General features: G+C 44.2%; 14 protein-coding genes (1 of these 14 running past the window's edge). All 14 read left to right on the top strand.

The features are described 5' to 3' along the window. Positions 1-544, top strand: partial view of a cyclic peptide export ABC transporter gene (locus HC733_RS05985; protein ID WP_190364143.1) — the 3' end only. Its footprint begins 1,208 nt before the window's first position; the window shows 544 of its 1,752 coding nt (coding positions 1,209-1,752); its start codon lies off the left edge, out of view; it ends in the stop codon at positions 542-544. Positions 545-807: 263 nt separating this feature from the next. Continuing rightward, positions 808-10,482, top strand: coding sequence for a non-ribosomal peptide synthetase (locus HC733_RS05980; protein ID WP_190364142.1), 9,675 nt, complete (start codon positions 808-810; stop codon positions 10,480-10,482). Further along, entirely contained in the window at positions 10,482-13,337 is a 2,856-nt protein-coding gene (locus HC733_RS05975; RefSeq protein WP_190364141.1) for a hypothetical protein, read from the top strand. The genes HC733_RS05980 and HC733_RS05975 overlap by 1 nt, the downstream gene beginning before the upstream one ends. Positions 13,338-13,357: 20 nt before the next feature. Beyond that, on the top strand, positions 13,358-16,840 hold the full coding sequence (locus tag HC733_RS05970) for a non-ribosomal peptide synthetase (RefSeq protein WP_190364140.1): 3,483 nt from the start codon (positions 13,358-13,360) through the stop codon (positions 16,838-16,840). Position 16,841: 1 nt separating this feature from the next. Continuing rightward, positions 16,842-32,651 carry a non-ribosomal peptide synthetase/type I polyketide synthase gene (locus HC733_RS05965; RefSeq protein ID WP_190364139.1) on the top strand — a complete coding sequence of 5,270 codons (15,810 nt, stop codon included), beginning with the start codon at positions 16,842-16,844 and terminating at the stop codon, positions 32,649-32,651. Further along, positions 32,651-36,250, top strand: a complete 3,600-nt coding sequence (locus tag HC733_RS05960) for a condensation domain-containing protein (protein ID WP_190364138.1) — start codon at positions 32,651-32,653, stop codon at positions 36,248-36,250. Before HC733_RS05965 ends, HC733_RS05960 begins: the two co-directional genes overlap by 1 nt. A gap of 18 nt (positions 36,251-36,268) precedes the next feature. Beyond that, complete coding sequence (locus tag HC733_RS05955) at positions 36,269-37,273, top strand: TauD/TfdA family dioxygenase (protein WP_190364137.1); 1,005 nt, start codon at positions 36,269-36,271, stop codon at positions 37,271-37,273. Positions 37,274-37,416: 143 nt separating this feature from the next. After that, positions 37,417-40,443: a non-ribosomal peptide synthetase gene (locus HC733_RS05950; RefSeq protein WP_190364136.1), complete on the top strand. Its 3,027-nt coding sequence runs from the start codon at positions 37,417-37,419 to the stop codon at positions 40,441-40,443. Continuing rightward, positions 40,440-50,807, top strand: a complete 10,368-nt coding sequence (locus HC733_RS05945) for a non-ribosomal peptide synthetase (RefSeq protein WP_190364135.1) — start codon at positions 40,440-40,442, stop codon at positions 50,805-50,807. Before HC733_RS05950 ends, HC733_RS05945 begins: the two co-directional genes overlap by 4 nt. 60 nt (positions 50,808-50,867) lie before the next feature. After that, entirely contained in the window at positions 50,868-51,689 is an 822-nt protein-coding gene (locus HC733_RS05940; RefSeq protein ID WP_190364134.1) for a thioesterase domain-containing protein, read from the top strand. A 20-nt stretch (positions 51,690-51,709) separates the two neighbouring features. Continuing rightward, positions 51,710-52,726 (top strand): TauD/TfdA family dioxygenase, encoded by a 1,017-nt coding sequence (locus HC733_RS05935; RefSeq protein WP_190364133.1) that lies wholly within the window; start codon positions 51,710-51,712, stop codon positions 52,724-52,726. Positions 52,727-52,864: 138 nt separating this feature from the next. Next, complete coding sequence (locus tag HC733_RS05930; RefSeq protein WP_190364132.1) at positions 52,865-54,106, top strand: efflux RND transporter periplasmic adaptor subunit; 1,242 nt, start codon at positions 52,865-52,867, stop codon at positions 54,104-54,106. Positions 54,107-54,119: 13 nt separating this feature from the next. Further along, on the top strand, positions 54,120-54,827 hold the full coding sequence (locus HC733_RS05925) for an ABC transporter ATP-binding protein (RefSeq protein WP_190364131.1): 708 nt from the start codon (positions 54,120-54,122) through the stop codon (positions 54,825-54,827). Next, positions 54,824-57,247 carry an ABC transporter permease gene (locus HC733_RS05920; RefSeq protein WP_190364130.1) on the top strand — a complete coding sequence of 808 codons (2,424 nt, stop codon included), beginning with the start codon at positions 54,824-54,826 and terminating at the stop codon, positions 57,245-57,247. Before HC733_RS05925 ends, HC733_RS05920 begins: the two co-directional genes overlap by 4 nt. Positions 57,248-57,671 lie beyond the last annotated feature (424 nt).

Here is a 57,671-nt window from a genome sequence, read left to right as displayed (position 1 = left end):
CTTTGGTAACACAGTGGTTGATTCACATAGTATTAAAAGCGTTAGGCAAAGTATTTCGTCAATCTATTCTAACTACTACTTATTTAATCGTCTACTGACTGAAAATGGTGACTCGGAAGAGGCGTTAAAAATTCAACAGGACGAGATTGACTTATATCTCAAAGAGTTGGGCCTTGATGACAAAGTGACAATCAAAAATGGTGAGTTTTCGACTATCTCCCTCTCTGATGGCCAAAAGCGACGCTTGGCGCTATTGGTGGCTTTTCTGGAAGATAAGGAGTTCTACCTATTTGACGAGTGGGCTGCGGATCAGGACCCCATTTTCAAAGAGTTCTTCTATTACCACATTTTGCCTCAGCTAAAAGCCAAAGGTAAGGCTGTGGTAGCGATTAGCCACGATGATCGCTACTTCGATGTCGCTGACAAAATTCTTGTGATGGAAAGTGGTTCGTTAGTCGATTGCATAACCGAGCGAGAGATCATCGATGAGCGTACTAAAACAAGAAACATTGTCAGTACTAAAAAGGTGGCCGCGCAGACTTAACGCGCCACACCGAGTCGACTATCGGCGTTACTAAGTCGGCAAATACTTCTCTTGGTAGTGAATAACAACATAGTAAAAAAACTACCAAGAGAAGCCTTAATAAAGCGTCGTTCCTCATAACTTAATTTCCCTAGAAGAGGGAGCATATTTTCTGAAAATCAGAAGATAGGCCGAGTTGTGGGTGCTTGATAGGAAAATTTTCAGTTTCGTAGGCAACTCTCGGTAGCTGAAAGTGAAATATCTACTTGAAGGATATTGAAAAGATGAGTGAATCACAGGTGAGATTTCCATTATCTCTGACACAACAAGACATTTACTTTGACCAACTGCACAATAGTAGCAGTCCGTTGTATAACATCGGTGGCTATATTCGATGTGGTGCCATAGATCTGGATAAAATTCGATTAGCGCACCAAGCTTTGGTGATTAATCATGATGCATTTGGCATTCGAATTGTTGCCGAGCATGATGACGTAAAGCAGTACATCAGCAACACTCGCTCATCAGATTTACCACTGCATGACTTTAGTCTTGAGCTTCAGCCTGAGCAAGCAGCTATTGAGTGGCTTGATGAACTATTTCAAAAGCCAATTAACTTTAAAGATGCACAAATGTGTTTCGGCTTTGTACTGAAGTTAGCTGACTTTCAATATTGGTATGTTGGTTTAAGTCATCATTTAGCGATGGATGGTTGGGGGTTTGCTAATTGGGCTCATCAACTGGCTGATTACTACAACGATGCAGCGGACTTATCACAAAATGATCATGGTCTTTGGCAGAGTACGTGTGAAAAAGACTTGAGCTACCTCTCATCTAAACGATATCAAAATGATAAAGCGTTTTGGCAATCACACTGCCAAAACATGCCTGAAAAGTTACTAAATCAGAATTATGCGAGTAGCTTTACAGAGCAAGATATTATCCCTAGTGCCCGTCACCGAATTCCACTTTCACGTGCGGATTTTGAGCGCTTCAATGCTGCTGCTAGCAAGATGGGCGTGGGTGTTCCACAGTTATTTATTGGCATGCTGAGCTGTTACTTCTCATTAGCATACAATCAAGATGCAATTAGCTTCGGGATCCCTGCCCACAACCGCAGAAATAGCACCGAAAAAGACATGGTTGCAGTGTTTACCAGTGTCAGTCCTCTAGTTGTTATACAAGTTGATAAAACGCAGCCATTTTCGACCTTGGCTCAGCAGATAGCAAAATTACAAAAGGCCAGTTTTCGTCACCAAAGATTTCCAATCGGCCACATGATGCAAGCCCTAAACAAAAGTGGCATGCAAGATGCGTTGTTTGATATCAGCTTCAACTACCTAAAGCTAGATTATAGCGATCTTGCTTTTGATGGTGTGCCTGCAGAGGTGATTTACCATCACCATCATCATGACGCCGTGCCACTGACCGTCACTATTTGGGATGGGGATGGTGAGGATTTAGAGCTGCAACTTGACCATCACTTAGGCTATTTCTCTAAACCAGAAATACAGTTATTAGGTGAGCGATTTGAGTTTTTATTGGCGCAGTTAAGCAAGGAAGATGGCGGCGATATCACGATAGATGATTTAGACCTTATTCCATATAGCGAAAAGGCGCTTTTAAATCAGCAATTCCAACCAGAATCACTGGATTTTGAAAGAACTCTGTTGGTGCACGAGTTATTTGAGCAACAAGTTGCTCGCACCCCACAGCAGGTTGCACTGATCCATAATCAGCAGCAGTTGAGTTACCAGCAACTGAACGAGAGAGCGAATCAATTAGCCCAATACCTAGTCAATCAAGGTTTGCAAAAAGCAGAGCTAGTTGGGGTATGCATTGAGCGGGGTGTTGATATGGCCGTTGCTGTGCTTGGCATACTTAAAGCTGGTGGTGCATATGTTGCGTTAGACCCAAGTTATCCGGCCGAACGTTTAGCCTACATTGCGGATGATGCGGCAATGAGGTTTGTGATCAGCCAACAAGGCGTTGCGCAACAGATCACTTTTGCTGAGCAAATCCAGATTGTTGCTTTAGACGACCCACATCTAAAAGAGCAATTACATCAATATGATACAGCAAATTTATCTGGCCAACATGCATTGAGTGCCGATCAACTTGCGTATGTCTTATATACATCAGGCTCTACAGGAAAACCTAAAGGCGTTCAGATCGCGCATCGCAATGTCGTTGCCTTTGTTAAGTGGGCACAGGTCTACTTTAGTGAAGCTGAACTCAATAAGGTATTAGCGTCTACATCATTGAACTTTGACTTATCGGTATTTGAGTTATTTGCGCCGTTAAGTTGTGGTGGTTGTTGCGTCATTGTTGAAAATATCTTATCTCTGACAGAGTTAGGCTACCAAGATGCTGGCATAACGCTTATCAATAGCGTGCCATCGGGCATTAAGGCAGTGCTTAACGAATCTGCAATCCCAAGTTCTGTGTTGACGATAAACAGTGCAGGTGAACCATTACCTAAAGCCTTGGCGAATGAGCTGCTTGCACACAGCAATGCGCAGCGAGTGGTTAATTTATATGGGCCAACAGAAGACACTGTTTACGCTACTGCACATTCTATCAGCGAGCCCATTGTTGGCGATGTCTTGATTGGTAAACCAATTGCCAACGGTCAAGCCTATATTTTAAATGAACACGGGCAGCAAACACCCATTGGCGTGACCGGTGAGCTTTATTTAGCGGGTGAGCGTCAATCATTAGGTTATATCAACCGCCAGGATTTAACAGACAGTGTGTTTGTAGCCAATCCTTTTTCGACGGATACAGCAAGCAAGTTGTACAAAACGGGTGACCTAGTTTGCTTTCAAACCGATGGGTCAATTGCCTATAAAGGTCGTATAGGCGACCAAGTTAAAATTAGAGGCTTTCGCATTGAATTGGGTGAGATAGAGCATCACCTCAGCCAGTTGCCAATGGTCAATAGTTGCTTGGTGGTCGCACGTGCAGACTCACAAGGCGATCATAAGTTAATTGCTTACGTGCAGTGCCATGAGAGCCGCAGTGAACGTAATGCAACAGATGAGTTAAGACAGGCACTGGCATTAAAACTGCCGCATTACATGATTCCCAGTGTATTTACCATGATAGAGGCATGGCCACTCACACCAAACGGTAAAATTGATAAAAAAGCGCTGCCAGCCCCAGATGTTGCATCACTGCAAAATCAATATGTCGCGCCAAGCAGCAATACCGAAAAAGTGTTGTGTGCACTATGGGCTAAGTTGCTGGACGTTGAGGAACAAGCAATTAGCGCGAATGCTAACTTCTTTGCACTCGGTGGGCATTCTTTGTTAGTCATGCAACTCGTTGCACATATCCGTAATACCTTGTCATGCCAATTAGAGTTTGATCAAGTATTTGCTGCGCGAGATTTACGTGCATTAGCAGCTCTAATCGATGCACAAAAAAGCAAAGATAATTCAACCTACACACAAATCAGTGGCTGCAGTGAAGACACCCTCGTGATGTCCAGCGCACAACAAAGTATGTGGCTGATTGACCGAGCGCAGGGCAATAGTGTGCAGTACAACATGCCACAAGCGATGACAATTCACGGTCACTTTAACCGCGAAATTGCAACGCAAGCAGTTATGCAGATCATTGCTCGCCATCAACCTTTACGTACCATTTATCAAGATCACTGTGGCGCAGCTGTACCGCACTTACGCTCAGCCGATAATTTTTGTATTGAGTACGTAGATTTGAGCAATGAAGATTGCAGTGCGCAACATGCCTTAGTGGAACGTCTATGTACTGAGTTTGCGCTACGCCCATTTGATTTGGCATCAGATTTAATGATCCGAGTAAAGCAACTGCATTTGGGTGATGAAGCACAACAGAACAACGGTATTTTGTTGTTCAACATTCATCATATTGCTTTTGATGGTTGGTCTATTAAGTTGTTCATTCAAGAGTTTAATACGCTTTACACCGCCTTGTCACAAGGTAAAGCGAGCCCTCTTAGCGTTCTGAGCACAACGTATAGCGATTATGCGTGTTGGCAACAAGCACAACTGAGTGACGCGACGGCACACACTCAGCTTGATTACTGGACGAAACAGCTCGCAGGTTTACCTCAAGTTCACAGTATTCCGTTAGATAACCCACGTCCGGCACGACAAAGTTTCAATGGGATTACGCATTTCAGCACCATTAGTTCCGAGACTGCGACCGCTTTACGCGAACTATGCCGTAGCAAAAGTGCGTCATTATTTATGGGCTTGCATGCAATTTTTGCAGCGCTTATTGCCAGATACAGTAATGAACAGGATATTGCCATTGGCACGCCTGTAGCCAACCGTGAACAAGCTGAAATAGCAGATTTGATGGGGATGTTCGTCAATAGCTTGGTACTGCGCAGTGACTTGTCTAACGAGCCGAGCTTTTTAGAACTAATGGCGCAAAGCAAAGAGGTGTTGTTAGAAGCATACGCAAATCAAAAAGTATCATTTGAGCAAGTGGTTGAGCGTTTGCAGCCGTCGCGCAACCTAAGTCACAGCCCGCTGTTTCAGGTGATGATGGTACAAACGGATGAGCAAAATATTGCGTTTGAGTTACCTAATGTCACGTTAGCGCAAGCCCAAATGCGCACCTTGATAGCCAAGTATGACCTAACACTGAGCGTAAAAGAGCAACAAGATGGTGTGCAGCTTGGTTGGGAATACAACTCAGATCTATTTAATGCCGACACGATTGAACGCATGGCTCGTCATTTTGCACACTTGGCTGACGCTTTGGTACGTACACCAACGCAAAGTGTGTTTAAAGCACCATTATTAAATGAAAATGAGCAACAGCAACAATTAGTAAATTGGAACCCGGTGCAGTTGCAAGACAGCACAGCATGTATTCACGAGGTATTTGAAGCACAAGTGCGTGCTTTTCCACAAGCCATAGCGGTTGTTTATGAACAACAAAGCATGAGCTACACCACTTTAAATGAGCAGGCTAATCAATTGGCTCACTACCTGATTGAGCAACGTCAGGTGCAACCTGATATGAGAGTCGGTATTTGCCTAACCCGTTCATTGGATATGATTGTGGCGATTCTGGCGGTATTAAAGGCTGGGGGCGCTTATGTGCCGTTAGACCCAGCATCACCGTCTTCACGAATCAACTATATTCAAAGCGATGCTCAGTTATCGACGGTGATAACGCAATCACACTTAGCGCAGCAATTGCAGTTAGCGGATGATGTTACGGTGTGTTTAGATGATGCGTCATTGCGTCAACAAGTTGCATTACAACCTAACGATAACATTGCCGCATCGGAGCTTGGCTTAGGGCCTAATCACTTAGCGTATGTCATATATACCTCTGGCTCTACAGGTCAGCCTAAAGGGGTACTTATTGAACATCAAAACGTACCTAGGCTATTCAGTGCCAGTGAACAACATTTTGAGTTTAAACAAAGCGATGTTTGGACTTTATTCCACTCTTTTGCTTTTGATTTTTCAGTCTGGGAAATATGGGGGGCATTATTTTACGGCGCTAAGCTGGTTATTGTGCCCCAAGAGGTTACTCGCTCTTCAGCGGAGTTTTTCCAGTTAATTCAAGAGCACAAAGTCACAATTTTGAGCCAAACACCAAGCGCTTTCGCTCAGCTTTCTAACATAGCCTGTACTGATAAAGATGCTCAATCCATAGCAAGGTCAACGTCACTGCGTTATGTGGTGTTTGGTGGTGAAGCGTTGAATTTTGCTGCGCTTTCTTCATGGGTTGCGCTCTATGGCGACGCGACACCGCAGTTAATCAATATGTATGGCATCACAGAGACCACCGTGCATGTTACTTATCAGCGTGTACTACAGAGCGATATTCTCAATCGTAAAGAAGCAAGTGTTATTGGTCGAACGCTCAGTGATTTGAGTGTACAGCTGATGGATGCGCATCAAAACTTGGTGCCTGTTGGTGTCATTGGTGAAATGTATGTGGGCGGCGCGGGTGTCGCAAGGGGATATTTGAATCTACCTGAGCTCACTCAAGCTCGTTTTATTGATAATCCCCATTTTGATGGCAAGCATAGTGAAAGATTATATCGCAGTGGCGACTTAGCTCGTTGGTTGTCTGATGGTTCGCTTGAGTACATGGGGCGTATTGACCATCAGGTTAAAATTCGAGGTTTTAGAATTGAGCTTGGTGAAATTGAGTATGCGCTTGCATCTTTAGCGTCGGTTAATGAAGCAATTGTTATCGATCACCAACTAGCTGGTGGCGAAAAGCAACTGGTTGCTTACGTTACTGCATCTCACGGCGATACGCACAGTCAAACAGACAAAAAAGCTTATGTCGGTGCCATTAAGCAGCAGTTAGCACAACAGTTACCAGAGTACATGGTACCGACGGTGGTGATGGTTTTAGCGTCGTTACCATTGACTGGCAACGGTAAGGTTGATCGCAAAGCGTTACCTACACCGGATCTTTGTGTACAACAAGGGGACTATGTTGCTCCGAGCACCAAAACAGAACACCAGCTTGTGAGTTGTTGGGCACAGTTACTTTCTCTTGATGAAAATGCACTCAGTGTGGAAGCCAATTTCTTTGAAGTGGGAGGAAGTTCTTTACAGTCATCTAGAATGATCCACCTGTGCAACGAACAGTTTGGCATCGCACTGCGTATCAGAGACATCTTCGAATGTCCGACAATTAAGGCGCTGGCAGCTCGAGTAGATGAAGCGCATCAGCAGGTGAACGCTGCGAATATTCAAGCAATGCAGCATTATGTTGCACCTACTCAAGTGCCATTGTCATACACGCAATCACGCATTTGGTTGGTTGAGCAACTCAAAGGTAAAACCTGTGAGCACAACATGCCAATCGTTATAAAAATGCAAGGGCATGTTGATATGCAGATATTACAGCAAGCGATGGACTATATGGTTGCGCGTCATGACAGCCTGCGTACGTTTGTTGATATGCAAGATGGTCAGCCTTATCAAATGGTTAGTGAACAGGTTGCGACAGTATTAAGTTTTGCAGATTTAAGTGACATGCCACAGGCAGACAAAGCGGCTAAGGCGCGCTTACTGGCTTATGAAAATGATGTTCAGCCATTTAATTTGGCAGCGCCTTCATTGTTAAGAGCTACCTTAATTCAGCTAACACAAGCAGATTACCAGTTACACATTAACTTCCATCATATTATCTCAGATGGTTGGTCAATCACTCTATTTGTCAATGAGTTACTTGCTGCTTACGATGCATTTTCTGCACAAAAACAGCCTCATCTACCAGTATTGAAATTTAACTACCAAGATTTTGCTCTGTGGCAACAAGCATTTTTACAAAGCGAGCAAGCACACAGCCAAGCGGCATTTTGGAAGCAGTATTTACAAGGCTGTAACGAGCAAATTACCCTGCCATATCAACACAAAGTGGCGAGTGCAAAAGCGCAAGGCAAGAATGTTGTTAGAGCAAAAATTAACAATACCCTGACGGCATCACTGAACAAACTCGCCGCGCGTCATCAAGGCAGCTTGTTTAATGTCATGCATGCTGCACTTGCATTGTTAATTGGTCGCGTAAGTGGCGAGCAAGACTTTAATATTGGCATCCCAGTAACTGGGCGCAATATTGCCGGCACTGAAAACATTTTAGGTGCTTTCCTTAATAATTTACCTATTCGTACACAATTAGATTTAGCTCAGCCATTTTCGCATATGCTTAGCCGTGAAGTGAAAAATGTAGCAGCAGTTTTATCAAATCAAGATTTGCCATTTGAGCATATTCTAACGCTGAGTGAGGCAAAGCGTACAAACGATACTACGCCATTGTTCCAAATCTTCCTCAACATGTTGAGTCTACCAGAGGTGGAGTCTGCCAACGACGCGTTTAGCGTATCGTTAGAAAAAGGCTCTGATGTGGGCAGTAAGTTCAATATCACTTTCTATATTGTCCCAACAGATTCGGGCATGGAGATCCACTGTAACTTCAACAACAAGTTGTTCGCAGTGCCTGATATTGAGCGACTAGTAGCTCAATACACCCTGTTGTTAGAGCAATTATCAGAAAATAGCGATAAAGCGTGTGGACAATATCAGTTAGTTCAGACAACAGACTTTGTACCGCAGTTAACACAATCTTTATCACTGTCTTGGCAAGGTCCTGTGCATCAGTGTTTTGAACAAGTTGCTGAGCAAATGCCAAGTAATGTTGCCTTGCGCTTTAACACTAAACAGTGGCGATACGATGAACTTAATTCAATCGTTAACTACTATGCTCAGCAGTTGGCACAAGCGGGTGTTAGAAGCGGTGACACGGTCGCAATCATGACCGAGCGTTCAGATGCACTGGTCATCGCTACCTTAGCGGTACTCAAAGCAGGCGCAGCATTTATGATGCTCTCTAAAACCGTGCCAGCAAGACGCATCTTACAACAGATGCAAGCGGTACCACCTAAGGTATTGATCAGTCTAAGTACTGAAGAAACGATTGACGATAAAGTGCAAGCGCACATTACGCAAATTGGTTGTGCTCGGGTTGATGTTATCGCCGATAAACATATTGCAACACAATATCTAACTGCAGAAAGGTTTGTTGGTCCTGAGATTGCCGCAGATGCGCCTGCATGTATTGGTTTTACTTCCGGTACTTCTGGCCAGCCTAAAGCCGTGATTGGTCGCCATAGTGCATTGAGCATCTTTATGCCCTGGATGCGTGAGGCTTTCTCACTCAATGTCGACGATCGCTTCGGTATGATGTCTGGGCTTGTGCATGACCCATTGCAGCGCGATATGTTTACACCTTTGTGCATGGGGGCGACGTTATGTATCCCACAAGAGCAAGACTATGATGTTGCTCGTTTAAATGACTGGTTGTTAGACAACCAAATTTCAGTGCTTCATTTAACACCAAGTCTTGGCAACATGCTAAGTGGCTCGGTAGAGCGCCCGATAGAATCTCTGCGCAAAGGCTTCTTTGTGGGTGAGGCGTTGACGACTGCTCATGTACGCAAGTTTAAAGAGTTTGCGCCAAATCTGTCTGTGGTGAACTTATACGGCTCTACTGAAACCAGCCGTGCAGTGAGCTACTTCAACGTAGACACGCATCTTGATTACAACAATACCGATGAGATTGTGCCGGTAGGCTGCGGTATTGGCGGTGTGCAATTGGTGCTATTTAATTCGCAAATGACACCGTGTGGTGTTGGCGAAGTGGGCCAAATTGGTGTGCGCAGTGAACATCTATCACTGGGTTATGGCAATGATGTACAACTAAACAAAGAGAAATTCATTCAAACTCCCGGCTCAACAAAGCCCGGCGATGTTATCTATCTTACAGGGGATCTAGGCTACTACCGCGCCGATGGCAATGTGACCTGTCTTGGACGCATGGATAAGCAGGTGAAAATCCGCGGCTTTAGGGTCGAGCTTGCTGAAATTGAAGCGGTACTCAAACGCCACGAAAGCGTGCACCAAGTAGCAATTACAACACAGGCGCGCGCTGATGAGCTGATGATTGTAGGCTGCGTGGTGCTAGCAAAAGGCCATGAACAGAGCAACCAAACAATTCGCACATGGCTTGCTGAGCGTTTACCTGACTACATGGTGCCTGCACATTTGGCCATCGTTGAGCAGATCCCGATGACCGAAAATGGCAAGCTAGATAGCAACAAGTTAAGCGAGTTAATCCTCATTGCTGGCCCCAGCGAACTGGAGCCACCAGCCAATGAACTCGAAACACAATTACTAGCAATATGGCGAGAGCTACTGGGCGTTGAGCAAATTAGCATGCTTGATGACTTCTTCTCAATTGGCGGCCATTCGCTACTTACAACCCGATTACTAGCAAAAGTTAAGCAACAGTTTGGTGTAGAGATTGAGTACAAGGCGTTCTTTGATGACAGCTCAATCCGCGCAATCGCCGCGCATATCGAAAGCGTGAAACTGGCTAACTCAGTACTTAAATCAAACAAAAACAAAAATAAGGTGATCTTGTAATGCCTAAACAAACTTCACAAGAACTGACGAAACAAGAAACCTATGCATCTGAAAATACGTCATTTTTATCATCATGTAATACCACTTTACATGATTATATGAAAAACAATCGCGATGCAGCGGGTCAGATTTTAAAACAAATCAAAGCACAGCCTCATGATGGCGGATTTCAAGCACACTATGGTGTTGAACCTTGGCCTGTCGTGTTGTCGTCACATCGTATTGATGAGTTCAAAGAGTTTGTCAAAGAGTTGCCGTATATCGCAATAACGGTATTGAAAAATTACTTTGGCAATGATGTAGAAGGGTTTTGTGACTACTTCGACAGTAGCAAAGATGTTTTCGATTTGTTGAATGAATCAACCATTCATGTTGACGAGATTATTTGTCGTCATGACATCCTTTACAGCAGTCAGCAGTTAAAGCTGCTGGAAATGAATATGGGCACCAACATTGGTGGTTGGGAGCTGGATTGGTTACATGCTGATACGCTCAAAGCGATTAGCAGTGTTGCACCTTTAGTGGATAAAGATATTGCTTATCGTCCGGTTATCAATGGCCTGACTGATGCGCTAGCTAAATCGGTAAAAGCGCTGAAAAAAGATAGTAAAACCGGCAACATCCTGTTTCGTGCGACCAAGTTGCAACCAGCCGGCATGGAGATGATGGCGCAATATATTCAAAGCCATTACCAAGCGAGCGAACATTATCAAGGCGGACAAGTGTTTTTCTTCGCTGACATGGCTGATCTGCAGTTTAAGAATAACAATCGAGTGTACTTCCAAGGCCAAGAAATGGATGCGGTTTTATTACTTGATAGAGATATGCCACCGAGCCTTTATCGCAAGTTAGACATGGCGTATATCGCACAGCATATTCTTTTCCCAGATAGTGTAGTACATAGCCTGATTGGCAGTAAAACGTTGATGGCTTTACTGCATGAACCAAAAGCAAAAGTGCTGCTCAGTGAGCAGCAAGTAGCATGGGTTGAGCAACACGTACCTTGGACAGTTAGGGCTAATCAAGACACCGTGCTATGGCAAGGCGAATCGCATGAACTAAGTACATTGCTGCTGGCACAACAAGATCAATTTGTAATCAAAAAATCTCACTCATTGCAGGGTAAAGATGTCTTCATTGGTAAATATACCAGCGACAGTGAGTGGGCAGAGTTAGTTCGCGAACTCAGCGGTCAAGGTGGTTGGATTGTGCAGCAGTTTTGCCCTTCAGACGTGATAAACAGTGCCAATGAACACTGCCATATTCAACCTGTGATCCCCGTGCTTGCCGCATTTGGATTTGGTGAGGTTTATAACGGCTCAATTGCTCGTGGCGTACCAGTGCATCTAGATCAAGGAGTTGTAAACTTAGGTCGTGGCGCTGAAATCATCGTGTTGTTAGAAGATAGAACGCCTGTTAGCAATAAAACTGCTGACGAGGATTACACCGCTTCTTTGGCAAATAATCAGCATCATTCAAAACTATTTAGAGAAATGATGGAAGCATTATCCGTTGATGAAGTAATGCAGCAGTATCAACTAAGCACGGATATTGATGGTGTGCCTGATTTTATGCGCCACTATGAATATACGATTTCGGCGTGGCCCTTTGTTATTTCTAGACAGCAAGTGGCGCAATTTAATGACTTTATCAAGCCATTAGTTGAGCTTATGTATCGTGCGGTCGATGTGTATTTTGCCCAAGACAGTAGCAAATTTGCGAACTACTTAGATGAGCCTGCGATTGTTTTTGACTTGTTAAAAAGAGCCAAAGTTGACCCGCGCGATCTACTGATCCGTCATGACATTATTTTCTCTGAGCAGGCATTCAAATTACTCGAAATCAACGTAGGGTCAACGGTAGGTGGTTGGCAGCATGACTGGGTGAACTGTGTGTTCGACAAATCTCTAGCCCTCAGTGATAAAACGGCAAATTGGGACTTAACGTATCGTGATGTAACGGCAAAAACCTTCGCAGCTATCAGCAGCACAATTCGTCGTACCAAGCCAAACGCACAAGGCAATATTTTACTTTATTCTCGCGGTGAGCAGGATATGGCGCAGTTCGATAGCTTTAAGCAAAGCTATTGTGAACTATATCAACGCGTTGCTAAGTTTTCGCAAGGAACCATCTACTTCTTTAGTGATTTTGCCCAGCTGCAGTTTAGCAATGATGGCCAAGTACTATTTGACGGTAAAACAATGGATGCGGTGTTACTGACCGTAGGTGAAGATGTGGAAATTCCACGCACCACCATGATGCGCCTGGTATCCAGTTATTTGGGTGGCAAAATCGTGTTTCCAGATAACCCAATCCATGCCGTTTTAGGTAACAAGACCATGCTGGCATTGATGCATGAGCCAGAACTTCATGCACAGCTTGATGAGGCATCGGTTGCATTCATCCAACGCTACATTCCATGGACCATCAAGGTCAATCAAAAGCAAGTCGCATGGCAAGGCAAAATACACGACCTAGAAACTTTACTACTTGAAAACAAAGATCAATTTGTTCTTAAAAAAGCGCGTTCATTGCAAGGCCGAGATGTGTTTATTGGTCGTTACATGAGTGATGAGCAATGGCAAGCATGTTTTAACAAAGTACGTGATGACAATGGTTGGTTGGTGCAGCAGTTCTGCAAACCAGGCCCTGTGGTTGCCAGCTCACAGTCTTCTGAAATTGGTATCTATGAGCCAGTTTGGGGCATTTTCGATCTAGATAATGAATACAGCGGTGCCTTTGTAAGGGCAAAAAGTAAAGGACAAGGGAACGGCATCATCAACTCAGCCGCTGGTGCCATAGAGTTCTCAGTGTTCGAAGAAACAAACAATAAACAACAAAAATTAGTTCTGTAAGTGGTTCAAGGAAACAAAAAATGAAAATAGTAAACATCATAGCTGAATGTGCAAAGCAACAAGTTGAGTTAAGCGTTAATGGTAATGATCTAGAAGTTTCTTTTGACCAATACCCATCAGAAGAACTAATTGCAAACTTACGTGAGAAAAAGGCGGATATCGTCGCATTTATTCAGGCTCAGCAAAACGCCACTCGTGCAGATGCGGATGCCATCACACCAGTCAGTAGAGAAGGCAAATTACCGCTGTCTTTTACTCAACAACGTTTGTGGCTTGCAAACAAAGTAGAGGGTGGCAGTGTTCATTACAATATGCCTGCGCGTTTGAAGCTGACCGGCGCATTAGACTTTGCTGCTTTAGAGCAAGCGTTTGCAACCATTGTGTCACGTCACGAAAGCTTACGTACACAGTTCCTTGAAGATGAACAAGGGGAACCTTATCAGCAAATTAAACAAGATTATCAGTTTAATGTTCACTACACCGACTTATCTCATTTAGAAGGTGAAGAACTTGACGCCAGACGCAATGACATTGCGCAAAGTGAAGCGCAGCAAGGGTTTGATTTAGAAAGTGATTTAATGTTGCGAGTGCAAGTGTTGAAAGTACAGGCCGATAGCCATGAAGTGCTGGTTACCATGCATCATATTGCCTCAGATGGCTGGTCGTTGGGTATTTTGGTTGATGAATTCAGCAAGCTGTACAGCGCATTTAGCCAAGGGCAAGATAATCCCCTTGCGCCACTCGATATTCAATATGTTGACTACGCACAATGGCAGCGTAACTGGCTCAAAGGAGATGTGCTGGAAGAGAAGTTATCGTATTGGAGTGAGCAATTAGCTAACCTGCCAGCGGTGCATAGTTTACCTTTGGATTACCCACGCCCTGCAAAGCAAAACTTTACAGGCCGTACTTACCAATCACACATTGATGCGGAAACAACCCAGAAATTAAACGCATTGTGTAAAACCAAAGGGGCCACATTATACATGGGCCTAAATGCCATCTTCAGTGTGTTATTAGCACGTTATAGCAACGAACGAGACATTGTGATCGGGTGCCCAATTGCAAACCGAGAGCAAGCTGAAATTGCGCCATTGATTGGCTTTTTCATCAATACATTAGTACTGCGTAGTAATTTAGCTGATGAGCCTAGCTTTAATGAGTTGTTAGAGCGTACCAAGCAAATGATGCTAGATAGCTACAGCCACCAACAAGTGCCTTTTGAGAAAATCGTAGAAAAACTTGTACCTACTCGCAGTTTAAGTTTCAGTCCGTTATTTCAAATTGTATTGGCACTGCATAACAACGAACAACACGAATTATCACTGCCAGGGATCACGCTGAGCAATGTAGAGCAAGGGGGCGATATTGCAAAATATGACCTGCTACTAAACGTCAGTGAAAGCGAGCAAGGTCTGACATTAGGTTGGGAATACAGCACGGCATTGTTCCGTGAAAACACGATTGCAACCATGGCCGAGCATTTTAGTAACTTACTGCAGGTAATGCTGGCACAGCCTGATACTTCGGCATTTGTATTACCTATGTTAAGCGAGCCTGAAGTCGCGTTAATGCAAAAGCAGTGGAATACAACTGAAGTAGAATACGATAAGTCATTGTGTGTTCATCAGTTATTTGAACAACAAGCAGCACTTAACCCTGAGCATATTGCCGTTGAATTTAAAAATGAACGTCTCACTTATCAGCAGCTTAATAGTAAAGCTAATCGCTTAGCAAACCTACTGATTGAGTCTGGCGTAGAGCCGGGCTCTAAGGTGGGGATCTATTTAGAACGTTCGACTGAACTGTTGATTGCCGTATTGGCGACTATGAAAGCGGGCGCGGCTTATGTACCACTAGAGCCTAGCTACCCAAGCAAGCGTATCGAAGCCATCTTAGCTGATGCAGAGATTGAAGTTGCGTTATTAAATTCAGCGCTTATGGAATCATTCCCAATATCGGGTGTGGATGTGCTTACCCTAGATAATGCAGCAACTGATGAGCAGTGGATGTGCGAGTACAGTGATGAAAACCTCTCTAAGGATGAGGTCGAAACTAGCGCCCAAAGCTTAGCCTACATCTTGTACACATCAGGCTCAACAGGTCGTCCAAAAGGCGTTATGGTGCCACATCAAGGCGTTGTTAACTACTTAACGCACGCCCAAACGCATTACTTAAACGAGACGCTTATTGGGTCGGTGGTGAGTTCTCCTTTGGCATTCGATGCAACATTGACCACGTTATTAACGCCGTTGACAGTAGGTAAAGTGGTCAGAATTCTCCCTGCAGGAGAAGGGGAATTAGATAGTCTAACCAAACAGTTTGCTGATGAAAGCGCGTGGCTGTTCAAGATAACACCAGCACACTTAGAAGCTCTGTCACAGATGCTGCCAAAAGACGGAAGCAATACAGCTCAACATCACGTTGTAGTCGGTGGTGAGCAGTTGACTCAATCACTGCTTGCGCAGTTTAGAGCACACTTACTGCCTAACACCACCTTTACCAATGAGTATGGCCCGACAGAGACGGTTGTGGGCTGCAGTACTTACACGATTACGCCACAAAGCGATGAACAGCCAGATGGTAGCGGTGCTATCCCGATAGGTAAACCTATCTGTAATACCCGTTTGTACGTGCTATCAGCCGATATGCAAGCACAGCCAATTAACAGTGTTGGTGAGCTATACATTGCTGGTGATGGGGTAACTTTGGGTTACTTAAACCGCGATGAGCAAACTCAACAGAGCTTTATCACACATCCTCAGCTGGGTGCGCAAAAGCTCTACCGTACGGGCGATTTAGTGCGTTGGCGCGGCGATGGTGAATTGGTATTTGTAGGGCGTGCCGATCATCAAGTAAAAGTGCGCGGTTTTAGAATCGAGCTAGGTGAAATTGAGCACGCACTGCGCAGCATCGAAGGCGTGCGAGATGCGTTAGTGATTGCTAATACTCAAGATGCTGACAGCAAGCTGGTGGCTTACGTTGTGCCAACACAGTTCCCAGCTGAAGGGGAAGCTCAAAGCTCTGCTAAAGCGGCACTTGCTAGCGACTACCTAAATAAGATCCGTCAAGAATTACCAAGCTATATGGTGCCAAGTCACTGCGTTGTACTGGCAAGCATGCCGTTAACTGAAAACGGCAAAGTTGACCGTAAGGCCTTACCAGACCCAGATGGCAATGAACTATTAACCGCACAATACGTTGCGCCAAGCAACGATGTAGAGCGCTTGCTATGTCAAAAATGGCAAACGTTATTACAAGTGGAACGTGTAGGGGTCACCGATAATTTCTTTGACCTTGGCGGTCACTCATTAACGGCTACACGTTTGATCACGCAAGTAAACCAAGAGCTGGGACTGAGCCTTTCCTTACAACTTATTTTCGACATGCAAACAGTCTCAGAGATGGCTGCGCACATAGAGTTCTTGCAAGTACAACAAGCAATGGCAGCCAAGCAAAGCGAAGTAACCAATCAAGCAACACCAGAAGAGGTGGAGTGGTAAGATGAATAATTTAAAAGATTTCCTAACTGATTTATATAAGCGTGGTATCCACCTATTTGTGGAGCAAGGCAAACTAAAATCACGCGCAGAAGCGGGCGCCATTACTGCTGAGATTGGTGCGCAAATAAAAGCGCATAAAGAGGCAATTATTGCGTTGCTTGAGCAAACTCAAGCCGCTCAAGTAAACAATCAACGCATTGAAAAAGCTCCACAGGATGCGAAAAAACCGTTGTCTTTTTCACAGCAAAGCTTGTGGATGCTGGATCACATCGGCGGTGGCAGCAGTCACTACAACATCCCAGGGGCGCTTAAATTTACAGGCGATCTCAATGTTGATGCACTGCAAAATGCATTTGCAACCATTATTGAAAGACACGAAAGCTTACGTACGTATTTTGTGTATGGCGACGATGAACAACCCGAGCAGGTTGTTCATGATGGACAAGCCTTTGCTGTAGAAATGATTGACTTGTCAGAGATCAGTGCTGATGACATTGAGCAAGAACTGAAGCAACGCATTGAAAAAGAAGCGCAAACGCCGTTTGATTTTTCAAAAGACTTAATGCTTAGAGCGCAACTCTTAAAGCTCAATGAGCAGTCACATGTACTGCTGTTTACCATGCACCATATTGCCTCAGACGGTTGGTCAATGGGGGTCTTGGTACAAGAGCTAAAAACCCTTTATTCGGCTTACTCTCAAGGCCAAAATAATCCGTTGGCACCTTTGGCCATCCAGTATAGCGACTATGCTTACTGGCAAAGAAACTGGTTACAAGGCGAAGTATTAGAGCAACAGTTAGATTACTGGGGTGAGCAACTTAAAGACTTGCCAGAGGTGCATCAACTACCATTAGATCGCAACCGTCCAAAAGAGCAAACATTTGATGGTGATCTGTATGTTTGGCTAGTTGATAAGGGGGTTAAGCAGCAATTAAAAGCGCTCTGTCAGCGCCAAGATGCAACCATGTTTATGGTGATCCACGCGGCATTTTCTGCGCTACTTGCGCAATACAGTTCTGAGACAGACATTGTTGTTGGTAGCCCGATTGCAAACCGTGAACAATCAGAAGTAGAAGCGCTTATCGGTTTCTTTGTTAATACCTTAGTGCTGCGCAGCGACTTATCTGAAAATCCAACGTTTACGCAGTTGATAGAGCAAAGCAAAGCCATGTTGCTCGGTGCATATAAGCATCAGCAAGTGCCGTTTGAGCAACTTGTTGATAAATTAAAACCTGCTCGTAACCTTGCTTACAGCCCACTTTTCCAGATCATGCTAGTGCTGCAAAACAATGAGCAAGGCGCATTAGAATTACCCGATGTGCAATTGGAGGTGTTAAAACAAGAGGAAAAAATCACCTCTAAATATGACATCACCTTGAACGTGACAGAAGTAGATCGTGGTCTTATTTTGGGTTGGGAATTCAACACCAACCTGTTCGATCGCAGCACCATTGAAAGTTTATCTAGCCATTTTGAGCAGTTGCTCAGTAGCTTAGTCACGGCGCCAGAGCAACCTGTACTGGCTGCAAATATGCTAACTGACGCTGAGCGTCAGCTGGAGCTGTCTACTTGGCAAGCCAAGGAAACGTTTGACACCCCTCACTGCATTCATGCGTTGTTTGAGCAACAAGCACAGCTGCATCCAGATGCCACGGCCTTGGTATTTGATGCACCTGAGAGTGCTCGTCAGTCACTCACTTATCAACAGTTAAATGAGCGAGCAAACCAGTTAGCGCACTACTTGTTAGCACAAAAGCAAATCACCCCAGACACTTTGGTTGGGGTGTGCGCTGATCGTTCTCTCGACATGTTGGTTGCTATTTTAGCCACTTTAAAAGCTGGTGGTGCATACGTCCCTCTTGACCCTGCACATCCAGAGTCACGTTTACGTCATATTATTGAAGATTCGGCGATTGAGATGGTACTGACTCAATCTCATCTCGTTAAACTACCGGGCTTTGAGCACATTGATACGGTATGTTTAGACGATGACGTGCTGTTAAACACGGTGGCGCAATATCCTGTACACAACATTCCTGCATCACAACTTGAGTTAACGCCAAGTAATCTTGCTTATGTGATTTATACCTCAGGGTCAACCGGTCTGCCTAAAGGGGTACTTGTTGAGCATCAAAATGTTTGCCGTTTATTTGATGCCACAGAGTTTGGTTTTTCATTTGGCGCTGATGATGTTTGGACTATGTTCCACTCATTTGCATTCGATTTCTCAGTATGGGAAATCTGGGGCGCATTAGTATACGGTGGCACATTAGTTGTGGTGCCAAAAGAAGTGGCTCGCTCGACCAGCGATTTTTATCAGTTGCTGGTTGATGAGCAGGTGACGGTACTAAACCAAACACCAACTGCGTTTGCACAGCTAGTGAGCGTTGCGCTTGAAAATGTGCAGCCGCTGGCGCTGCGCTATGTGGTCTTTGGTGGTGAAGCACTGAATCTACAATCGCTACATGCATGGGTGAATCAATTCGGTGATGACGCACCGCAGCTTATTAATATGTACGGCATTACAGAAACTACCGTGCATGCCAGCTTTAAGCGCATTACTCGCGAAGATATCACCAGCAAAGGTGAAGCCAGTATGATAGGTGTGCCACTACGGGACTTGGATATTTTGCTGCTTAATGCGCAGAAAAATCTAGTGCCAGTGGGCGTGGTCGGTGAAATGTATGTGGGTGGTGCGGGTGTAACGCGCGGTTATTTAAACCGTCCAGAGCTGACCGCTGAGCGTTTTATTGACAACCCGTTTTATGATCAAAATGATGCGCTGAGCAGCCCACGCCTTTATCGCAGTGGTGACTTAGCTCGTCGCATGCCTGATGGCTCTTTAGAGTACCTAGGACGTATCGATAACCAAGTTAAGATCCGTGGTTTTAGGATTGAACTGGGTGAAATTGAGCATGCGCTATTGTGCCATGAACAAGTGAATGATGCCGTTGTACTTGCTAAGCAAACAGACAACGGGGATAAGCGTTTAGTCGCCTATGTGGCAAGTGATGTTGTAAGTCATGGTGATGAGCAACAAGTTAAAACGGCGCGTTTTGAATTTACAGAGTCGCTACGGTTAGCATTAAGCGATAGCTTGCCAGAGTACATGGTTCCTCAGCTGTTTGTTATTCTTGATAAATTGCCGTTGACTGGCAATGGTAAAGTGGATACCAAGGCGCTGCCTGAGCCGGATGTATCGGCTCAGCAAGGACAATACGTTGCTCCACGCAACGATGTTGAAGCTGCCCTGTGTACGATATGGCAAGAAGTGTTGCGCGTTGAACAAGTGGGTATTACCGACAACTTCTTCAAACTCGGTGGCGATTCTATTTTATCGATCCAGGTTGTGTCACGTGCGGTACGTGCGGGATTACACTTTAGTGTTAAAGCGTTGTTTTCAGCACAAACCATTGAAAAACTTGCACCAGTGGTTAAGTCTGGCGGTAAAGTACTGGCGTCACAAGAAGCCGTAACGGGTTCACAAGTATTGCTCCCAATCGATCATGTGTTTTTTGCCGATGAAACTGACTTACATCATTATAACCAGTCGGTATTACTGACAACACCTGTGGATTTTGACTCTCAAGCATTGCCTAATATTGTTGCCAAACTATATGAACGTCACGATGCACTAAGGCTGCAGTTTGCTAAACAAGACGATGCGTGGCAGGGCGAATATGCACCACTGACGGATGAACTGATTGCACAAGCGGTGATCACCAAGTCATGGAGCAACAGCAGTTTTGACAATTTACATGACGTTGCCAGTGCTTATCAAGAAAGCTTAAATCCTGAAAAAGGTCAGTTGCTTAAAGCAGTTTATTTTGCTCCTGAAACAGCGATGGCAGGGCGTTTACTGATTGTTATTCATCACCTTGCAGTCGATGGTGTGTCATGGCGTGTACTACTTGAAGATATTGAAAAGTTGTATGGCCAGTGGCAAAACGGTGAAACACTGAAGCTTGAAAGCAAAACGTCATCTTATCAGCAATGGGGTGAGTTCTTAGCTGAGTACGCACACAGTAGCGAGGTTACTGCGCAAAGAGATTACTGGTTAGAAGGGTTTGCTGTCGATGTAGCACCGCTACACCAAGTATTGCCAAAAGCAGATACCAGTGCGCAAGGAGCAAGTTCAGTTAACTTTGAACTACCAGCACAATTAACCGAGCAATTACTTCGTCACAGTAATAGCGCTTATCGCACGCAAATTAATGAATTGTTGCTATCAGCTATTTTACTGGGTGCTCATCATACCGCTGATGTGAATGCTGTGCGCTTAGATCTTGAAGGTCACGGCCGTGAAGAGCTCAGTGATAAATTCGATTTAAGCCAAACCGTAGGTTGGTTTACCACTATCTTCCCACTCACGCTAAGCATGCAAGCTGGGGCGTCGTTGGAAGATCTGATCTGTGCAGTTAAAGAGCAGTATCGCGCCATTCCACAAAAAGGCATTGGCTATGGTTTATTACGTTATTGCGCACAAGATGAAGCATTTGCTCAGCTACCTGCCAGTGAGATGGTATTTAACTACCTAGGGCAGTTTGACCAAGTTGCTAATGACGACAGCGCGTTTGGCAAAGCGAATGAATTTGCAGGTAATAACATCAGTGCGGCACGCAAGCCAAGCAACCCGCTCACCATTAACTGTATGATAAGTGAAGGTCGTTTACAGGGCTCACTGACATTTACCAAAGCGTTATATAGCACACAAAGCATGCAGACGCTGTGCGACAACATTGTTGGTGCATTGAGCCAGATCATTGAGCATTGTATGAGTGTTGAACACGGACGTTACACTCCTTCTGATTTCCCACTGGCTAATGTGCAAGACCAAGAACTACAGCAATGGATTGGCGCAACCGATGTGGCTGATTTGTATCCTGCCGTAGGTATGCAGCAAGGCTTGTTATTCCACAGCATGCTTCATAGTGGCAGTTTTGTGGTACAAAACGTACTGCGCTTTGAGCACCTTGATTGCGATAAGTTTAAGCAAGCATGGCACCAAGTGGCACAGCGTCACAACGTATTTAGAACCTCATTTGTTGGTATGGACTCAGGCAATGTACACCAAGTAGTGCATGCGCAAGTATCTATTCCTTGGCTAGAAGAAGATTTATCACAACTTGACGGTGATGCACAAAAAGCTAAGCTAGAAGCATATCGCCAAGCAGACCAACAGCGTGGCTTTACACCAGAAGAAGCCCCATTAATGCGCTTTAGAGTGCTGCATATGGGTAATGATGTACAGCAAGTCATTTGGTCTTATCACCATGCCTTAATGGATGGCTGGTGTATTCCACTGGTGATTGGGGAAGTGACAGAATGCTATCGTGCATTATTAAAAGGTGAGCAAGCAAACTTAAGAGCCGTTCGCTCATATCATGATTATGCTGCTTGGTTGGCACAGCAAGACCCGCAACAAGCGATAGACTATTGGACTAAGACGCTGGCATCGATTGCACAGCCAACAGCGTTACCACTATTGAGTAGCGAAGAAGTCGCAGCGAGTACCACCGAAGAGCATGATGATTTCAGTATCATTTTTGATAGCGAGCAAACTGAGAAGCTGGTTGCCTTAGCACAATCATCGCAATCAACGGTGAACTTAATTGTACAAGCTGCCTGGGCGCTGTTATTAGCCAGATACAATGGTACTGACCAAGTTACCTTTGGTGCGGTTACATCGGGTCGTCCACCGGAACTGGATGGTGTTGAGGAAATCATCGGGTTATTTATTAACAGCTTGCCAGTTGTGGTAAACATTGATGAAAGCCTTAGCGTAGAGCAATGGCTGGCTCAGTTACACCAACAGCAAATCGAAAGAGAAAGCTACAACCACGTTCCGCTACATGAAATTCAGCAGTTGAGCGCACATGAGCATGCCTTATTTGACAGCTTAATCGTATTTGAAAACTATCCAGTAGACGACGCCATTGACGAAAAAGCCTCTGATGCAGCTTTGAATTTACAAGAGGTTGAGTCATATACAGGCACTAACTATGGCATCACGCTGGTAGCGGATCTGGCGCGTACTTTATCAATTAAATTCGAAGTTCGACGCGGCCTACTTGCACAATCACAAATTGAACAAATTGCGCAGCACTTACAAGAGCTTATCTTAAATTTTGCGAAGGAATCTGCAAGCCCAATTACACGTATTGGCATGCTTAACGAGACCCAGCTAACGCATCAATTGGTTGATTTGAATAACAACATGGGTGAATACCCAGAAGATGTATGTATGCACCAGTTGTTTGAAGCGCAAGCTGCAAAGGTGCCTGATGCGATTGCCCTAGAGTTTGAGTCACAGCAATTGAGCTTTGCACAGTTAAACCAGCGCGCTAACCGACTTGCCCACTTACTCATTGAAAGTGGCGCTGAGCACGGAGACTGCGTAGGGATTTACCTTGAGCGCTCTATCGAGATGATGATTGCCATTTTGGCTGTTATGAAAGCGGGTGCAACTTATGTACCGATGGAGCCAAATGGTCCTGTTGAACGCGCGCAAATGATCCTTGAAGATGCCAATGTTGACATTGTGTTGCTACACAGTGACTCGATGGAAAGCTTGCCAATCAAGGGTATCGATGTTTTGTTGATGGATGATGCATCAGACGACGAGCAATGGTTAGAAGAGTATTCGGATGACAACCCTGATGTGGATGAAACACAAGTAACGCCGCAAAGCTTGGCTTATATTCTGTTTACATCGGGCTCGACAGGTCGCCCTAAAGGGGTGATGGTGCCTCATCAGGGCTTAGTGAACTATCTTACTCATGCACATCAGCAGTATTTAACACCGACAATGAGTGGCTCGATTGTCAGCTCGCCATTATGTTTTGATGCAACGATCACCACATTACTGACACCATTATGTGTGGGTAAAACCGTGACACTGTTGGCGGATAATGATGAAACACTAAGCTTGTTATCGCAGCAGCTAATGAGTGATTCGCCGAAGTTATTCAAAATTACGCCTGCGCACTTAATGGCATTGGCGTATATGCAAAATGACGATGCGTCATCAAATGCAGCCCATACCATCGTCATTGGTGGTGAGCAGTTAACGGTGCAAACGCTGACTAAGTGGAAATCTCAGTTACTTCCTAATGCTTCATTCGTTAACGAATATGGCCCGACGGAAACTGTGGTTGGTTGTAGTACATATACAGTCAACACGCTTGAAGACTTAGCACGCTGTGAGCACGCAGTGCTTATCGGTAAACCGATTTTAAACACCAATTTATATGTAATTAACGCAGGGCGTATAGCACCTTTTGGGGCGTCTGGTGAGCTATACATCGGTGGCGCGGGTGTGACGCAAGGCTACCTTGCTCGTGAGCAATTAAGCGCAGAAAAGTTTGTTACTCATACTTTTGAAGATGGTCGTACAGAGCGTCTATATCGCACCGGAGACTTAGTATGTTATCGCGACGAGGGTAACTTAGAATTCATAGGTCGTATTGACGAGCAATTTAAGCTACGCGGTTACCGTATCGAGCCGGGCGAAATTGAAAACTTGCTCAACAAGTTTGCAGGTGTAGACGAGTCATTGGTGATGCTTGTTGGTGAGGGCGAAGAGCAACACTTGGCAGCATACTTAGTGTGCACTCACATCAGTGACAAAGAAGCTCTAGAGCACGCATGTGGCGGCCAAATTAGCGAGTATTTAGAAGACAAAGTACCGAGTTATATGGTGCCTTCAACATACTATGTCCTGGAAGAATTCCCAGTTACGCTCAATGGTAAAATTGATCGAAAAGCGCTGCCAGCTCAAGGTGGCATGAGTTTGCAAGTTGAAGTAACGGCACTGCAAACAGACACCGAACATTGGTTAGCGCAGATGTGGCAAGATATTTTGGGTACGCAAGAGATCGGTGCAAGCACTGATTTCTTTAAAGCGGGTGGTCACTCTTTGTTGGCAATGCGCTTTATCAGTGCGTTGGCTAAGCAAAAAAATGTTGAAATTACACTCAATGCATTGTTTGAGCACAGTATCCTTGCGGATTTAGCTGCGCATATCGACGCGCAGGCGCGTCAGGAGTTTGTGGCGATTAAGCCTGTCGACAGAGCGCAACCATTGCCACTGTCTTACCCACAAAGACGTTTGTGGTTTATTGACAAGTTTGGTCAAGGCAGTGCGCAATACAATATGCCTATTGCTATCCGCCTTAAAGGTCGTCTGGATGAAACGCTTTTAGAATCAGTATTTACGCAGATCATTGAACGCCATGAAGTGCTGCGTACGACTTATCATGACCACACCGCAGGTCCGGTACAAGTGATTGCCAAAGAACACGGCTTTAAGATGAAGCGCCATGACTTAAGCGCTATGGCTGTGAACAGCGTTGAGCAAGATCAGGTTTTAAATCAACTGGTTGCACAAGAGGCGGCAAAACCTTTCGACTTGAGCCAAGACTTAATGCTACGCGTAAACCTGGTGGTATTGTCTGAGCAAGAGTATGTGGTGCAATTTGTGATGCACCATATCGCGTCAGATGGTTGGTCGTTAGATATCATCGTGAACGAATTTGTTGAGCTTTATCGCGCAGGTTACCAAGGTGTCGAGGCACAGTTGAGCTTATTACCTGTTCAGTATGCGGATTTTGCACATTGGCAAGTAACAGACTATGCCGAGCAGCAGTTAGCTGATCAGCTTGGCTACTGGACACAGCAACTGGCGGGCGTACCACAGCTACATAACTTACCGCTAGATAAGAGTCGTCCTGCAAAACAGCAATTTGCTGGTGGCGGCTACGATGATGTGATTGATGGCGCGCTTTTAGAGCAGTTACAAAGCGTTGCTAAAGCCAACGGCGTCACCTTATTTATGGTGCTTTATAGTGCCTTTGCGTTATTACTTGGTCGTTACAGCAACGAAAAAGACATTGTGATTGGCAGCCCTGTTGCTGGTCGTACTCACCCTGATGTTGAGTCGTTAATCGGGTTCTTTGTTAATACCCTCGTATTTAGAACGCAATTAAATGAGCAGCACAGCTTTACACAACTACTCAATGACAACAAAGGGATGATCTTAGATGCGTTTGCGCATCAAGATGTGCCGTTTGAAATGTTGGTTGATGAGTTAAATATTCCAAGAAACTTGAGTCATGCGCCGTTATTCCAAGTGATTTTCACTATGCAAAATCGTGGTGATGGCCGTATTGAACTGCCTGAGCTTGAACTGGGCAACCTACCAAGTGCCAGTGCACAAAGTAAGTTTGACTTAGAGCTTGTGATCACAGAGCAAGATGACAAATTGTTTATCAACTGGATTTACGCAAAGAGTCTGTTTGAACAGCAAAGTATTGAAGCATTGGGCCACAGCTTTAAGCACCTATTAACACAGATAGCTGCAGCGCCTGAGCAAACAGCCTATGACTATCAGTTACTTGATGAATCGCAGACACATTGGTTAGCGGCGCAAAACGATACCGCTGAGCAAAACAATGGTTATGACAGTGTTATCAAGTGGTTCGAAAACCAAGTTGATGCGCATCCTCAGCAATGTGCACTTGAATCTGGTGAGCTGTCTTTGACCTTTAGTGAACTGGACGCAAAAGCAAACCAGCTTGCACACGCACTGACAGAGCAGGGTGTTAAGTCGGGTCATATTGTTGGCTTGTGCGCACCACGCGGTGTTGAGCAAGTGGTTGCGGTACTGGCAACCTTAAAATGTGGCGCAGCTTACTTACCACTAGAGCCAAGTTTGCCACAAGCACGTCTAGACTACATGGCAACTGATAGCGGCGCACAGCTGGTATTGGTTGATAGTGCTTTGGCACAAAGTCACACGTTCACGCAATGTGCAACGATGGAGCTGGCACCTTTGCAAGCGTACGATGCTTACCCGCAAAGCCGTTTAGCGCTTGCCGACGATGCTTCGCAGTCATTGTGCTACATCATTTATACCTCGGGCTCTACTGGACTACCCAAAGGCGTGATGGTACATAACAGTGGGGTTGTGAACTACCTACAGCACACCACAGAAAACTATTTTGCTCAGCACCTAAGTGGCGCAATATTGAGTTCACCGCTTAGCTTTGATGCAACGGTTACCACGCTATTTACCGCGTTTTTGTGTGGCAGCAAGTTGGTGGTATTGCCTGAGTCACAAGAAGCATTGGTGAAAGGTTTACACCAATACTTAAGTGCTCAGCAGAGCTACCTATTTAAGCTGACTCCAGCACATTTAGAGTTACTTAACTCAGCTAAAGTGGCCAGCGATGCACAACACGTGATAGTCATTGGCGGCGAGCAATTGAAAACCAGTACATTACTGCCTTGGAAGGCTTCGCTATTACCTAATAGTGTGTATGTGAATGAATATGGACCAACAGAAACCGTGGTTGGCTGCTGTGTTTATTGGGTAAGAACGCTGGCTGATATCAATGTTGATATGCCTGCAATTCCAATTGGTCAAGCTATTCGTAATACACAATTACACATTATTAAAGAAGGTCAAGCGGCAGGGCTAGGTGCGATAGGTGAGTTATATATCGCAGGTCATGGGGTTACCTTAGGGTATCTTAACCGTGACGACCTAACGGCTGAAAAGTTCATTACCTCACACCGTGCCTTAAGCACTGAGCAGAAGTTGTATCGCAGTGGTGACCTAGTGCGTTATCGCCCTGATGGCAACCTAGAGTTTGTTGGCCGTATTGATGATCAGCTAAAAATTCGTGGTTACCGCATAGAGACGGGAGAAATTGAGCAGCAATTGAGTGCCTATGAAGGGGTTAAAGAGGCTGTCGTCGTAGCAGTAGGTGAAGGGAATGAAGCCGCACTGGTTGCCTACTACGTACCACAAGCGCAAGCCATAGAAGCAACAAAATTGACGCAGTGGATGAAGCGTAACCTGCCTGATTACATGGTGCCAGCACAGTTTATCATGGTGAACCAGTTTGTATTGACAGCAAACGGTAAAGTGGACAAAAAGTCGCTGCCAAGCGTAAGCCAAGCGCCAGCTGGCAACGTTAAAAAGGCCACGGCGAGCAGAACCGTAAACAGCATTACGCAGCAGTTAAAACAGATCTGGAGCGAAGTATTAGGCGTTGAGAAAGTGGCCAGCAAAGACAACTTCTTTGAGTTAGGCGGCAACTCAATGTTGAGTGTTCAGGTACAAAAAATGGTGTCTGAACGCACCGACTTCTCAATTGAGTTGGTTGATATTTTTGAATATCCAACTATCGCGGGGCTTGCTGCATACTTATCTGGTGAAGAGGAAGCGTATGAGCAAGAGTCATACTCTCAATCTACTGTTGAGCGTGACGAGTGTACGGATATTGCCATCATTGGTATGTCGGGTCGCTTCCCAGGCGCCAAAGACGTAGAGCAGTTTTGGCAAAATATCAGTCAAGGAGTGGAGTCAATTCAGCACTATGATGAACAGCAGTTGCAAGCGCTTGGTTTCAGTTCTCAAGTATTGAATAACCCTAATTTCGTGAAATCAGGTTATGTACTTGAAGGTATTGAAGAGTTTGATGCTAACTATTTTGGCTACTCACCACGTGAGGCTGAGTTACTTGACCCGCAGCAGCGTTTACTACTTGAGTGTTCAACAGAAGCGCTTGAACTGAGCGGTTATGGCGATGATTCGCAGTATCGTAATGTGGGTGTTTACGTAGGTATTGCTGAAAGTAACTACTTATTAAACAACATTATGCCAAATCCAGAAGTAATGGCAGGTACAGGTAAGTCAACCTTCTTTGGCAATAGCTCAGGATTTGCATCTACTTTAATTTCGTACAAGTTAAACCTAACCGGGCCAAGTATTAACGTATTAACCGCGTGTTCTACTTCATTGGTTGCGGTACACCAAGCGTGTAACAGCATTATGCAAGGTGAGTGTGAAATGGCACTGGCAGGGGGCGCAAGTATTAACTTGTTGCAACCTGGTGGTTATATGTATGAAGAAGGTGGCATTGTATCGGCTGACGGACATTGTCGACCGTTTGATAAAGACGCCAAAGGCACTCGCGCAGGTAGTGGTGCCGGTGTCTTGCTACTTAAACGTCTGGATAAAGCACTGGCAGATAACGATACCATTCATGCGGTTATCAAAGGCAGCGCAATTAACAATGATGCATCCGATAAAGTGGGTTATACCGCACCGAGTGTGCGCGGTCAGTCTGAGGTTATCAAACAAGCACTGAAAAACGCCAATGTGACAGCAGAGTCTATCGAGTATGTTGAAGCACACGGCACTGGTACGCAGATTGGCGACCCAATTGAAGTGAAGGCGTTACAAAAAGCGTATGCAAGCGCTGACAAAGGGCAATGCGCATTGGGTACTTTGAAAGCCAATGTGGGTCATTTAGACAGTGCGGCAGGCGTTGCGAGCATGATCAAAGTGATTCAGGCGATGAAGCACCAGCAGTTACCGCCAAGCATCAATTACACACAAAGTAACAGTCAAATTAACTTTGCGGATACACCATTTTATATCAATACAGAGTTAAAACCTTGGCAAGGTAAAGCGCCAGTAAGACGTGCAGGTGTTAGCTCGTTCGGTATTGGTGGTACAAATGCTCACGTTATTTTGGAAGAAGCGCCAAGAGTTGATACAGCAGCTAAGCGTGACACCGTGCATGTATTGCCATTATCGGCAATGTCAAAAGAGGCGCTGAAGCTTGCTTGCGATAACCTACGAGAGCACTTACTTGCTAACCAAGATGCCAACTTGGCGGATGTTGCTTACACCTTACAAGTGGGCAGAAAGGTGCACGAATATCGCACCAGTATTGCATGTCGTACAGTGGATGAAGCAATCGCATTGCTTGCGCAAAAGCCGCGCATCGTGCGTGAAAAGCAAACGCATCGTTCGACCGTATTTATGTTCCCAGGACAAGGCGCGCAATATCAAGAAATGGCCAAAGCCCTTTATGAGCAGTCGGCAGTATTCAAAGCGCAGTTCGACGAGTGTGCCCAGTTACTTAATGCCCACTTAGATGTAGATATCAAAGATGTTGTTTTCGGTGGCACTGAGCAAGCAGAAGATGCCTTGCTTAACCAAACGCAATATACGCAACCTGCGTTATTTGTGGTGGAATATTGTACGGCTAAATTGCTGCAATCATGGGGTGTGCAAGCGGATGCCATGATTGGTCACAGCATCGGTGAATATGTAGCAGCCTGTTTGGCAAACGTATTTAGCTTGGCTGATGCATTAAAACTTGTCAGTGCACGAGGGCGCATCATGGCCCAAGCACAACCGGGTGATATGGTCTCAGTGGTTATGCCAGAAGCACAATTGCAGCCACTACTGACTCGTGCTGGTGCATGTTTAGCAAGTGTGAATGCACAGGGTAACTGTGTTGCTGCCGGCAGTGCTGAGGCGATTGCACAGCTAACAGCATTGTTAGATGCACAGCAAGTGCAGTGGCGTATGCTAAGAACCTCACATGCATTCCACAGCGCCATGATGGATGACGTGTTAGACACATTTAAAAGCGAAGTTGAACAAGTAACGCTATCGGCACCAACACAGCTGTTTGTATCTAACGTCACAGGTCAATTTATTGAACCACAACAAGCACAAGACCCTCAATACTGGGTCGATCACCTACGTGGCACGGTACGCTTTGCCGCGGGTATCGATACGCTATTGGCTGAAACAATGCGTCTTGATGAGCACAAAGTGTTACTTGAGGTGGGCCCTGGTATTGGTTTAGGCACGCTGGCTCGTAAGCACGAAAATGCCAAAGAGCAGGTTGTGTTAGCGACTATTCGTCACCCGAATGAAGCGGTGTGTGATCTGCAATATCTCGCCGGTTCATTGGGTAAGTTATGGAGCCATGGTATCGCCATTGATTGGTCTGCATACCACCAAGACGCAGTGGTAAAACGTGTGCCATTGCCGACATACCCATTTGAAAAACGTCGTTTTTGGATTGATCGGGTCCGCTCTGGTGCTTCAACTAAAGCGGTGGCTAATAGCAAATTAGAGCCACAGAACTGGTGGTATGTACCAACTTGGCAGCAAACACCAGTAGCAAGACAAGTCAGTCATGCGGTACAAAGCGATGTCAGTCGTTGGTTGCTCATTGCTGATGAACAAGGTCTGGCTGATGTTTTGGCGCAGCAATTAAGCGACTCTGGCCATGCTGTGATGGTAGCACGTCATGGCGCAGCATTTTCGCAAGTTGATGAGTATGAATATCGCTTAGATATGGCATCGCAGTCTCAGTATGGCGCCTTGATTAAAGCAGCAAATGCAGCCGCACCACTGGACAGAGTAGTTCACATGGGGGCGCTCAGTGAAGCAAGTGAGGCTCTTTCATTGTCAGCATTTAACCATGCGCAATCGCGCGGTGCACTCAGTGCCCTATACACAATTCAAGCGATTGTTGATGCAGGACTTGGTGCTCAGGTGCAAGTTGATTTACTGAGCCGTGATGTTTTCTCTGTCACTGGTTGGGAGATGATTAACCCTGATAATGCGGCGGTCGGCGCTTTGGTTAAGGTGGCATCACAAGAATATTCAGAGTTGCTTTGTCACCATATTGATATCAGTGAGACTGGTCCAAGCCATGCCAATAAACGTGCTGCATTGAGCAAGATGCTGTGCCAAGAGTTGCTAGCAGCGAAGCGTATTCCTGCCATTGCCATTAGAGGCAACAAACGTTGGGAGCAAAAATATCAAGCTGAGCTTATGGAACCTGAGCTACCGCCAGCGCATACGCTCAAAGACAACGGCACTTATATTATCACCGGTGGTCTTGGCAACATTGGCTTGTTACTGGCCGAACATATCAGCAGCTCGGTGAACAATGCCCGCATTGTACTACTTGGCCGCTCTGAATTTGCACACCCATCACAGTGGGATGACATTGTTGCACAACAGCAAGATGCCACCTTGGTGAGTCGGATTCGTCAAATTCAAACCATGCAAGCAAATGGCGCTGAGGTAGTCGTGATGGCCGCTGATGTCGCTGAACTGGCGCAAATGCGTCACGTATTTAACACCGCAATTGAGCGCTTTGGGGCTGTTGATGGCGTGGTTCATTGTGCCGGTCAGATCCATGGCTCAATGAAAGCCTTGTCAGATACAACACTGGCAGACTTTGCACAGCAATGTCGCTCGAAGGTAGATGGTTTGTTAGTGCTTGAGCAGCTGCTAAGCGAACATCAAGTCGGCTTCTGCTTAGCAATGTCATCACTTTCAACGGTATTAGGTGGTCTTGGTTTCAGTGCGTATGCATCGGCAAACGCCTACATGGATGCCTTTGTACAGCGCCAACATGCCCAAGGAGACACGCGTTGGTTAAGTGTTAACTGGGATGGTTGGAAGTTTGATGTAAGCAATGACAATGTGTTTGCCATGAATCCGCAAGAAGGGGCACAGGCATTTGCCATGGCTCTGGCAGGTGGATATATGCCGCAACTTATCAACTCAACAGGGTCACTTGAGGCACGACTAAGTCAGTGGATTGATAAAACACAAGAAACCAACAAAAACTTGTACGCGCGCCCCGACTTGGAAACTGACTATGTAAAACCTCGTAATGACGTTGAAGAGCAGTTGGTTGATATATGGCGCGATATTTTGGGCATCGAGGAAATAGGTATTGAAGATCACTTCTTTGATTTAGGTGGCGACTCGCTGGTGGCAACACGGGTGATAAGCGCCATTCGTCAAACATACTCTATTCCTGAGAGGGTGTTCTCAATCAAGGATTTCTTTGATAACCCAGTTATCGAAGCTATCGCAGAAAAAATTAGCAAAGGTATGGTGGATAGCGATGTGCTTGAAGCTAAAGAACATATTTTAGGCGCTGGTAAAGCCGTTGAAGAAGGAGTGTTCTAATGAGTGTATCACTAGAGATTTACGAACAAGCACGCAACAACAACATTGTTTTATACCTCAAAGGTGATCAGCTTGCCTATGTGAGCGAGGAGGGCGGGTTTCCCGCCCAGCTCAAAGAGCAGATCAGAGAACATAAAGACAGCATTATCAGCTTTTTAAAGCAGCTAAGAGAAAAAGAACAGGCTAAAGCCGATCCTATGTTGATCACGCCAGTCGATAACAAAACTTTGTTGCCATTATCTTATGCGCAGCAAGGGCTATGGTTTGTCGATAAATTAGAAGGCGGTAGTAGTCAATACAATATTCCTGCGGCATTTCGCTTACGTGGAGCGCTGAACATCGATGCAATTCATCGCGCGCTTGATGCATTAGTTGAGCGTCATGAGGTACTGCGATCTATCTTTGTGGTTGATAACGGTGAGCCATTTCAACGGGTCATGCCGAGCGAGCGCGTGGCTTTTCCGGTCATTGACTTGGCAGATATGGAGGCTGGCGAACAGCAAGTAGAAGTTGACAAGCTGGTTGCCCAAGAAATGGCTAAAACCTTTGACTTGAGCACTGACTTAATGCTCAGAGCCAAATTACTTCGTTTATCGGCTGATGAGCACATTATGATGTTTACTATGCATCATATTGTGTCTGATGGCTGGTCACAGGCTGTGTTGGTCAGAGAGTTCATCCACTTTTATGATTGCTTCTGCAAAGGGATCGCCAGCACTTTAGCACCGCTTGAAATTCAATATGGTGACTATGCCAGCTGGCAGCGTAAATTTTATGATGAGCAAGCATTGGATCAGCAATTTGCTTACTGGAAGGAGCGCCTTGACGGCGCGCCTAAGCGCCACTCACTGCCGTTAGACTATGCGCGTTTGCCACAGCAAAAATTTGCAGGACGCACTTACACTTGGATGATTGATGACAGGTTACGTACAAAAATAAAAAGCATGGCAAAACAGCGGGGTTCCACCTTGTTTATGGTGCTTTATAGTGTGTATTCAATTGTCATTGGCCGTTGGAGTCAAACCCGAGATGTGGTGATTGGCAGCCCGATTGCAGGGCGCACACATCCGCAGGTGGCACCGTTAATTGGTTATTTTATCAATAGTATTGTGTATCGCAGCCAATGGGATAAAGACACATCGTTTGCGCAATTGTTAGAGCAAAACCGTGTGAATACATTAGTAGCCTACGATAATCAAAATATCCCACTGGAAACTTTGGTTGATAAACTTAAAGTTTCTCGAGAGCTTAGCCATAGCCCTATTTTCCAGCTGATGTTTACATTGCAAAACAATGAAACCTCCGAGCTTGATTTACCTGGTTTGCAAGTGGAAGCGCTGGGCGGCGACAACGATATTATCAAATATGATATGGAAATGGAGGCTGCAGAGCTTGACAGTGGTATTCAGTTTTTATGGAACTACTCAACGTATTTGTTCAATGAACAAACGGTTAAGTCGATGGCTGAGAGCTTTAATGTGATACTGGAACAAATTGCAGATAATCCAGACATTGCCATTGAGAAGTTAAAGCTGCAACGCAGTACAAAATACGTTGAGTTGCCAGAATTAGAGGCGCAGCCCATTCATTTGCAGTTTGAGCAAATGGTACAACAGCAGCCCAGTGCCGTTGCAATTGAAAGTGCGCACGAGTGCCTAACTTATGCGCAGCTAAATGGTCAAGCCAACCAGTTTGCACGCTACCTTCAAGCGCAAGGATTTTGCGCAAAAGATACTTTATATATAGATTTACCTCACACTCAAAGTCGATATGTTGCCATGTTAGCGGCGTTAAAACTTGGTGCTAGTTATAGTTGTGATGTGTTAGCAGCATCATCGGAACAATGGCGAGTAATGGAGGCTGGCTCCCACACATCGAGTCCAAAAGAGATGGTAATGATGTATGAGTTGTTTGAGCATTACGATCAGAGCAACTTATACGATGTATTTGTATCGGTGTTTAACGATGCGCTGCAATATGGCAAGCACCGTTTGTCACATCTGGCTGTTTATCGTCAGATAAAATCTCAATTAGCGACGCAATCGATAGACAAAGATGCGCAAGTGCTGCTGAGTCCAGATAGCTGCTATGTGTCTGCGAGCGATTGGCTTGGGGCGTTACTGGTAGGCGCTAAATTGCATTTGGCTCCAAACAATGAGGGGCTGGCGCTCGCTATTGCTAGCGGTGCAATCACCCATGCCACCATCAGCGCAGCGCAGCTTGCCAGTATCCCATGGCAAACAGACTACCAAGTGCAACAACTGTGTATCACACAAGCCGACACCAACATGCAATTATTGTGGCAGTGGGCGAGTGCTTATGAGGTGCGTAGTATCCTCAATGTTGGGCCATATAGTTACTTGAGTCAGGCCAAGGTAAGTAATGAACAGACGTTTAATTTAGGCTTAATGTCTGACTATCAACCGTTGGTCGTTCTACACGAAGGTAAACAGGTTGCACCTGTCGGTGCAAGAGGCCGTTTGCACATACAAGGTGATACGCCGGATGTGCACATTGATACCGGATTAACGGCAAGAGCACTACCAGATGGCACCTTAGAGCTGTTAGCAAGCCCAGCATTAAATGTGAGTTCGCAGCAGTTGCAAGTGGAGCAATTCATTGCTCGTCAGCAGTTTGTGGAGCAAGTAGCGGTGACTGATGACAACGTATCTATTCGCTATAGTCGAGACTGTGAGGATGTTAATGCTGCGCTTGCGACCTTGGTACATATTATGAAGCATTCTTTACCCGCTTATATGGTGCCAGAGCATTTGCTACCAGTGCCGCAATTGCCGCTACTACCTAGTGGTGCGATAGATAGGCTGATGGTTAGACAGCAAGTCGCATTTTGGAAGTCACATATCAAAGCGTTTGCACAGTTGCCAGTGAACAATCTGTCAACGAAGTCGCTTACTGCAAGAGATAAAATGGCCTTTGCACTTGATGAGCAAGCTCAACAGGCATTAGTTTGCTTGGCGGATAGGCTATCAATTGATTTATCACGAGCACTGTGTGTGGCACTGACCATAGCTCAGAGTATTCATGATGAAAGCAAGATAGTGAGCCATGCGCTAAGTGGGGTGACTGTTGCACACTTAGTGGAACCTGTCAGATCTGTCATTAACCTAAATCAATTAGATGAAGACTTGCCAATGGCTGAGTTGCTAGCACAGTTAAGCGCCCAGTTAGAGTTAACCTTATCGTGTGGCGCGGTAGATAAAGACTGGGTTACAGCGCAGTACAACGACTACCATAACAGCAAACGAGATTCGCTTTATTCGCTAGAGGTGAATTTTACAAAACCATCGAATGTATCACAACCTGAAACACAAAAGCAAGATGTAAATGTCGCAGGTGTTTTGTTGCAAATATCTACGATAGATTTACATCGTGTTAAAGGCGAATGGTACGTCGATACAGACCTTTACAGCAGCTCAACGATTAGTGCACTCACAAGTGGCTTAAATGCAGTTTTACCTTGGCTTACAGGGCAAGAACTACACACGCTTGTTGAAGTGAAACAACAACTAAAAGAGCAGGTGCGTAACAGAATGCGTTCAGCTAAACGCAAGTTTAAGCCGGGAGGTATTCGAAAATAGCGAAAGGAAAATGAAAATATGAAGTTTGATAAGTGGCGCAACAAAAAAGCCGCATCTCCTACACTGGGGGGCGGCGAATTGGTATCAACATTATTTCTTGAAGAGTCACCAACACTACCTTTGGTATATAGAAGTAATGTCCCTGATGTCGATTTATCTATTTGGTACGAAAAAAACGAACAGGCTATCTTAGCTAACTTGGATAAATATGGAGCTGTCCTTTTTAGAGGCTTCAAGGTCAATAGCCAAAGTGATTTTCAAAGTGTTGTCACTAAGATGATCCCGCAAACAGCGGAGTATGTTGAAGGTGCAACGCCCAGGACTCAATTAAATGATGGTATTTATACAGCCACTGAGTTTCCTGCTGACCAAGAAATTGCGCCACATAACGAACTATCATATACCATGAACCCTCCAGATAAGCTGGTGTTTTGTTGTTTAAAAGCACCAGAGTCTGGCGGTCAAACCCACATAGTTGATGTAAACAAAGTATATCAACGTATCGACAGCAAAATTATCGATGAGTTTAACAGCCGCAATGGCTGGTTATTATGCCGCAACTACGGTACCGGCTTTGGTCCAACAGTGAGCAAAGCATTCGGTATGGACAACGTTGAAGACATAAAAGCTTATGGTGAAAAACGTAATTTAAAAGTCACTATCATAAGTGACACTCAAGTGAAAACTGAGCAAGTACGTGATGCTGTGCACTCACACCCCAAAAGCGGCGATAAGCTGTGGTTTAATCATATTTCTTTTTGGCACCCAAGCAGTCTGTGTCCAACTATCAGAGCAACGATGGAAAGCAGTTTAGGTCCATCGGGACTCCCTTACCACACCTACTTTGGTGATGGCTCGCCTATTGACGATACAACCATCGACGAAATCCGCCAGGCATATGCTGATGAGGAATGTAAGTTCGATTGGCGCGAAGGTGACGTCATGTTACTGGATAACTGGAAGGTGGCACATGGCAGAAAGCCTTTTACAGGAAACCGCAGCGTTCTGGTTTCAATGGGTTAATGGCACTGGCCAGTAATTTACCGGCAATCAAAAAAAACTATATAACAATAACTTATACCCTATTGGTGAAATAGGGTACTCACTAGTGTTGACAATAAAAAATAGTGCTTTTGCAAACGAATTAAGCTTTTAAGGGTAATAAAATGAGTAATACGACACCGGCTTCTCCACTACAGATCTCACACTTTTCTCAGTTACAAGAAGATACCGATAAGCAGCTGAGCACGGCATCCATTAGCTGTACATACGAAGGGGATCTGGACAGCGCTAAGATGCAGCAGTATTTGGCAAACAGCTTAACCGAGCTAGAGATCTTACGTACTAGTTACCAAAGCGATGAATATGGTGCACTTTGGCAGCAAGTTGCATCCGCTATATCATGCAATGTGACAGAGTGTGATTGGCGTGACCTTGATGACAGTCAAATAGAGCAGGCTAAGCAGCAGCTTTATGCACAAAAAAGTGATGTAAGTATAGAAGCCGCATGGCATAAGCTCGTGTTGGCAAAAGTGCCTGGTAAAACTTGGGTTTACCTTGAAGTGTCGGCGCTTAATACGGATACCTACTCAATCTACGCAATATTTCAGGGTTTAGTGCAAGCAGGCGCAACGGGTAAGATTATTGCTGATGAAGATGAACTGATCCAATATGGCGAGTTGGCTCCTTGGCTGGCTGACTTCTTAGTTGAAGAAGAAATGGCTGAAGCGCGTGCTTTTTGGAGTAAAGATAAAAGTGCTGCGGCACTTGAGTCGTCGTTGTCTCTAGCTCGATATACCCACACAGAGCAGTCTGGTTACAAAGCGGCTGATATTGCACTGGGTGATATTTACGCTGATTTACAAAAGGTCGCAGGTGAGCATCAGGCAACAGTCGCTGAAGTGGTATGTGCCAGTTTACGGATCACCTTGAGTAAATATGCACCTTCTGCAAAGCTTGCTAGGGCATTTGCCATTCGTGATGATGAGTCTTTGGCAACGGCGCAAGGGCCACTTACTCGCACTTTACCTTTGTTTCCAAGTACACACAGTAACTTTGCTGATGCAGTGCGCGATGAGGTTGATTGTACTGCAAACGGCGTCGATTATGTTGAATGCTTTAGTAAGCCATATGAATACCAACAACAAGGCTTTAGTTTCTGTTTCGATAGCATTGATTGTGGGCAGTCTGCATCTCCTGCCATTGAAAAACTCGTTTATTTAAACGAGCGATGCAAAATCCAATTTTTACTTATCGAGCAAGGCGATGCGACTAAGTTGCAGGTAACCTATGACCAAGCTGAAATCGACTCTGATGCGTTAGCCATATTATTAAATGCATGTAAATCAGATTTAGGTTCTGCCACTGGTATTGAGCTAAGCCAAGAGCGTGATTTCTTGTTACAAGGAAAAGCAATCGACGCAGCGGATGCAACAGTATTAGATATGCTAACAAAAAGCGTATCTCAGGGCAGTGGGCAAATTATCGAAGTGCACGGTGCAAGCGCTTCTTTGGCTGAAGTGGATCAGCGAGCCAACCGTTTTGCTCACCATCTCATTTCTTTGGGCATGAACAAAGGTGATGTGATAGCGCTGTGCCTTACACGCTCTATAGACTTTGTTGTAGCTATGTTGGCCGTACTAAAAGTGGGTGGGGCTTATGTGCCTGTGGATGTGTCACTGCCTCGTCAACGTATCGCCAATATGCTGCAAGATGCGCAGGCAAAAGCATTGATTAGCGCGGGGAATTTTGAAGTTGAAGGTTGCCAAGGCATCGATTTATCGGCCGCTGATTTATCAGGGTATACCGCCGACAAGCCTGCGATTGAAGTCAGCGGTGATGATCTGGCCTATATATTATTCACATCGGGCTCAACGGGTAGAGCAAAAGGTGTCAGCATAAGCCACCGTGCACTTGTAAATCAAATGAGTTGGATTAATAGCGCCTTTGATTTCACTGCAAATGACCGTTTCTTACAGCGTACCTCTGCTAGCTTTGATGCTTCAGTATGGGAGTTTTGGAGTCCATTATTGGTTGGCGCCACAATGGTCATTGCGCCACAAGATATCAACTATGATATGGCGCAGTTCCTTGATGTATTAACGCAGCAGCAAATTAGCAGAATGCAGCTTGTGCCTTCTTTGTTAGAGCTACTTACCGAAAAAGCAGGACCTTCAGCAAGCAATAGTTTAGTCACCATATTCTGCGGTGGTGAGGCGCTCAAAACTCAAGTTGCGCGTCAGGCTCAAAACATCTTCAACTGTCATATTGTGAATTTATACGGCCCTTCAGAGTGTTGTGTTAATGCCACATCCTGGCAGTACCGCAGCGACTTGAAAACAGACTTTGTGCCAATTGGAATGCCTGTTAACAACTTAATTATGCGAGTAGTTAAAGCCGATGGTCATCTTGCCAGCCAAGGTGAATCAGGTGAGCTGTATATTGCCGGTGACTCTTTATTTAATGGTTACTACCAGCAGCCTGAATTAACATTTGCATCGCTAAATGAGCAACTAGGTGATGGCAGAACATATTATAAAACGGGTGATTACGTACAGATCCTAGCGGACGGTAACTTGCTATTCCAAGAGCGTTTAGATGACCAAGTTAAGCTAAATGGTTATCGTATCGAACCTGAAGAAGTAGCGATGTTTGTTTCCAATCATGGGTTAGCGACCAAAGCGACTTGTTTGTTCAATGCTCAGCATAATGCTTTAGCGCTATTTTACATTGATGCTCAGGTGAGTGAAAAAGAACTCATTGCCTCATTAGAAGCGGCTCTACCTGAATATATGGTGCCTCAGCAGGTAATTTCTTTACAAGAGTTCCCTTATTTATCAAACGGTAAGTTAGATAAACGTGCGCTGTTAGAACAAGCCATCAACTTCTCTAATCAGAGCTATGTAGCGCCAACAACAGAAACAGAAAAAGCACTTATTGCCATTTGGCAGCAGTTACTTGATGTACCGTTTAAGATTGGCACCAATCACGATTTCTTTGAAATTGGTGGTCATTCAATCGCAGCAATGAAAGTGCTTAACTGCATCATTGAACAGTTTGATATCAATATTGGTGTCCGTGTGTTGTTTGAACACAAAACAGTGGCGCAGTTAGCTTCGCACATTGAGCCTTTAATTTTATTAAACCAAGATGACGAATACGCCTCTGTGTCTGAAGAAGGGGGCATGCTATGACTCTACTTGAACTACTGAGACTGACCAAAAGTAAAGGTATCAAACTGTACCTTGATAACGGTCAGCTGGCATTTAAAGGGCCCTCTGGGTCTATGACTCAAGCGCTAAAAACGCAAATAGTGGCACTAAAACCGCAAATTATCGCACTGCTAGAGCAAACCAGCGCTAGCAGCGCTCCTGCAATCACTGTGGCTGAGCGCAATGTGGGTGATCGAACATTACCCTCCTATGCTCAGCAGCGTATGTGGCTACTTGATCAAATTGAAGGGGGAAGTGCCAATTATAATGTACCAGCTTCTTTTAGATTAACTGGTCATTTAGACTTGAGTGCGTTGCAGTGCGCGTTCAAAAGTGTGGTAGAGAGACATCAAAGTTTACGTACCTGCTTTGTTGAAGAGAGCCCAGGCAACCCACTGCAAGAAATTCAATCAGCAGAAGGGTTTGACGTTAAGTTTGATGATCTGTCGATGCTAAATGATGCAGACAAAGAGTCAGAAGTCCAAACACGGGTGGCAGCTGAGGCAGTAAAACTATTCGATTTAAGTAAAGACTATATGCTCAGAGTTGCCGTACTTAGGCTCGCGCCACAGGAGCATATAGTGATGACAACTATGCATCATATTGCTTCGGATGGTTGGTCTTTAGGCTTGCTTATCAATGAGTTCTGTAGCTTATATAGTGCTTACGTTGAGGGGCAAGATAATCCTTTAGAGCCTTTGCCGTTGCAGTATGCTGATTATGCTCATTGGCAGCGCAATTGGCTCAAAGGTGAGATACTTGATAAACAGCTCGCCTATTGGGAAAACCAATTGGCCGATTTGCCTGTGGTTCACAGCTTACCGTTAGATAAACCTAGACCTCAAATTCAGACTTACAACGGAGACACATTCGATTCTTGGCTAGGTCCAGCGCTATCTGAACAGCTCAATAAGTTCTCTAAAGAGAACGGTGTCACGCTGTTTATGAGTTTACATGCGGCATTATCTGTATTGCTATCACGCTACAGCAATGAAACCGACATTGTAGTTGGCAGTCCCGTTGCCAACCGAGAGCAAGAAGGCGTTGGTAAATTGATAGGTCTTTTTATCAATACTTTGGTATTGCGTAGCAATTTATCTGACTCACCAACTTTTAAAACGTTATTAAAGCAAAGCCAAGGCACTTTATTAGATGCATATGCACATCAACAGGTACCTTTTGAGCAAGTAGTTGAAAAGCTACAACCTAAACGAAGCCTCAGTCATAGCCCTTTATTCCAAGTGTGGTTAGTACTACAAAATAATGACGAGGGAGAGCTTGATGTTCCTGACATCAGTCTTCAACCAATGCAGCGTGAGGATAGCCCTGCAAAGTTCGACTTAGCGTTAAACATTGATGAAACGGCGAGCGGCTTAAAGATTGGTTGGGCATACAATACGGATTTATTTAAACGCCAAACTATCGAAAGAATGGCGTCTCATTTTCGTAATCTAGTGGCCAGTGCAATTGCTTCGCCTGATGATAATGTGTTTTCTTTGCCTATGCTAGATGACGCCGATATGTCAGCCCAAGTAGCTTGGAATGCAACGCAAACTGATTACGACAATGCAGTCACTGTACACCAGTTATTCGAGCAGCAAGTTCGGTGTTATCCATCAAACGGTGCTGTGGAATTTAACGGCCATGTACTTTCCTACGATGAACTTAACACCAAAGCTAATCGATTAGCGCGCTTGTTAATTGATTCTGGGGTTGAGCCTGCCGACCATGTTGGTATCTACCTTGAGCGCTCATCTGATTTATTAATTGCTGTGCTTGCGGTTATGAAAGCCGGTGCGGCTTATGTTCCGTTGGAGCCAAGTTACCCAAGTAGTCGAATTAAAACGATTATCGAAGATGCGAATATCAATGTTGCGTTACTGAATTCAGAGCAAATGGAAACTTTCCCGATGTCGGGAGTGGATGTGTTATTGATGGATAACGCAGCCACCGATGAACAGTGGATGGAAGAGTACGAAAGCGATAATTTGTCTGCAGATGAAGTTGCAGTATCTGCACAAAGTCTAGCCTATATCTTATATACCTCAGGTTCTACAGGTAAGCCAAAAGGCGTCATGGTGCCTCATCGTGGTGTTGTAAACTATCTGTGTCATGCGAAAGCGAATTATTTAGGAGATCACATTCAAGGTGCCGTGGTCAGTTCGCCACTGGCATTCGATGCAACGCTTACCTCATTACTTACGCCGTTAATGGGTGGTAAAACGGTAAAACTCCTCCCTAGTGGCGATGAGGAGTTAGAGTACTTAGCGCGTCAATTAGGGGAGGATGAATCATGGCTATTTAAGATTACCCCTGCCCACTTAGAAGCGCTGTCTCATTTGTTACCTAAATCAGGCAATCATAATGCAAGCCATTGTATTGTGATTGGCGGAGATCAGTTGAACCAATCTTTGCTGACGCAATTTGCCAAAGTGTTATTACCCAACAGTACATTTATCAATGAGTATGGCCCAACAGAAACCGTAGTAGGGTGTAGTACTTATACCGTATCAACGCAGCATAACGAGATCGATGATCTCAACTTAGATGTCAGTGGTGCTGTGCCTATTGGGCGACCCATTTGCAACACTCGTTTATATGTTTTGTCGCAAAACATGGAGCCTCAGCCCCTTAACACCATCGGTGAACTTTACATTGGCGGTGATGGCGTAACTTTGGGTTATTTAAACAAAGATGAGCAAACCCAGTACAGCTTTGTACAGCACCCAAGTTTAAAGAGTGAAAAGTTATACCGAACAGGCGATTTAGTCAGGTTACGAGATGATGGAGAATTGGTGTTTGTTGGACGCGTCGATCATCAAGTTAAAATCCGTGGTTTTAGGATTGAACTGGGTGAAGTTGAAAGTGCTATTCGCGCAATTGAAGGAGTAAGGGATACATTGGTCATTGCAAAAGATGATGGCAATGAGCATGCGCTAAGTGCATATGTAACACCATATGAGCAAACGTTTAGTGAGACCGATAAAGCAAATTTAGCGGCTGATTATATAAAGATATTGCGTCAAAAACTACCGAGCTACATGGTACCGTCACACTGTATCATTGTGGAAAATATGCCACTTACTAGCAATGGTAAAATTGATCGCCAAGCGCTGGCAAAGCTAGAACAAACAGCTCAACAACATCTTAATTACACGGCACCTAAAAACCAACAACAAGCGCAGTTATGCCAAATCTGGCAAGATGTCTTGGGAATTGAGCAAATAGGAATTACTGATAACTTTTTCGAGCTTGGCGGACATTCGTTGATGGCCATTAGGTTAGTGGCTCGGGTAAACGAACAGTTTGACAGCAATTTCAATTTAAAATCGTTGTTCAGCTTCCCAACAATAGAACAGTTAGAATCTCAGCTAAAAGAAAGTGAGGGGGCGATAAAGCAGCCGCCTATTTGCCGCGTAGCGAGAAGCGGAGAAATTCCAACGTCTTATGCGCAGCAAAGACTGTGGATGCTAGAGCAAATTGATGGTGGTAGTAGCCATTATCATATATCTGCAGCACTTAAATTATCAGGGCAGCTAAACAAAACGGCGCTAGAGCGTGCCTTTACCACGATCGTCGACAGACATGAAAGCCTGAGAACCTGTTTTGCTCAAGGCAGTGGTGATTTCCCTGTGCAAATTATTCACAGTAGTGATGCTTTCAACATTGATTATGTTGATTTAAGTACGGCTAAAGAGTCTAACGATGGCACGCAACTACGGACATGGATTGAAGGACAATCAACAAAGCATTTCGATCTGCAAGCAGATTTAATGCTTCGAGTTGGGGTCGCTCAAATTGCAGCTGAACAACATGTTGTCGTAGTGACGATGCATCACATTGCATCGGATGGTTGGTCATTAAACATTTTAGTTAAAGAGCTATGTGCACTGTATGACGCTTATACCAATGACACCCCGCTCAACCTTGCACCGATAGATATCCAATATGCTGATTATGCCTATTGGCAACGCAGTTGGCTAACAGGAGACGTGCTAGATCAGCAGCTTGACTATTGGTGTCAACAGCTTGCCGATTTACCTGTTGTCCATAGTCTGCCTTTGGATAAACCTCGCCCAGCGGTACAAAGCTTTAACGGTGAGAAGCTACACACGCATATTGGCCCTGAGCTAACTCAGGCATTGAACGAATTTTGTCAAGCTAACGGCGCAACGTTGTTTATGGGTCTTCATGCTGCGATGTCTACTTTGCTGGCTCAGCACAGCAATGCCAGTGATATCGTTATGGGAACTGTTGTGGCAAATAGGGAACAGCAAGAGATTGCGCCACTGATCGGGTTCTTTGTTAATACGCTGGTCTTACGCAGTGATCTATCGTCTAATCCGCAATTTGATCAGTTGCTAACACAAAGTAAGCGCACATTACTCGATGCATATGCTCATCAACAAGTGCCATTTGAGCAAGTAGTTGAAAGGTTACAACCATCTCGTAGCTTAAGTCATAGCCCTTTATTTCAGGTGATGTTAGCGCTGCAAAACAATGAGAAAAGTGATCTGACTTTACATGATATGGATGTGAGCCTCATAGAGCCAAGTGAGCTGTGCGCAAAATATGATCTCACAATCAATATCACGCAAAATGAAAATGGCTTGGTCATTGGATGGGAATTCAATAGAGACTTATTTAATACGGATACTGTCTCGGCGATGGCCGAGCGCTTTAATCTTTTGCTTGAAGACTTGTTACTTAACCCGCAAGCGCCAGTACTTGATGCCCAAGTACTAACAATGAGCGAGCAAAAGCAGCAAATTATCCAGTGGAATGATACGTGCTCAGTGGCAAAGATGCAGGCGAGCATCCATGGACAATTTGAAAAGGTTGCTAGCCAAAGGCCACACCAAATTGCGCTGACATGTGATGACGAGCAATTAACATATCGGGCATTGAACGAAAGAGCTAACGCACTTGCTCACTATTTAATTGCGCATTGTAAAGTCACCAAAGAAGAACCTGTTGGTGTGTGTTTGGAGCGCTCGATTGAGGCAATTGTTTCTTTGCTGGCCATTCTCAAAGCTGGGGGAACATATGTACCGCTATCGCCTTCTCTACCAGAAGAGCGAGCTCGATTCATCGCAGAAGATGCTGGTGTTAAGACGATTATTTCCGTCTCAGGTAATCACATAAACGGCTTGCATAGTGACATGCTGTGGCTGTTTTTAGACACGGACTTAATCCAAACTCGCCTACGTGATTGTGACCATAGCAACCTCAATCAAGCGTTCGAGTGTGCCTCTCATATGGCATACATAAACTATACCTCTGGATCTACAGGTAAACCTAAAGGGGTGATGGTTGAACACCGCAACGTGATCTCGCTGGTAGATAACCCCAACTTCGTCTCGTTGTCTGAACAAACGGTGATGTTGCATGGCGCGACCTTGTCTTTTGATGCGGTGACGTTTGAAATTTGGGGGGCGTTACTCAATGGTGGTCAGGTTGCCATTCAAAGTAAACCGCATATTGAGATGGAAGAGCTCGGTGAGTTTCTGCTTAAAAATAATGTCAACACGGCGTTCTTAACAACGGCACTATTTGATGTTTTCACGGCAATTTACCAAAAACCTTTGCCCAACTTGCAGTACCTTATGGTTGGTGGAGACATTGTTAATAAGCAATCGTTTAAACGCATGAAAGAGTTGAACCCTACGATTGCACTTAGCAATATTTACGGTCCAACTGAAAATACGACTTTCAGCACATCTTACTTATTACCGAAAAACTTCTATGAATATGAGAGTTTGCCAATAGGTAAACCTTTGCAAAATCGTGTGGCATTTGTATTGAGTCCAAATATGACTTTGCTACCAGCGGGCACTGTTGGTGAGTTGTATGTTGGTGGTGCAGGTGTCGCAAGAGGATATTTGAATCGTACCGATTTAACTGAGCAAATGTATGTAGACAATCCTTTCTATAACCCAGCAGCGCTAAATAGCAGTAAAAAACTGTATAAAACAGGGGATCTCGTTTATCAACAAAAAGATGGCAACATAGTGTTTGTTGGCAGACGTGATCATCAAGTCAAGATCCGTGGCTTTAGAATTGAGCTCGGTGAAATAGAGCATGCGATTGCTGAACATGAGGATGTCTGTGATACAACGCTACTTGTTGCAGGCGATGGTGCAGATAAACAACTGATAGCCTATGTTATAGCCTCTTCTGAACTCAGAGGGCTATTAACTGACTCTGACAGTCAGCAACGCCAGAGCGCTAAGATTTGCCAAACATTGAAGCAGTCATTACCGGATTACATGATCCCAAGTGCATTTGTATATCTTGACGCTTTCCCGCTAACGGAAAACGGCAAAATTGACCGAAAAGCATTGCCAAAGGCTGACTTCGCGTCACAGGCAGCAGCTTATGTTGCACCACATAGTGAAACTCAACGGATTTTATGTGATATCTGGCAAGAGGTTCTCACCTTAGAGCAAGTAGGTATTGAAGATAACTTTTTTGAGTTAGGTGGGCATTCCCTTCTGGTTATGAAAGTTAGGTCTAAAGCTGAGCAAAAAGGGCTTTCAATGACAGCCAGAATGCTATTCTCAAGTCCTATTTTGAGAGATTTAGCGGCTCAAATTGATAACCAAACTGAGCCGTTAACCCATCAATTTAAAGTGCCTGAGAACTTAATCCCTCAGCAATGTAGCTATATAACGCCAGACATGTTGCCGTTGACTGAATTAACACAAATGCAGATTCAGTCTATTGCAAATAGTGTTGATGGCGGGTACGAAAACATTCAAGATATTTATCCGCTAGCGCCATTGCAGCAAGGGATCTTGTATCACCATATTAGTGCTCAAGACAATGACCCCTATGTTTTAACGTCGTTATTTACAGTCGAAAGTGACGCGCAATTAGAGAACTTTATACAAGCCCTGCAGTTTATTATTGATAGGCATGATGTACTTCGTACAGCGATATATTGGCAAGGTCTACCTGAGCCGCATCAAGTTGTGCAAAGAGAGGCGGTGCTACCAGTCAACTGGCCACAATTGGCTGCTGATAAAGACGTATTTGAGCAAATCCAACAGTTGAACCAAGTTGGAAAGCTAAAACTAGATCTAAGTAAAGCCCCTTTAATTCAACTGGATGTTGCACATGATCATATAAATCAGCATTACGTCGTGGCGTTGAAATATCATCATATTATTGCAGATCACGTTGGCTTGGAGATCATTGAAAAGGAAATCTCGGCATTCCAAAACGCGAATACGCAGTCTCTTGAGCAGCCGTTACCGTATCGAGAGTTTATTGCGCAAGTACTTAATCAAGCGAAGGAATATGATGCAGAGGCTTTCTTCCGTGCCAAATTAGCGGATGTGACAGAGTCGAGCTTACCCTTTAATTTGCTTGATGTCATGGGAGATGGGAGCAACATGGCGGAACTTAAAGCTGCTGTGCCTTCACACTTAGAGAACCAGATAAGACGATTATCAAAAGACTTACACATTAGCCCTGCTTTGGTATTCCACGCTGCTTGGGCATTAGTCATCTCAGCATGTTGTGCTAAGAATGATGTGGTGTTTGGCACCGTGTTATCTGGCAGGCTGAGTGGGTCTGAGCGTTTAGAAAATGTACTTGGTATGTTTATTAACACCTTACCTATCAGAGCGAATACACAAGACAAGAGCGTACTGGAATTTGTCATGTCAATTCGAGACGAATTGCAGGAACTTATTCCTTATGAGCAAGCTTCGCTCTCGCTAGCTCAACAATGTAGTGGCTTATCACATGGCCGTAACCTGTTTAGTGCTGTGCTGAACTATAGACACTCAGTGGCCAATAGCGATAGTGAAGCGGCAACTCAGGGCACTGATAATGGTGTGAGGTTATTAAGCTCCAAAGAGCGTACGAATTACCCATTTAGCTTGTCAGTTGATGATATGAAACAAGGTTTCAACCTAGATTTTCAGGTTGATAAGTCCGTCAATATTGAACGTGTTATGGACTATATGATCCATGCACTGCAAGCGATGTCAGAGTGTTTGCTGCACCGTCCGCACGAGCTTATCTCTGAAGTGATGGTTGCTCAGCCAGATCTCCCACAATTAATGGCTTGGTCATTGGGGCAAGTCCATGAGGTAGATAACCGTTGTGTCCATGAGAAATTTCAAGATGTGGTCAAATCGAACCCAAAAGGGGTCGCTCTTATCTTTGAAGATCAAGAGATTACATATGATCAGCTCAACCAAAGAGCAAATCGATTGGCTAACTATTTAAGAAGCTACTCTCTAGTTGGACCGGATAGTCTAGTCGGTGTTTATTGTGAACGTTCAATTGAGATGTTTGTCTCGATCTTGGCGGTTTTGAAGGCCGGAGGTGCATACTTACCATTAGACCCAAGTAGCCCAAATGCACGCATTAAATATGTGCTGGAAGATGCCTCTGTCACGACGGTACTTACCCAGCAACACTTAGTGCAAGATATTAATGAGTCACGCATTACACACATCATCTTAGATGATGAACAGCTTAATGATGACCTTGAGCAATATGATGAATCAAACATTGAGTGCTCAACAATAGGGGTTAACACAGACAGTCTTGCTTATGTTATTTACACCTCAGGTTCAACAGGGAAACCAAAAGGGTGTGAACTCATTCATAAAGGGCTTGTGAATTTGGGCTTTGCACAACAACAAGCATTCGAGATCACAGCACACAGCAAGGTTTTGCAGTTTGCTTCTATTGCCTTTGATGCTGCGACGTGGGAATGGTGTATGGCACTTACCAATGGTGCTTCGTTGGTGATCCCTAATAAAGACCAAGCAAAATCGGCAGAATCGTTAACGCAACTGGTTGAAAAAAATCAAGTTACACACGCGACTTTGCCACCAGTGTTGTTACCACAATTATGTCAAAGCAGTTGGGTTAGTGTATCTACATTGATAGTTGCAGGAGAGGCATGCAGCATCGCGATGGCTGAATTGTGGTCACCAAACCGTCGTTTTGTTAACGCTTATGGACCGTCAGAAACAACGGTATGTGCAACTTACGGTTGTTATTCGCCAGGACAAAGTGTTTTACACATTGGTAAGCCATTACCGAATGTAAGTACATTTATTATGAATAATGGGCAGCTTGCTCCAATTGGAGTGCCTGGAGAATTGTTGGTAGGAGGGGTCAACCTAGCCCGAGGCTATTTAGGACGTGAAGACTTAACGAAAGAAAAATTCGTTGCCAACCCATTTTATAATCCTGATGACGCATCAAGTAGCAAACTACTTTATAGAACAGGCGATTTAGTTCGTTGGGGCACGGATGGCAACATAGAGTTCCTTGGCCGAATAGATCATCAAGTGAAGATTAATGGTTATCGCATTGAGTTAGGTGAAGTGGAGCATACTCTTTCTAAATTTGAATGTGTGTCGCAAGTGTGTGTTATCCCATTCGATAAGGGGGAAGGTAATAAATCTCTCGTAGCATATATAGTCCCAAGTCAGCCCTCTATTGACGTGCATGATTCTGTGGAACAAAAAAGCTTTATCAGTGCTGTGAGAACCCAGTTAAGTGAACAGCTACCTGAATACATGCACCCATCCGCCTTGGTGTTACTAGATACTTTGCCCATGAATAACAACGGTAAGGTCGATCGGAACAAATTACCTCATCCAGATGTGGCGCTTCAGCGTGCTGAGTATGTGGCACCGGCAAATCCACTCGAAGAGGCATTGTGTAGCATTTGGCAAAACGTGCTAGGAATCGCTCAAGTAGGTTGTAAAGATGATTTCTTTGAGTTGGGTGGGAACTCATTGAAAGTGATCCAAGTTATTTCAGAGGCAAAAGCGAAGGGGATACAACTAACCGTTGGTCAAATCTGGAATAATCCAACAATCAAGGGATTGGCTGATGATATTAACAAAGAGCAAGTATGCCAAAGCTTATCTGTATCAGAAGCTGCGCATATTCAGGCAGGTAGTAGTCTGATTGCCGTTGTTTATTTGGACTCTTTATTAGATGAGAGCTATTTAAGACATGTGATTCATTCTTTCCTCGCGGATGAGAAGCTTGCTTATGAGTTGAAATACACCGCTGATGGTGTCGAAAAACTCGGTATTAAGCGTTCTCGTCGACACACAAATGCACTGTGGTTGTGGCAAGACGAAACGGTTATTTCGCAATCGCTGGTGCAAATGCACAAAGCACAGCTAAGTGAAAAAACATCTTCGCCTGAAAGCACACCGTTAGCAGCGACTTTATTAAACGGTAACACGCAACAAGTGTGCATATTGGCTGCGAACGAACTGCTTATTGAACAAAGCTGTTGGGAAGCGCTGGTTGAGGCGTTTAAGTCAAAGTTACTGAAGCTGCATCAATCAGCCTAGCGTTGATATATCCAAACTGTGTGAAACGCCCCAGTTGTTGGGGCGATACGGAGAATAACTATGAATCATCCAACTTTAATAGCACTCAATCAGTCGCAGGCAAAGCAAAACGTATTTTGCTTGCATACAGGAGGAGGCGGTGTCGATTTTTACCAACATGTTGCCGAACGATTGGTTAGCGATGCTAAGCTGTTTGGCTTAGAGGATCCTAGTATCTATGATAACTATCAATATCGTTCTATACCCGAACTGGCCCAGTACCACTTTGACACAATAAAAGAGGTGCAACCGAGGGGACCATATATCCTGTTCGGTTATTGCTCAGCGGGTCCAATAGCACTTGAGCTAGCTAATCAGCTGTCAATCGCAGGTGAACAAGTAAGCAAAGTTGTGTTATTTGGCTCTCAGCTTGATGCCATCATGACGGGAAAAGCAGAGAACTTAAGTGAGTTCTATTTCCTAAAACATCACCTATCTAATAAATATCAGCTAGATCTAAACGCCTTGAATTGGGCGGAATTTGACAACCGACCAAGAGATGTCGTCATTGCACATTTAGTCTCAGTGATGACTGAGCTTGGCATGATAAAAGATGAAAGCCAGCAACAGATTGCATATTCGTTGATGCAATCACTGTATTTTTATCACCATGCATCGCGCAGGCACAAAGTGATAAAAGTCGACTGTGATGTCGTGCTTTTGGATAGGTATGTTCCGCCATCGCAGCTGCATCTTGCAAAACCATGGTTTGAAAAAGAACAACTTACATCAAAGGAGCTGAGCTATGTGCCTGCACCTGAGTTTGTCGCACAGCACACTGACATACTTCAGCCACCTTATTTAGATAACACTGTTCAGAATATTAAGTCTTTAGTTTTTTGAAATAATTTTGGGGATTAAAAATGGAAAATTCAGGATATACGAATTTAGAGAGCGTCTCTGTAGAGAGCTTAGAGTCTATCGGTGGTATGAAGCTGCTACTGAATGTTGATATGGGTGGGAAAAAACTTACTCAATGGTGCCAAGATAATGCCGAGCAAGTGCAGCGACTAGTGTCAGAAAATGGTGCATTGCTGTTGCGTGGATTAAAAGTAAATAGCTCAAAACAATTTGGTGAGTTGCTAGAAACATTATTTGGTGGACCACTACTTGAATATGTATATCGCTCGACGCCACGAACCAGCCTTAAAGGCAATGTGTACACTGCGACTGAATATAGCAGCACTGAGGTTATCCCACAGCATAACGAGAATGCTTACTCGCAAAGTTGGCCCAATCGAATTGGCTTTTTATGCATGTTGCCAAGCCAAACCGGTGGAGCAACACCGATTAGTGACTCTCGTTACATCTATCAAAACTTACCCATCGAGATCCGTCAGAAAATGGAAGAAAAAGGCATCATGTATGTGCGCAATTATTCCAATGTTGACTTGCCTTGGACTGAAGTGTTTCAAACAGAAGACCGTGCTGAGGTAGAGCGATATTGTGCACAAAATCAACTGCAATGTGAGTGGTTAGATGGCGATCGTCTGCGTACCAAGCAGGTTAATCCAGCGGTTGCTTTTCATCCGAAAACGGGAGAAAAGTTGTGGTTTAACCAAGCACATTTATTCCATGTATCTAGTTTGGATGATGAGGTGCGTAAAACCATGATTGAGACATTTGGTGAAGAATATTTACCACGCAACTGCTTTTACGGTGATGGTAGCCCTATTGACGAGCGTGATCTGGAGTTGATTCGAGCATTATACCGTGAATCAACGGTTCGTTTTGACTGGCAAAAACACGATGTCATGTTGCTAGATAACATGCTCTTTACGCACGGTAGAGAATCTTTCACTGGGCCGCGAAAAATACTCACAGGTATGGCTCATCCCAATTCACCAGTTGCTCAACTCGATAATGAAAAGGTCGCTTAATGGGCGTTAATTTGGGCACAAGTGAACTAACTCATTAGTTAGAAATTCACCAATAGCCACGCTAGCTCGCAGTTTACCATATATAGGGGTTAAAGAGCGTGAAGTGGCTAAGTCTAAACTTTGTAAATGAGGCATATTATGGACGTCGTAAAAAAGCACAAGAAAAGGAATAACAAAAGCACCCTCTTAGGGGGCGCGGCAGCATTTTTAATTGTTGCAGGTTTGTGGTTTTTCTCTGGCTCAAAAGAAGCTGTGGAGCGTAATGAGCTTGTTATTAATACGGTTCAGCAAGGGGCTTTGCAAGTTCAGGTTGAAGGCTATGGAAAGCTGCGTTCGAGCAAACAAAAATTACTTACGAGTACAAGCAATGCGACCGTTGAAGAGATCATTCTAAAGCCCGGGGCTATGGTAACTCACGACAGCGTGATTATGTTGCTTAAAAACCCCGAACTTAAACATGAATTGGAAGCGGCACAGCGTGCCTACAATCATGAGCAAGCAAATCTTCGCAAGCTCAAGCTAACGCAAATGCAAGAGTTGTTAGCGGTTGAGGAAAAACTGGAGCAAGTGAAATCAGAATATGAAACTGCGCAGATGCGCAGGCAAGCAATGGAAGAGCTTGTTAAAGAAGGGATTGTTTCTAAATTGGATTATAAAGAAGTTGTGTTATCTGCAAAGCAGTATAAGAAACGCATCGCCATTGCACAGAAAAACATAGAAAAATTAAAAATGGTGCATGTTGAATCTATCAATATTCAAAAAGAAGCCATCGTCGATGCTCAAAGCAATCTGGCATCAGTCCAGCTGCGCTACGATGAATTAACTGTGAGAGCTGGTATGAATGGCATATTGCAAAAGCAGCATGTTGAGCTCGGTCAAAGCCTAACGGCAGGTCAGAAAATAGCGTTAATTGGTGGCACAGAAGATCTCATTGCCTTGATAAAAGTACCTCAGGCTCAGGCTTCCCAAGTTCAAGTTGGTCAGAAAGCATCAGTAGGCGCCGGCAAATACCAAATTGCATCACAAGTTGTCAGAGTAAGCCCCACCGTGGAAAGTGGCTCGGTTGAAATTGAAATCGCTTTTGATAGCGCTGATTCAGTCAATTTACGTCCTGAGCAAACTGTCGATGCTGTTGTTTATATTGATGATATTGAAGATGCTTACTTCATTGAAAGACCTGCCAATATCTCTGCCTTTTCCTCGTCTTCTTTGTATAAGTTGTCAGCGGACCAACTAGCTGCGAATGCAACACAAATAGAGTTTGGAGTAACGGCTGGAGAATATATTCAAATTAAATCAGGAGCGTTTCCTGGTGATAGTTTAGTTATTTCTGACCTGTCATATCTGAAAAACGAACCCACAATCAAACTCGTTCATTAACAGGAGCAAGAACATGCAAGATATTAAAATTCAAATGACTAACATCACTAAAGTGTTCGAAACGCAGAGCATGGAAACACATGCGCTAAAAGGTATCGACTTAACAATTAGAAGTGGTGAGTATATATCCATATCTGGCCCTTCAGGCTGTGGTAAATCTACTTTGCTGTCTATTCTTGGCTTACTTGATGAAGCAACATCGGGCACCTACATGATCGAAGGCCATGATGTAACCAAACTATCACTAGCACAGAGTGCAGCTATTAGAGCTGAGAAAATCGGTTTTATTTTTCAACAATTTAACCTTATTGATGAATTGTCAGTGTTTGATAACATTGCGCTGCCTTTGCAATATAGTCAGCAGCAATATAGTGCACAAGAGATAACTCAGCGCGTCGAGCAATGTTTAGAATGTGTAGAGATGCTGCATCGTAAAGACCATCGACCAAATATGCTATCTGGTGGTCAGCAGCAGCGTATCGCAATCGCACGAGCGCTTGTCGCTAACCCAGCAATTTTGTTAGTGGATGAGCCAACCGGTAACCTAGATTCAAAAAATGGTGATGCCATTATGGATCTATTAGAAAAGCTAAATAACGATGGCACAACGATTTGCCTTGTTACCCATGATCCTCGTTATGCAGACCGAGCCAGCATTCACTACCACTTACTTGATGGTCAAATCCAAAAAGCGCAAGAACCACTGCGGGAGGCTGTATGAATTACTGGCTAAAAGAACTACAGGTTGCGCTTTATAGTTTGAGCAAACGGCCTAGCTTTGCGGCTGTAGTCATATTAACCCTGAGTATAACGCTGGGCGCATTTATCACTATGGTGACACTAAACTACACCGTGTTACTAAAGCCACTACCATATCCTCAGCAGGAGCGATTATTTGTTGTTGAGGGGGAGCGATATGATAACGGGAAGTTTTTAGGAGCTGGCGTACATTCGTATGCTGGAGCCGTTGATGCGTATAAAAATAATGATAAGTTTTCGCAGTCTGCGTTATTGCATTATGAAGAATTACAGGTGAGTAACCTTGCAGGAATACCGAAGGTTTTTACAACGTTTACCACTTCTGAGTTATTCAATCTGCTGGGTGCCCAAATGGCAGTTGGTCGCTATTTTGATAAAAATGAGGGGCTTGATACCAATGTTCCTGTTGCCGTTATTAGCTACGATCTGTGGCAAAAAGACTTTAATGGCCGTGCTGACATTTTGGCCCAAAAGATAGAAATAGGGCAGGTTGGTTATAAGATTATTGGTGTTCTTTCTGAACAATTTGTAGAACCTGCGCTGCATATGCAGGGTAGACAAACACAAATTTGGCTTCCTTTTGACTTTAACAGTCGAGATGAGCAAACCCGCCGAAATTGGATTGCTGGTTTCTTTGAGCTCAAGCTTGTAGGAAAACTTGCCACTGGCGTAACACCTGCACAAGCACAGCAGTATTTAAGTGCAAGAATAAATGAGCGTTTTGTACAAGAAGCGAAAGCTTTTCCATGGGGACAAAATGTATCTACGAAAGCGAAACTAAAAACCTTTGAAGAGGTGATCATAGGTGATAGTCGTTCGACATCACTGATGATGTTAGGTGCTGTTTTTGCTTTATTATTAATTGCGTGTGCCAATATATCTAACTTATTCCTGTCTCGTGCTGCTGAAAAACAACGACAATATGCGATTCAAGCTACATTAGGTGCGCAAAAACATCATATTTTCAGGGGGATATTTATTGAGTCATTTATTTTGACATTGACTGCGACGGTTATTGGATTGGTATTATCTCACTTTAGCTTTTCATTTATAAGAAAATATGCTGATGGCCATTTGCCAAGGCTTGAAGAATTATCAATCAACTATATTGTTGTGTTGTTTTCTATATTTATTTCTTTTTTAATCGCATCTGTTTTTGGTTTTATAATATCAAATTTAATAGATTATAAAGCTTTGAATAATGTTCTAAGGGTAAGTGGTAAAGGGAGTGGTTTGCAAATATCAGCAAAAACGAGAAGTGTTTTAATTATATCTCAAGTTGCGCTGGCTGGCGTTTTGTTGACCATTAACTTTTCATTCTTCAAAAGCTCTTTGCAGGTGATAGAACAGCCGTCAGGATTTAAAACGGAAAATATATATTGGGTTTCGGTTGATTCAAGTGGTCAACAGTTCAATAGAGATGAGCGAATTGCATTTATAGATCACCTCACGAGCGAGTTAGATAATATGTCAGGCGTAAATAAGGTTAGTAATGCAATATACCCACCTTTAATTACGAATAACTGGACATCCATTCTAACAAAAGATGCTGCAAGAGCGGGGGAGAAAGTGCTCCCTAATGTGAATCTAGTTGACGAGAAGTACTTAAGCACCTTTGATATTCCTTTAGTGATGGGTAGAGACTTTAAAGCTGAAGAAATCAGAAACTCTGAAAAGGTTATGTTGGTTAACGAAACGGTAGCAAACAGCTTTGGTGGCGCTGAGTCAGTGTTGGGTAAAAACTTATATTGGGACGATAAAGAAGACCCTTACAAGGTGATTGGTATTGTTAAAGATGTCTACGTACCTCGCGCAGGAGAGGTGCCACAGATGTTTACTGGCAGAACTTCAAGTCTGAGCTTTATGATCAGTGTTAGCCCTAATGCAAATTTAAGTAAAATTGAGTTAAACAAAATGCTTAGGCAAATTAATAGAAATCTTAGAGTGGGTGAATATATAAATGTTGAACAGGCATACCGTTCTTTACTATCTAGAGACATTGCAATTGCCACGATAACTTCGATATTGTCATTATTAACTCTATTACTAGCTGGTATGGGTATATATGGTGTATTAAGTTACAGCGTTAATTTAAGAACCTATGAGTTAGGTGTTCGAATGGCCTTGGGTGGGTCGCCTAAAATACTATCTAAATTAGTGGTTTTCGATTGTAGTAAGCCTGTTGTTTTAGGGTTAATTGTGAGTGTTTCCTTTATATTTGGGTTGTATTTTTTAGCTAATGGTTACTACGAATTAGAAGTTGCATTTAGTTATTTGGCACTGATTTTAGCTTTTTTTTCAATATTGCTTGTTTCTTTGGTTTCATGCTTTATTCCGATGAGTAAGGTTGTTTATAATAAACCTATACGAGCATTAAAATAGTTTTATTTTTGTTTTTTGTTTGAACCAAAAAGAGGCGAAAGCCTCTTTTTTTTGCTTTTATTTTATTACCTGTAATTAGTCGACACTGAAAATCACTTAATGCATTGATCTTCTTGATGATCTAAACGATCTTACTATCCTCATTTTGCAACGTTTGTTTTCTCACCCCTCAAAACCTAAGGTATCCCCAAAACTAGTGTTTATATATCAATAAGATGGAGATTTTAGAAATTTTGGAAAATGTGGGGAACATTCATGATGTTTAGTGATCTTATGAATCGCTAAATAAAAAAAGAACAATATAACACCATGAATGCTGATACTATTTTGCACAATATGCTACACGCTGTCACCCCTGATTTAATGCACAAGGCCAGATTTAACACACTGCTTTCTTCCGTAAATTCTCTTCTGCGTTGTCAGC

Source organism: Pseudoalteromonas sp. S16_S37 (genome assembly GCF_014694405.1).
In the GTDB taxonomy this organism is placed as follows: Bacteria; Pseudomonadota; Gammaproteobacteria; order Enterobacterales; family Alteromonadaceae; genus Pseudoalteromonas.
Note: the sequence above shows the minus strand (reverse complement) of the source record. Positions and strands in the feature narration are given on the sequence as shown.

Excerpts from the sequence above, each read along its gene's own strand:
- HC733_RS05920 (WP_190364130.1), top strand. The coding sequence starts at position 54,824 with ATGAATTACTGGCTAAAAGAACTACAGGTTGCGCTTTATAGTTTGAGC.
- HC733_RS05955 (WP_190364137.1), top strand. The coding sequence starts at position 36,269 with ATGAAGTTTGATAAGTGGCGCAACAAAAAAGCCGCATCTCCTACACTG.
- HC733_RS05945 (WP_190364135.1), top strand. The coding sequence starts at position 40,440 with ATGACTCTACTTGAACTACTGAGACTGACCAAAAGTAAAGGTATCAAA.
- HC733_RS05950 (WP_190364136.1), top strand. The coding sequence starts at position 37,417 with ATGAGTAATACGACACCGGCTTCTCCACTACAGATCTCACACTTTTCT.
- HC733_RS05980 (WP_190364142.1), top strand. The coding sequence starts at position 808 with ATGAGTGAATCACAGGTGAGATTTCCATTATCTCTGACACAACAAGAC.
- HC733_RS05940 (WP_190364134.1), top strand. The coding sequence starts at position 50,868 with ATGAATCATCCAACTTTAATAGCACTCAATCAGTCGCAGGCAAAGCAA.
- HC733_RS05930 (WP_190364132.1), top strand. The coding sequence starts at position 52,865 with ATGGACGTCGTAAAAAAGCACAAGAAAAGGAATAACAAAAGCACCCTC.
- HC733_RS05965 (WP_190364139.1), top strand. The coding sequence starts at position 16,842 with ATGAATAATTTAAAAGATTTCCTAACTGATTTATATAAGCGTGGTATC.
- HC733_RS05935 (WP_190364133.1), top strand. The coding sequence starts at position 51,710 with ATGGAAAATTCAGGATATACGAATTTAGAGAGCGTCTCTGTAGAGAGC.
- HC733_RS05970 (WP_190364140.1), top strand. The coding sequence starts at position 13,358 with ATGAAAATAGTAAACATCATAGCTGAATGTGCAAAGCAACAAGTTGAG.
- HC733_RS05925 (WP_190364131.1), top strand. The coding sequence starts at position 54,120 with ATGCAAGATATTAAAATTCAAATGACTAACATCACTAAAGTGTTCGAA.
- HC733_RS05975 (WP_190364141.1), top strand. The coding sequence starts at position 10,482 with ATGCCTAAACAAACTTCACAAGAACTGACGAAACAAGAAACCTATGCA.
- HC733_RS05960 (WP_190364138.1), top strand. The coding sequence starts at position 32,651 with ATGAGTGTATCACTAGAGATTTACGAACAAGCACGCAACAACAACATT.